The organism is Sphingopyxis sp., assembly GCF_035998905.1.
Classification (GTDB): Bacteria; Pseudomonadota; Alphaproteobacteria; order Sphingomonadales; family Sphingomonadaceae; genus Sphingopyxis.
In genome coordinates this window covers 54,079-107,402 of record NZ_DASYHG010000007.1, presented here as the reverse complement: position 1 = coordinate 107,402, position 53,324 = coordinate 54,079, and the positions used below count along the sequence as shown (strand labels likewise).

Sequence of the window (53,324 nt, the reverse complement as noted above, 5' to 3'; positions counted from 1 at the left end):
GAATAGTCGCACAGATAGAGCGTCTCGTTCTTCACGACGAATCCCGCCGCAGTCGGACCTCCCGTCCGATAGATCATGCCATCGCGGCGGAACGGTTTGATGTGGATATAGGAGGCGCCCCCCGAAAAGCCGAAGCGCATTTCGGTAAAATCATGAGCCGCCGGGCGCGTTTCAACGATATCGTCGAACGCCGCCTCCGGCCCCTGATCGTTCTTGTCGCCATAATAATAGACGCTGCCCCAGCGCTTGCCGTCATAGACGTTCAGATGCGTCGTGCTGTGGCACGGGTCGATCGCCGCGGTCCATAAGCCCTGCGGTATCGGCAGGCTGATTTCCTTTTGCGCCATGGCCGGCGACGCCATCACGCCGATCCCGACAACAAGCAGCAATCCCGGTCCGCGCATCGACACCCTCCCCTTCGAAATCCGGGCGACGGTAGAAAAATCGCAGAGCGCGATCAATCCCTTGGCATCGGATCGGGGACGCGTGCGCCGATCCGCCCAGTCCTATTTGACGACTGCGGGAGCGAAACGTTTCATCGCCGCCTTCATCTTCGGCGACAGCGAAGCGAGGCTGCAACGGACCAGCGTCTCGTCGGTCTCCTGGATTTCGTCGCGGAACGGCGCGCCCAGCCGGTACAGCGCCCGGTCGGTGCCGAGCGACTTGATCCGCAGATAGCCCACGCCGTCATAACCGCCGAACTGCATCTGGGTGAAGCCGCCCGCCACGACCCGCGCCTGCGTGATCGGTTCGAGCTCTGCAGACGGTCCCATCGAACCGCCCGGCCCGTAATAATAGAGCGCGCCCCAACGCTTTCCGTCGAAGACGTAACCGTGATGGACGGTCGCGCATGTCTCCTTGTCGTTCGTCCAGAAGCCCGGCGCGACCGGAAGCGCTACCCCTTGCGCCGCCGCCGGCGCACTGCCCGCGATCACCGCGAGTGCCAAAATCCATCTGCGCATCGATACCCCCACCCTGATCGACCCGGCGGTCATGGTGACGGAGATCGCCGATGCGATCAACCCGCGTCGGCGAACCGGCGCTCCTTGGTCGCGGTAAAGCGGATCGCCGGGTGGCGCTGGGTCACATAACCGACTTCCCACGCGTCCTTCGCCATGAACACCGGCGCGCCGTCGCGATCGGTCGCGCTCGCGCCGCGGTGATCGGCCTGGAACGCCTTCAGCGCCGCCGGATCGTCGCTCGCGATCCAGCGCGCGGTATCCCACGGCGACTGTTCGAGCTTCGCCTCGACCTTATATTCGGCATCGAGCCGGCTGATCAGCACCTCAAGCTGGAGCTGGCCGACGACGCCGACGATCATGTTCGACCCGATTTCGGGATAGAAGACCTGGATAATCCCTTCCTCGGCCATGTCGTCGAGTGCTTTGCGGAGCTGCTTGGTCTTGGTCGGATCGACAAGCGCGACGCGGCGCAGCAGTTCGGGGGCGAAGTTCGGGAGGCCCGTGATCGTGATGTCGGTGCGTTCGGACAGCGTGTCGCCGACGCGCAACGTGCCATGGTTCGGGATGCCGATGATATCGCCGGGCCAGGCCTCCTCGGCCATTTCGCGGTCCTGCGCGAGGAACAGCATCGGGCGGCTGATCGCGATCGCCTTGCCCGTCCCGCCCTGCATCAGGCGCATCCCGCGCTCGAACTTGCCCGAGCAGAGACGCATGAAGGCGATGCGGTCGCGGTGCGCGGGGTTCATATTCGCCTGTACCTTGAACACGAAGCCGGTCACCGCCTCGTCGTCGGGCTGCACCGGCGCGGGCTCCGCCGGCTGCGGCTGCGGGCCGGGGGCGTGGCTGGCGAGCGCCGCGAGCAGATCGATGACGCCGAATTCCTTAAGCGCCGATCCGAAATAGACGGGGGTCAGGTCGCCATTGCGGTATGCCGCAGCGTCAAACGGCGCGTAACAGGCCGACGCGAGTTCGGTCTCTTCCTTGAGGTGCGCGAGCCCGCCGGCGCTGAGTTCGGTGGCGAGCGCCGGATCGCCCAGCCCGCTAACCTTCGCGCGGTGGCCTTCGTACATGCGCGACGCATCGGCACCCGGGCGCATGATCGCCGGATCGACAAGGTCGTAGATTCCCTCGAACTGCCCGCCCATGCCCGCGGGCCAGTTCATCGGGCACACGTCGAGCGCGAGCCGGTCGGCGACCTCGTCGAGCAGTTCGAACGGCGGCAGCCCCTCGCGGTCGACCTTGTTGATGAAGGTGATGATCGGCACCGAACGCAGGCGGCACACCTCAAACAGCTTGAGCGTCTGCGGCTCGATGCCCTTTGCGGCGTCGATCACCATCACCGCGCTGTCGACGGCGGTGAGGGTACGATAGGTATCCTCGCTGAAATCCTCGTGCCCCGGTGTGTCGAGCAGGTTGAAGGTCAGCCCGGCGTGTTCGAACGTCATCACCGACGAGGTGACCGAAATCCCACGCTGCTGCTCGATCTTCATCCAGTCGGAACGCGCGCGCCGCGCGGCACCGCGCGCCTTGACCTCGCCCGCGATATGGATCGCGCCGCCCGCGACGAGCAATTTCTCGGTCAGCGTCGTCTTGCCCGCGTCAGGATGCGAGATGATGGCGAAGGTACGGCGGTCGGGGCGGTTCTGGGACATGGCGCGGGCGGTTAGCAGGTGGCAGGGCAAGTGGAAAGGGCTGGCATCGCGGCGCTGGCGGACGCATGATCGGCGCCATGCGCATCCTGCTCCCCTTCGCTGCCCTGATCGCCATCCCTGCCGCCGCGCAGGACGCACCCTTCGTCGGCGAATATAGCCTCGCCGAAGGCCCCGACGTCGGCGGCGGGTTGCTGATCCGCAATGACGGCCGCTTCCAATATATACTCGCCGCGGGCGCGCTCGACGAGCGCGCCGAGGGCCGCTGGGAAACACGCGGCGACATGGTCTGCCTGACCACCGATCCGAAACCGGTGCCGCCGACGATGGAAAAAGGCCCGCTCGGCGAGATCGACGGATTGGTGCCCACGATCGCGGTCACCTGGCCGAACGGACGCGCGATCGCCGGGGTCGATTTCACCATCTGGTTCGACAGCGGCGACCCTCTCGACGGTTACACGCAGGCCGACGGCTGGACGATGCCCGACGACGACAAGCGGATCCCGCGCCGGATCGAGGTGCGCGAACCCATTTACGACATCACCGCCCCGCCCTTCGAACTGACCGAAGTCGACGGCGGCAAGCTGCACGTGATCATCAAACCCAACGATATCGGCGTCGTCGATTTCGACGGCGCCTGCGCGGAGAAGACCGAGCGCGGACTCACGCTCCACCGCGCCGAGGGCCGGATGCGCTTCGTGCGGCTGGGGAAGGAATAGGACCACCACAGCTTCCGTTTGACGCGTCCGCGGATTCGGTTAACCTCCCGGAATGCTGCCCTTCCTCCTGTGGATGTTCTTCTCGCCGGACGCGGTTCAACTCCATTGTCGCGCAGAGGGCGCGGACCGGCTCCAGACACATGAGTTCACACTCTTCGAGAGTGAACGAAAGGTGCAATATCCGGATGCGTCGGGCATTATTCGGGTCGACGCCACCTTCGGCGCGAGCGAGATCGGATTTCCCGACAGCTGGCCAAAACCCGTCGAAGGCGCCTTCTCGATCGATCGGAAAGCGCTCACCTTCCGGCGCGTGGTGACATACAAGGACTCTGTCGTTCTCGACGAGCGCGGCCGTTGCAGCATTTACATCGCCCCCCCGTCGCCGCCCGATGACGGGAGAGGCGAACGGCCGCCTGCGGGATAGGCCTTTCAAAGAACAGGATCCTCGTGCCGGACGGTCGCCGCACCGCCCTTCCCCCTTGCGCTCGCTCGTCGAATGCGTCACAACTTTACGTGAACGTAAAGGTAAAGACCAACGAGAGCGCAGAGGATTCTTCCCCATGACCGATGTTCCCAGCTTCGACACGATCAAGTTCGAGGTCGCCGACCATGTCGCGACGATCACGCTCAACCGTCCCGACCGGCTCAATTCGATGCCGCCCGCGATGGCCGACGATATCCGCACTGCGCTCGACTATCTGCCGGTGCTGGGTGCGCGCGCGCTGCTGATCACCGGCGAGGGGCGCGGCTTCTGTTCGGGTGCGGACCTTGCGGGCGATCGCAGCGGGTCGGCGGTCGGCGGCGGCGCCAACAGCCGTAAGGCGCTGCGCAACCATTATAACCCGATGCTGCTCGCGCTCGCGAACCTCGACATCCCGGTCGTCACCGCGGTCAACGGCCCCGCGGCGGGCGTCGGGTGCAGCTTCGGCCTGTCGGGCGATTTCACCATCGCGGGCAAGAGCGCCTATTTCCTCCAGGCGTTCGTCAACATCGGCCTCGTCCCCGACGGCGGATCGTCGTGGCTGCTGCCGCGCCTCATTGGCCTGCCACGCGCGACGCAGATGATGATGCTGGGCGAAAAGATCGGCGCCGAACAGGCCGCCGACTGGGGCCTCATCTACAAATGCGTCGAGGATGCCGACCTGATGACCGAGGCGAAGGCGCTCGCGGCGCGCCTCGCGAACGGCCCGACCCTCGCGCTCGGCACGATGCGCAAGGTCCTGCGCGACGGCCTGTCGCAAAGCTATTCGGACACGCTCGACGCCGAGGCGAAGGGCCAGTTCATCGCGGGCAACAGCGCCGACGCAATGGAAGGCATCATGGCGTTCCAGCAGAAGCGCAAGACCGAGTTCAAGGGCAAGTAAGGCCCCGAAATGCGAACCCCGGCGCGAGGCCGGGGTCCTGAACAGCGAATTGGACAGCCCCGGCCTCTCGCCGGGGCTTTTTTCGCCTATTCCGCCGCTTCCTCGACCATCACCTTCTTGTAGATGCTCGTGCGCGGATAGGAGCAGAGGCGCATCACCATCGGCTCGAAAAATTCGAGGGGTTCGCTCTCATAATCGGGGTCGAACGCCGGCGCGTCATATTTCTCGCAGAATTCGGCGCACGCCGCATAGTGCGGGCTATCGCGGAACTGGTCGCGCATGTCGCGGTCGAGCCCCAGATAATGGAAGAAATAATGACCCTGGAAGATGCCGTGATGCTGCACGATCCACAGATTTTCCTCTGACAGGAAGGGTTTCAGGATCGCTGCCGCGACATCGGGATGGTTGAACGCGCCCAATGTGTCGCCGATGTCGTGGAGCAGCGCCATCACGACATATTCCTCGTCGCGCCCGTCGCGGTGCGCGCGCGTCGCCGTCTGCAGGCAATGTTCGAGCCGGTCGACGGGAAAGCCGCCATAATCGCCGCCGAGCAGCTTCAGATGGTCGAGGATGCGCTTGCCATTGTTCGGCGCGAACTCCTTTTGCTCGCGCGCGATAATGTCCCAATCTTCCTGCGTTCCGTCGATCATCGACCGGAACGTCGCATGGTCGTGCGTCATCTCGTTCATGGCAGCCTCTCCTGTATTTTAAGGAGAGCCTATCCTATTCGTTGTTATTTGCAACGTTATAGGTTTTGACCTCGGCCTGCGTCAGGCAGCGCCGCGTCGATTTGTCCTCGGAATTGGCGAGCGCCTTTTGCTGGTACATGACCTCGGTCAAGAGCTTGCGCGACACGCCCATGCGGATCAGGAAATCATTGTCCTCGCTCGCGAGCAGCGCGGCATCCTGTTCGATATCGCCGATCAATTCCTTGGTCGCGTCGGTTCCCATCGCAACGCTCATGTCGATCGCGCTGCGGTCGCCGGTGCGCGTAAACATATGGACGATGAACAGCCCGCCGGGATCGATCACGCGCGGCTGGCCGCCCATGAAGATGAAATTGCACGCGCTGAAGCAGGCCCAGCCCGCGGGGATGCGCGTGACGAGACCAAAGTTCGATCGGATGACCCGCCCCGCCGCATTACCCGCACGCGCGTCGCCACCCGGCGAGCGCAGCCAGATTTCGCTGATGTCGGGGTTGGCGGCGAGCGCGGCTTTCAGCCGGTCGGGCAGCCCCGCATCGATCCGCCCCTCGGCGAGGAGCACCTTGCCGCCCTTCTTGGCGACCGGCGTCAGCTTCATCGTCGGATTGGCCGACCAGTCGGGATTGAGCGGACAGGTCGGGTTCGCGGGGTCGACCGTGGGCTTCGCCGCGCCGGTCAGGCAGGCGATCAGCCCCGCCGCGACGCCGATGCGGACAAGCTTATGCCGCAAGGACATAGCGCGCCTGACCCGGCCCCTTGCACATCCGCTTCGACACGCGCGTTTCCTCGCCCTCGACGATAACGATGTCGGTGACGTTCATGCACTGGGTGCCGTCGGCGAGTTCGTTCTTCGCCGCGACGGTCGACGACCCGCTGACATTCGCGCGTGTTTCGCTTGTCCAGTTCGCGGTCGCGCCGACCTCTTCGCCGCGCGTCACTTCTTCGGTCGCCGCCGCGGCCTGAACCTGTTCGGCGGGATCGAGCCGGCACGCAATCGCGTCGGTCAGCGTCCCGCTGACCTCCGAAATCGGCACATAGCTGTAAACGCCCGCCTTGCTCGCGGCGTCGCCGACCGCGTCGTTGATCACATTGCCGAGGATGTTCCGGCCGATGCTGCTGCCCTTCTTGCCCTTGGGACAGCCGCCATTGCCTTCTTCGCTCGGTTTCGGAGCCGGGGTCGTCACCTTGCGGAGCAGACTTCCGAACTGCGCCTGCGCGGGAGCCACCGCGAGCAGGCAGGCGGCCAGAACGGCCGGGGTCGCCAAAATTTTACGCATCATCATATCCACCCTTGTCGCGCCCGAAACCGGGCTGGCCTGCGACCCATTTTATGCGCGGTTCATGCCACCCGCTGTGATTTTCATCAACCGTGCAACTTATGTCATCCAGACAGGTTGAATTAAGGCTGAATATGTCTCACTAACGCCGCCATGCTATCGCAGAAAACCCGCTATACGATCCGTGCGTTCCAGCATCTTGCCGACCATTGGGGCAAGGGGCAGGTCCAGCTCGCGGATATTGCGGATGCGCAGAATATCCCGCCCAAATTTCTGACCGTGATCCTGTCGGAAATGGCGCGCGAAGGCCTGCTCATCTCGCAGCGCGGGCGCGACGGCGGCTACCAGCTCGCGCTGCCCCCGATCGACATCAGCTATGGCGACCTCGTCCGCCTGACGCGCGGCTCGCTCGCGCTCGTCCCCTGCGCCGCGCGCAACGCACACGAGCATTGCAAGAATTGCCTTCCCGAAGCCGAATGCCGGATGCGCAGCCTGATGCTGAAAGTCCGCGACGATACCGCGGCGATCCTCGATCGCATCACGCTCGCCGACCCGATCGAAATGCAGCCGCTGTTCGAAAAGGACGAGGCGGCCGAATAGCCAACCTCAATGGCAGCAAAGGCTTCGCGCAACAAAAAAGGCCCGCTTTCGCGGGCCTTTTTGTGAAATGGTGGAGCCTAGCGGGATCGAACCGCTGACCTCCTGCATGCCATGCAGGCGCTCTCCCAGCTGAGCTAAGGCCCCGTGCCATTTCGGTGTCGCTCTCGCCAATTGCCTTGGCTGCTGCGACCGGGACGCCGCCTTTAGCAGCGCCACCCAGTGATGCAAGGGGCCAAATCATCTTTCGATGCTTTTTTGGCCCCCCGCAGGAAAATCAGCCCTCGTCGTCCTCGTCGTCGCCGGTCGCGACGCCCAGATCGTCGTCGCCGCCCAGGTCGACATCGTTGTCCGGCGAATCGCTGTCCTCGTCGACATCGACGTCCAGATCCAGATCCTCGTCGGCGACGACCTCTTCCTTGGCGACCTTGCCCGGCTTTTCGGCTTCCTCGAACGGCATCGGCTGCTTCGATTTCAGCACCGATTCCGGGATCCAGTTATAGCCGCAATTGATGCAGCTGATCGGATCGTCCTTGGTCAAATCATAGAATCGGGTTGCGCATTTCGGGCAGCTACGCTTCGTGCCCCATTCAGCCTTGATCATATATGCCTCGTAACCCTTTGGAAACAGGATAAGAATATCGGAAAAGCGACGGGAGCTGAATAGCTATCCGTCAAATCGGCGTGCGCCTTGCCAGATTGCAAGGCCGCTGTCAAAAGCCGCACGCCATGACCGATCAAACCGCCACGCCGCGCAGCTTTTCCGCTTCCGTTCCGCTCAAAGGTGGGATCGCGATCCCCGGAGACAAGAGCATCTCGCACCGTTCGCTGATGCTCTCCGCCCTCGCCGTCGGCGAAAGCCGCGTCACGGGGCTGCTCGAAGGGCACGACGTCCTCGCGACCGCCGCCGTCATGCGCGCGATGGGCGCTACGATCGAGCGCCGGGACGACGGCGAATGGCGCATCCACGGCGTCGGCGTCGGCGGACTGCTCCAGCCGCGCGAAGCGCTCGACATGGGCAACAGCGGCACCTCGACACGCCTCCTCATGGGCCTCGTCGCGAGCCACCCGATCACCGCGACCTTCACCGGCGACGCCAGCCTGTCGGGCCGCCCGATGGGCCGCGTCATCGACCCGCTATCGCAGATGGGCGCCGACATTTCGGCCTCGCCCGGCGGCCGCCTTCCCCTCATGGTCCGCGGCCTCGCCCCCGCCATCCCCCTGTCCTACCGCCTGCCGATGGCGTCGGCGCAGGTGAAGAGCGCGGTGCTGCTCGCCGGGCTCAACACGCCGGGCATCACCGAAGTGATCGAGCCGGTGCCAACGCGCGACCATAGCGAACGGATGCTCCGCGGCTTCGGCGCCGACCTCCGCGTCGAGACCGACAGCGACGGCACGCGCCATATCCGCCTTGCCGGCGAGGCCGAGCTGAAGCCGCAAACAATTGTCGTCCCCGGCGATCCGTCGTCGGCCGCTTTCTTCATCGTCGCGGCGCTGATCGTGCCCGGCTCGGACATCACCATCGCCAATGTCGGACTCAACCCGACACGCGCCGGCCTGGTCGAGGTGCTGCAACAGATGGGCGGCAGCATCGAACTGCTCGATACGCGCGAAGTCGGCGGCGAACCCGTCGCCGACCTTCGCGTCCGCCACAGCGCGCTCAAGGGCATCGACGTCGACCCCGCCGTCGTACCGAGCATGGTCGACGAGTTCCCGATCCTCTTCGTCGCCGCCGCGCTCGCCGAGGGACGCACGACGACGACCGGACTCGACGAACTGCGCGTCAAGGAAAGCGACCGCATCGCGGTGATGGCGACCGGCCTCGAGGCGATCGGCGCGCGCGTCGAAGAAAGCGAAGACGGCCTGGTCATTGACGGCACCGGCGGCGACCCGCTGCCCGGCGGCGCCACCGTCGCCGGCCACCTCGACCACCGCATCTGCATGAGCTTTGCGGTCGCCGGCCTCGTCAGCAAGGCGCCGGTGACGATCGACGACATCGCCCCCGTCGCGACGAGCTTTCCCAATTTCGAAGCGCTTCTGGATGGGCTGACCCGTTGAGCAACATTGAATACTTAGACGAGTTGCAACGCGCGCGCGGACGCTCCGACGTCGACGCACTCCAACGGGTGCTCGCAGAATATTATGAGTGGCATGGCGCTTTCGCTCGAAAGCGGGCGGGCGAAGAGGTCGATGACTCCGACTTGGTCATCGATCCCATCCTCCACGACGCGAGCGATGCGGACCGCAGCCTCGCGCTCGTCGTGCTCGCGATGGCGACATATGACGACCCGCTATTTCTGGGACTGATCGCTGCCGGCCCCCTGGAAGATATTCTCAGTGTGCACGGCGACGATATTCTCGCTAGAATTGTAACCGAAGCGCGCCACACCCCTCGTTTCCGTTGGATGCTGAGCGGCGTTTCGCTTCACTCCATCAAGCCGGAAAATGTCGATGCCGTGGCACAAGCCGTCAGAACTATGACGATAGATGGCGACGCTTTGCCGCCGAGGCCTTCGATATGATCATCGCGGTCGACGGCCCCACCGCGTCGGGCAAGGGCACGATCGCAAAGGCGCTCGCGGCGCATTTCGGCCTGCCCGTGCTCGACACCGGCCTCCTCTATCGCGCGGTCGGCTACCAGACCCAGCTCAACCATGGCGACCCCGACAATGCCGCCGACGCGCTCGCGGCGTGCGATTTCCCCGACAACCTGCTGGGCGATCCGGCACTGCGCTTCGAAAGCACCGGCAGCCTCGCCAGCCGCGCCTCGGTCCATCCCGCGGTGCGCAAGGCGCTGTTCCAGCGGCAGGTCGATTTCGCGAACCAGCCCGGCGGCGCGGTGCTCGACGGGCGCGACATCGGGACGGTCATCGCGCCGCACGCCGACGCCAAGCTGTTCGTGACCGCCAGCCCCGAAGAGCGCGCCCGCCGCCGCCATGCCGAAATGCTCGGCCGCGGCGTCGAAATCAGCTACGACGCCGTGCTCGCCGACGTCCACGCTCGCGATGCGCGCGATACCGGCCGCGCCGATGCGCCGCTGCTCCGTGCACCCGACGCGATGCTGCTCGACAATACGGACATGGACAAGGCCGCCGCGCTCGCCGCCGCGATCGCCTTCGTCGAGGAAAAGGTCAGGCGACCCGGCTGACCGCGGTCAGATCCGCCACCCCTGCCGCCGGCGCGGCGTGATAGACGCAGGTTTCGCCGACGCCCTTCAACATCTCGTCATGCGGCGGCCCGAACGCCGCTCGGTCGGTCGTGCGCAGCCAGGTGCTTTCCGAAATCGCGATGCCGTTGACGGGCGCGGTGCTTTCCAGCCGCGCCGCCATATTCACCGTCTCGCCCCAATAGTCATACGCCATGCGCGTCGCGCCGATCACCCCGCCGACCACCGGCCCGCTGTGGATGCCGACGCGCAGCCCGACATCGGTCCCGGCGATACGCTGCAACTCGCCCACACCGTCGAGCACGGCGCGTGCAAAGGCGATCGCTGCGTCGGCGCTGTTGCCGCTCACGACATTACCGCCCGCGATCGCCAGATAGGCGTCGCCGATCGTCTTGACCTTCTCCACCCCATGTTCGGCGGCGCAGCGGTCGGCGTGGTTGAAGAAATTGTTGAGCAGCTCGACCAGATGCCCCGGCGACACACGCTGTGCCAGCCGGGTAAAGCCGACCATATCGATAAAGATCACGCTTGCGTCGGCATAGCTGTCGGCGACAACGCGCCCATCGCGGATGCGTTCGACCGCGGCATGGGGCAGCATGTTATAGACGAGCGCCTCATTCTTCGCGCGCTCGGCCTCCAACGCTTCGGCCAGCGCAAAAGCGCCGCGGCTCGACCGGTCGATCGCGAAATTGATCGCAATCATGATCATCGCGCCGCTCATATAGCTGAGCAGCGCGTACCAGAGGCCCGCGCCATGACTCTGCACCGCGAGCACGGTCGAGAGAAAAACGACGACGTCGAGCGCAAGCCACAGCAGGAACAACCGCGGACGGCTGGCTAGCGCGACCGCGGCGAAAGCGCTGACCGACAGGCGATTCATCACCCCTACCGCGTGCATTTCCTCCTGCAGATCGATCAGCTCATCGAACAGCACGAGGTTGATGTGGCCGAGCAGGAAGACGATTCCGAGCAACGCAGCAAAATCGACCCCCGGCCGCGACACATAGCCGGGCCAGAAGGTCGCGCCGATATAGGTACCCGCAAGGATAAGCATGCAGCCGAAATAGATCGCCAGCTTCGCCGTATCCTCATGGCTGACGAACATCGGGTTCGCGATCGTATAGGCCAGCGCAACGAGCATGAAGAGCACGCCGTAAACGCGGACGAAGGGCAGCCGCAGCGTGCGCGCCGTTTCCTGGAAACGCGCCTCGACCGCCGGGTCGGCGAACTGGCCGTGCGACATCACTTGCATGGAGCCCCCTCTCGATTGCGTGGGAGAATCTATAAGCAAGGTCTTACCACGCGGTTTACCGCGGTTTCCGGCTTGCTTCGGCCGGGCTTCGCGACTATATGCGCGCCGTCCGACGGGCTTTTTGCCGGTCGAGGCATGGACAAACCGCCGCCCCGAACCGGGCGTCGGGCGTGACGGGACACACCCGCCGCGCCCATTTTGCTTTGCCCATGCCTTGCCCCGTGAAGCGTCCGGAGGATGTCTTGCTCCGCATCCGGCGGGCAGGACGGATCGGCCACAAGACCAGCGGAACCAACCGCTTGGCCGGAACAAATGAAGTAAGGAAACTCTCTATGGCCTCTACGGCTTTTCCGTCGCGCGACGATTTCGCCGCGATGCTCGACGAATCGCTGGGTGGTGCTGATGGCGGCTTTGAAGGCCGCGTCGTCAAGGGCACCGTGACCGCGATCGAAAACGACCTGGCAGTGATCGACATTGGTTTGAAGAGCGAAGGCCGCGTGCCGCTTCGCGAATTCGCCATGCCGGGCCAGAAGGCCGACATCAACGTCGGTGACGAAGTCGAAGTCTATGTCGACCGCGTCGAAAACGCCAATGGCGAAACCATGCTGTCGCGCGACCGTGCTCGCCGCGAAGCCGCGTGGGACCGCCTCGAAGAAGAATTCAACAAGGAAGCCCGCGTCGAAGGCGTCATCTTCGGCCGCGTCAAGGGCGGCTTCACCGTCGACCTCGGCGGCGCCGTGGCGTTCCTTCCCGGTTCGCAGGTCGACATCCGCCCCGTGCGCGACGTCGGTCCGCTCATGGACCTGCCGCAGCCCTTCCAGATCCTCAAGATGGATCGCCGCCGCGGCAACATCGTCGTGTCGCGCCGCGCCATCCTCGAGGAAACGCGCGCCGAACAGCGCTCGGGCCTGATCCAGAACCTGGAAGAAGGTCAGATCATCGAGGGCGCCGTCAAGAACATCACCGATTACGGTGCGTTCGTCGACCTCGGCGGCATCGACGGCCTGCTCCATGTCACCGACATGAGCTACAAGCGCGTCAACCACCCGAGCGAAGTCATCAACATCGGTGACAATGTCCGCGTCCAGATCATCCGCATCAACCGCGACACGCAGCGCATCAGCCTCGGCATGAAGCAGCTCGAAAGCGATCCGTGGGAAGGCGTCGCCGCCAAGTACCCCGTCGGTGCGAAGCTGTCGGGTACCGTCACGAACATCACCGATTACGGTGCGTTCGTCGAACTCGAACCCGGCATCGAAGGCCTGGTCCACGTCAGCGAAATGTCGTGGGTCAAGAAGAACGTCCACCCCGGCAAGATCGTTTCGACGAGCCAGGAAGTCGACGTCATCGTCCTCGAAGTCGACAGCGACAAGCGCCGCATCAGCCTCGGCCTCAAGCAGGCCCAGTCGAACCCCTGGGGCGCGTTCGCCGAAACCCACCCGGTGGGCTCGGTCGTCGAAGGCGAAGTCAAGAACGCGACCGAATTCGGTCTGTTCGTCGGCCTCCCGGGCGACGTCGACGGCATGGTTCACATGTCGGACATCGCATGGGGCATCTCGGGCGAAGAAGCGCTGCACCTCCACCGCAAGGGCGAGGCCGTGCAGGTCGTCGTTCTCGACGTCGACGTCGAGAAGGAACGCATCAGCCTCGGCATCAAGCAGCTTGAAAAGGGTGCTCCGGCCGTTGGCGGCGGCGCCGCTGCTGCGGGTTCGCTGAAGAAGAACGACGTCGTCACCGTCTCGGTCCTCGAAGTCCGCGACAATGGCCTCGAAGTTCAGGCTGGCGACGATGGCGCCACCGGCTTCATCAAGCGCGCCGACCTTGGCCGCGACCGCGACGAACAGCGCGCCGAACGTTACCAGGTCGGCCAGAAGTTCGATGCGATGGTCATCGGCTTCGACCGCTCGAAAAAGCCGAACTTCTCGGTCAAGGCGATGCAGATCGCCGAAGAGAAGCAGGCTGTTGCGCAGTACGGCTCGTCGGACTCGGGCGCCTCGCTCGGCGACATCCTCGGCGAAGCGCTGAAGGCCGGCAAGAAGGACTGATAATTTCATCCTTCCGCCGCAAGGCAAATGAAAAGGCCCGCAGAGTGTCCCTCTGCGGGCCTTTTTCTTGTCGTGATATATTTTGACCGAAAAGTGATTCATGATACCTTCTCCGCGCGTTGGGAGGGGTCTCACGCAAAGGGCCGGCAACGACCGGATGCCCGCTTCGGCGGGAATGGCGTGATTGTACATAATTAGGGGAAGCACATGATCCGGTCAGAACTGGTTCAGAAGATCGCGAGTGAAAACAGCGATTTGCGGCTCGAGGAAGTCGAGCGCATCGTCGACACTTTCTTCAATTCGATTGTCGACCAGCTCGCCTCGGGCGGCCGCGTCGAACTTCGGGGCTTCGGCGCCTTCTCGACCCGGTCGCGCGACTCGCGCACCGGCCGCAACCCGCGGACGGGCGCGGCGGTCGACGTGAAGGCCAAAAATGTCCCCTATTTCAAACCGGGCAAGGAAATGCGCGAGCGTCTGAACGACTGACACCGCGCACCTTGACCGTCACGGCCCGCGATACCGGCCTCAGTTCTTGAGCCGGTATCCGGTCCGGAACATCCAGAAAATCACGCCGAGGCAGAGCGCGAGGAAGAGTGCGACCGCGCCCATGCTGACCTCGATGCCGACATCGCCCTTGCCGAAGAAGGTCCAGCGGAACCCGCTGATCAGATAGACGACGGGGTTGAACAGCGTGACCGTCCGCCACGCGGCGGGCAACATGTCGAGCGAGTAAAAGGCGCCGCCGAGGAAGGTCAGCGGATAGACGACGAGCAGCGGGATCACCTGCAACTGCTCGAAGCTCTGCGCCCAGATGCCGATGATGAAGCCGAACAGGCAGAAGGTCACCGCCATCAGGATCATGAACGCGACCATCAGGAGCGGGTGCGCGACCTGCACGTCGACGAACAGGTGCGCGGTGGCGAAGATGATCGTCCCGATGATCACCGATTTGGTCGCCGCGGCGCCGACATAGGCGATCACCGTTTCGAGCGGCGACAGCGGCGCCGACAGCATCTCGTAAATCGTCCCCGTCCATTTGGGCATATAGATGCCGAACGACGCGTTGCTGATGCTCTCGGTGAACATCGTCAACATCATCAGCCCCGGGACGATAAACGCGCCATAGGGGACGTCGCTCACCTCGCTCATCCGGCTGCCGATCGCCGATCCGAAGACAACGAAATAGAGCGCCGTCGTGATCACGGGCAACATCAGGCTGGTCCAGAAGGTGCGCCCGAAGCGCGCCAGTTCGAAAGCGTAGATTGCGCGCACACCGCGCCAGTTCGCGGTCATGCCGCCTCTTCCTTCTTTTCATGCACCAACCCGACGAAAATATCCTCGAGCGAACTCTGCTTCGTATGCAGGTCCTTGAAGCCGACGCCGATGTCGCTCATCCGCCGCAACAGCGACGGCACCCCGGTCGCCTCGGCCTGACTGTCGAATTCATAGACGAGTTCGTGTCCGTCACCCGCGAGTTCGAGCTTCCAGTCGCCGAGTTCGGCGGGCACCGCCTGCAATGGTTCGGCAAGGTTGAGCGTCAGCGTCTTGCGCCCCAGCTTCTTGATCAGCGCATGTTTCTCTTCGACCAGGATGAGCTGGCCCTTGCTGATCACCCCGACGCGGTCAGCCATTTCCTCGGCCTCCTCGATATAATGGGTCGTGAGGATGATCGTCACCCCGCGCTCGCGAAGCCCATGCACCATCTGCCACATGTCGCGGCGCAGCTCGACGTCGACCCCTGCGGTCGGCTCGTCGAGGAACAGGATTTCGGGCTCGTGGCTCAGCGCCTTGGCGATCATCACGCGGCGCTTCATGCCGCCCGACAATTCCATGATCTTCGATGTGCGCTTGTCCCACAGCGACAGATCGCGCAGCAATCGCTCGATAAAGGCCGGATTGCGCGGCTTGCCGAACAGCCCGCGCGAGAAGCTGACTGTCGCCAGCACCGTCTCGAACGCGTCGGTGTGCAGTTCCTGCGGCACCAGCCCGATCAGCGAGCGCGCCGCGCGATAATCGCGCGCATGGTCGTGCCCGGCGACGGTCACCGTCCCGGCGCTCGCCGTCACGATCCCGCAGACGATGCTGATCATCGTCGTCTTGCCCGCGCCGTTCGGCCCGAGCAGCGCGAAAATTTCGCCCTTGTTGATGGTGAGGTCGACGTCGCTCAACGCCTTGTGACCGCTCTTGTACGTTTTTCCGAGGCCGGAAATCTCGAGGACTGGAGTCATGACGCGGGTCTAGCCGAGGCGCCCGACCGCGTGAAGCGGCAAACATCGCTTGACCTCCATCGGCCCATCGGCTTGACCGACACCGCGCGTGCGGACGTGGCGAAATCGGTAGACGCAGCAGACTTAAAATCTGCCGGCCTAGTGTCATGCGGGTTCAAGTCCCGCCGTCCGCACCAGCAAATGCCTCAACGCCGGATGAGCGCTTTTACCCCCGCCCGCAGGCCCATCCGGTCGAGCGCGCCCTTCCCCCACGCCGCCAGCGCGTCGATTCCGCGCATCACCGCGAGCGCAGCGCGATTGCGCAAGGTCGGGCGCAGCAGCAGGACGTCGACGCAAGCCACCGACGCGCGGCCGAATTGCGCCTTGTGTGCGCCGTCACCCTCGGTGAAATCGAACGCGCGAAAACCGCCTTCTTCATAGAGCGCGCGCATCGCCTCGACGTGCAGGACATTGCCCGGCGACAGATCGGCAAAATCGGGATCATAGCCGAGATGCGCATAGACGAGCATGCCGCGCTCGACCGGCAGGTAGAGATAGGCGATCGCTCGCCCGCCCGCGAGCAGCAGGAACGCACGAACCTTGTCCGCCGCGGCCGCGGCCACGGCCTCCGCCACATCCGCCCCGCCGGTGGGCAGCCCCGCCTGCATCAGCCGCGCCTGGTAGGTGCGCTCGGACAGTGCGCCGGCAATCGCCATGAACTCGGCCACCTCGTCGGCGGTTCGATAGGAGCGCACCGAAAACCCGCCCTCGAACCGGTCGGCCAGCCGCCGCGCCTTGCGCGACAGGGTCGAACGCGTCTTCGACGAAAAGCCCTGCCACCAATCGTCGAACCCCTCGCCCTCCATCGAGATATAGTGGCGCGGATAGGCCTGCCGCACGGTGACCAGCCAGCCCGCCATCGGCGCGGCAACCGCGCCGAGCCGCGCCGCGGGCAGCGAGCGGAGCAGCCACCCGTCCTGCCCCGCGGGCGGCAGGTCGCCGGGCGAACCCGCCAGCACGGCATCGAGACCATGCGGCACGACGCGCAGCCGCCGCCGCACATGCCCGAGCGTCCGCCCTGCCACCTCGACGCGCAGCGCAACGCTTTCGTCCGCCTGCCCTTCCCCCCGATCCCGCATTCGCTCCCCTTTGTTGCGATAGCCCTATTCCGGTTTCGCAGCACATGGTTATGATTGGCTTACGGAATTGGGAGGCAAGACGCGGAATGACGGGACAAGGCAGATACGGACGCACCGCCAAGGTCGTGGCGGCGGCGGCAGGCCTTGCGCTCACCGTGTCGAGCTGCGGCCTGTTCGGCGAGCGCGGGCCGGTGAAAATTGCCGCCATGGGGTCGCTCAACCCCGCCGCGACCCCGCTCGATGGCGAACTCTCCGCCGTCAACGCCGCCCTGCTCGACGCCACGTCGCAAGGGCTCGTCAGCTATGACGGCGAGGGACAGATCGACACCGGCCTTGCCGATCGCTGGACCGTGACCACCGACGGGCGCAGCTATATCTTCCGCCTACGCGAGGCCAAATGGTCGAACGGGCGCAAGGTCGCCGCCGAAGAGGTCGCCGCGATCCTGCGATCCTATCTCGCGCCCGCCAGCCGCCATGTGCTGAAGGACGATTTCCCCGAGGTCGAGACGATCAAGGCGATGACCGACACCGTCATCGAAATCCGCCTCGCGGTGCCGCAACCCGCGCTCCTCGAGCTGCTCGCGCAGCCGTCGATGGCGATCGTCAACAAGGGCATGGGCTGGGGTCCGATGCGCGCGCGCAAAATCGGCCGCGCCGTGCTGCTCTCCCCCGTTCCCGACCCGCTCGCCGAGGATCCCGAAGCCGCGGAGGCGTCCGCGCACGACCCCGCCTCGTCGATCGAGCTCACCGGCACGTCGCCCGCAGGCGCGCTCGCGCGCTTCAAGAACGGCTATGCCGACGGCGTGATCGGCGGCCGCTTTTCGACCCTGCCCTATTTCGTCGCATCGAACATCGGCCGCTCGCGGCTCGTCGTCGACCCGGTCCCCGGGCTGTTCGGTCTGTCCTTCGTCCGCGCCGAGGGTTTTCTGGCCACCGACACCAATCGTGAGGCGCTCGTCCGCGCGATCCGGCGCGAGCGGCTGGTCGACGCCTTCGGACTCGCCGAATGGCAGCCGCAGGTGACGCTCCGCCCCGTGCTCTACGCGCGCGATGGCGGCCCCGCCCCGCTGGTCCCCATATGGGCCGACTATGACGAGGCGTCGCGGGTCGCGCAGGCGAAGCGCGCCGTCGATGCCTGGCGCGGCGCGGGGCGCGCGATCGAGCCGCTGCGTATCGCCGTCCCCGACACGCCGGGCGGCCGCATCCTCTTCGCCTATGTTTCGGCCGATTTCGCGGCAATCGGCGTGCCCAGCCGCCGGGTCGCGATGGCCTCGGCCGCCGACCTTCGCCTGATCGACGAGGTCGCACCCAATGACGACGCCTTATGGGCCCTACGCCGCCTGTCGTGTCGCCGCGATACGCTCTGCAACCGCGACGCGCAGGACCTGATCGACCAGGCGACGCACAACATCGACCCGGGCCAGCGCGCGCAACAAGTCGGCGAGGCCGAAGCCGTGCTCGCCCGCTACGCTCCCTTCATCCCGCTCGCGACGCCGCTGCGCTGGTCGGTCGCGTCGCAGCGGCTGACGGGCCTGCGCGCCAACGGCCGTGCGCAGCACCCATTGAAACATCTCATCGCCTTACCTAACTAATACAGTGGCGCTTCAAGTTCGGGCGCTTTTGAAAGGACCCCGATTGCCCCTTCGACCCCCAATCCCGATGCGATTTTCGATGCGTTGATCCAGAACCGGACCGATCCCGCAGCGCTGCGCAAGCGCGTCGAGACGATGGAAATCCTGCTCGAACGCAGCTTTGTCATCCCCGGCATCAACCGCCCGGTGGGCCTCGACGCGATCGTCGGCCTCGTTCCCGTCGTCGGCGACGTGATCGCCGCGACGATGGGCGCGTACCTGATCTGGGAAGCGCGCAACCTCGGCATGCCGAAATGGAAAATCTGGCGCATGGTCGGCAACCTCGGCGTCGACACCGCGCTCGGCGCGGTCCCGCTCGTCGGCGACGCGTTCGACTTCTTCTTCCGCTCGAACACGCGCAATCTCAAGATCATCAAGAAGCATCTCGACAAGCATCATCCCGGCACGATGATCATCGACCAATAGGCGCTTCGCCTCCTTCCCCTCGGGTGTGCAATGCTGCTAGCACAGCGTCACCACACCCCAGGGGAGACTTTCCGAATGATCCGCGCCAGCCTCGCCGCGCTTGCCCTCAGCTGTTCCTTCGCCGCCGTCGCGGCGGCCGCGCAGGGTGCCAAAGACCCCTGGCTTTGGCTCGAGGATATCGAGGGCGCGAAGGCGCTCGACTGGGTCAAAAAGGAAAATGCGGCCACCGACAAGCTGGTCACCACCCGCCCGGGGTTCGAGGCCGACCGCAAGCGCGCGCGCGAAATTCTCGACGACGACCGCCAGATCGCCGAACCCGGCGAGGTCATGGGCGACACGATCACCAATTTCTGGCGCGACGCGGCCAATCCGCGCGGCCTGTGGCGCCAAAGCCCGCTCGACGCCTGGCTCGCGGGCAAGCCCGTCTGGACGACGCTGATCGACGTCGACGCGCTCGGCAAGGCAGAGAAACAGAGCTGGGTCTGGCACGGCGCCGACTGCCTCGCTCCCGACTATAAACGCTGCCTCGTTTCGCTGAGCCCCGGCGGCACCGACGCCGACGTCGTGCGCGAATGGGACCGCACGACGAAGAGCTTTATCGATGGCGGCTTCGCCCTGCCGCAGGCGAAGAGCAGCGTGACGTGGGAGGACGCCGACACTTTGCTCGTCGCGACCGATTATGGCGCGGGCAGCATGACCGCGTCGGGCTATCCGCGCATCGTCAAGCGCTGGAAGCGCGGCACGCCGCTCGCCGCGGCCGAAACGGTTGCCGAGGGCGAGCAGGACGATGTCGGGATGAACGTCTTCGCCTTCACCGACGGCGATACGCGCTGGCCGATGATCAGCCGCGGCAAGACCTTCTACACCGCCGACGTCAAGCTGCCGAATATCGACCGATCGCGCTATATCTCGTCGATCGTCCCCGACACCGCGAGCGTGCGCGACGTCGTCGACGGACAGTTGGTCATCTTCCTCAATCAGGACTGGGCAAACATCCCCGCCGGCTCGCTCGTCTCGCTCTCGCTTGCCGACATGTCGGCCGACCGGCAGGTGCCGATCGTCACCGCGATGACCCCGACGAAGGCGCAGGCCATCGAAAATGTCTCCGCCACCGATAATGTCCTCTGGGTCAAGGCGCTCGACGATGTCGAAGGCAAGCTGTTCGCGCTGCGCCGCGATCCCGCAACCGGCCGCTGGAGCCAGAAGGAAGTGCCGCTCGCCGACAAGGCGACCGTCACCATCGCGGGGACGATCGGCAAGCGCGATATCGTCCTCGCGACCGCCGAGACAATGCTGATGCCGCCGACGCTCTACGCTGTCACCGAAACCGGCGCGCCGCAAACGGTGCAGAGCCTGCCCGCAACCTTCGACGCGAGCAACATGCTCGTCGAAAAGCGTTTCGCGACGTCGAAGGACGGCACGCGGGTACCCTATTTTCTCGTCCGCAAGAAATCGGACAGCGAAGCGCCCGTCCCCGCTCTGATCCACGCCTATGGCGGCTTCCGCGCCGCGCAGACGCCGGGCTATCTCACCGGCCAGCCGTACCGCGCTGGCCCGCTCGGGCTGTTCTGGGTCGAGGACGGCAATGCCTACGTGCTCGCCAACATCCGCGGCGGCGGCGAATATGGTCCCGCCTGGCATCAGGCGGCGCTGCGCGAGAAGCGCCAGAACAGCTTCGACGATCTTCACGCCGTCGCCGAGGATCTGGTGAAGACGGGGGTCAGCGCGAAAGGCAAGATCGCGATCTCGGGCCGCTCGAACGGCGGCGTGCTCGTCGGCGCCGCGATGACGCAGCGCCCCGACCTCTACGGCGCGGTGATCTCGGGTTCGCCGATCAAGGATATGTGGCGCTACGACAAGATGCTCGCGGGCGCTTCATGGGTCGCCGAATATGGCGATCCCGATATGCCCGCTGACTGGGCGTTCCTGTCGAAATATTCGCCCTATCACAACATCCGCAAGGGCGTGAAATACCCGCCGATCTTCCTCTATCTTTCGACGAAGGACGACCGCGTCCACCCCGGCCATGCGCGCAAATTTGCCGCGCGGCTGATGGAGAACGGCAACCGCGTCTATTATCACGAATATCTGGAGGGCGGCCATTCGGTCGGCGCCGACCATGCCGAGGATGCGGTGCGCGCGGCGATGCTCCACGCCTTCCTGACGCGCGAGCTCGTCGAGAAGAAATAGCGGTATGGCAGACAGGATCGCGCTGATCGAGGCGGGCGGTACCAAGTTCGTCGTCGGCGTTGGCGACGCGACGCGCCAGATCCTCGCGCGGACACGGATCGACACGGCGCGCCCCGCCGAAACGATCGCTGCGGCGATCGGCTGGCTGCGCGCGCAGGGCACCGATTATGTGGCGGTGGGCATCGCCAGCTTCGGCCCGCTCGACCTCGACCCGTCATCGCCGGCATGGGGACATATCCGGCGGACCGCGAAGCCGCACTGGAGCGGCGCGGACATCGCCGGGCCGTTCGGCCGCGCGCTCGCCTGCCCGGTCGCGATCGATACCGACGTCAACGGCGCCGCGCTCGCCGAAGCGATGTGGGGTGCCGGTGCGGGAACGAAGTCGGCGCTTTACCTGACGGTGGGCACCGGGATCGGCGGCGGCGCGGTCGTCGACGGACGGCTGATCCACGGCGTCGGCCACCCCGAGATGGGGCATATCCGTATGCCGCGCCACCCCGACGATCGGGCGTTCGCAGGCAATTGCCCCTTTCACGGCGACTGCCTCGAAGGCCTTGCGGCGGGTCCGTCGATCAAGGCGCGGTGGGGCGCCTCACTATCCGAACTCCCCGCCGGTCATGCCGCGCACCGCATCATCGCCTGGTATCTTGCGCAGGCCGTCGCCACCTTCCAGGCGATCCTCGAGCCCGCGCGCATTATCCTCGGCGGCGGCGTCATGGCCACGCCCGGACTGATCGAACGCGTCCGCGCCGAAGCGATGGCCGCATCGAACGGCTATTTCAGCGGCGATCCCGAAACGCTCATCGTGCGCCCCGGCCTCGGCGATGACGCCGGCCTGCTCGGCGCGCTCGCGCTGACCCGCCTCGACGGCCACCTCCGCCGCGTCGCGGGCGGCTGAGCCAGCGCTCAGCGGATCTGCCGCTTCTCCAGCTTGCGCGCCAGGGTACGGCGATGCATCCCCAGCCGGCGCGCGGTTTCCGATATGTTGAAATCGGTCTCGACCAGGGTCTGGTGGATATGCTCCCACTCGACGGTCTTGATCGACGTCGGTCGCGCATCGAGCGGCGCGTCGGCATTGCCCTCCGACCGCTCGAACGCCGCCTCGATATCGTCGGTGTTCGACGGCTTGGCGAGATAATAGGAGGCGCCGAGCTTGATCGCCTCGACCGCGGTCGCGATGCTTGCAAAGCCCGTCAGAACGACGATCCGCATCGCCGGATCGAGCGCGCGCAACGTCTGGACGCAAGCGAGCCCCGACGCCCCGCCGAGCTTCAGGTCGACGACCGCATAGCCGGGGCGCCAGTCCGCCAGCAGGCCATCGAGCGCCTCGGGGCTGTGCGCAACGCGCACATCATAGCCGCGCCGTTCGAACGAGCGCTTGAGCGTCCGTGCGAAGGCTTCGTCATCCTCGACGATCAGCAATTGCCGCCGCTCGCTCATACCGTTTCTCCGTCGCCGCGCGCGAGCGCCGAGATGGGCAGGAATATCCGCACCAGCGCGCCGCCCGCGTCGCGATTTGACACGCTGGCGCCGCCGCCGAGCTTGCGCAGCACGTTGACGAGCAGGAACAGCCCCAGCCCGCCGCCGGGGCGCCCCTTGGTCGAGCGATAGGGCTGGCCGAAATTCTCCAGCATCTCCGCGCTGAAACCCGGACCGCGATCGGCGATCTCCATCACCAGCATGTCGCCGTCGCGCGATGTCGTGATGCTCGTCCAGTCGGGCGACACCTCGGCCGCATTGTCGAGGATGTTGCCGATCACCTGCCGCAGCGCGGGGTCCGACACGATCGCGACATCGGCGCCGAAGCGGTCATTGAATTCGACCGTGCCGGGGCGGCGCACCGCGCGCGTGTGCGCGACGATCTCGTTGAACGAAGCGCGCATCGTCGTGAGCTGCGGTCCCTCGCCGCGCGCCTCGCCCGCCGACATCAATATGCCGCTGACGATCGCCTTGCAGCGCTGCACCGCCACGTCCATGTCGGCGAGGTCCTCCTGCAACTCGCGGTCGTCCTTCAGCCGCGGCGCCGCTTTCCAGTCGCCGATCAGCACCGACAGCGTCGACAGCGGGGTCCCCAGCTCGTGCGCTGCGCCCGATGCGAGCAGGCCCATGCGCACGATATGATCCTCCTCCGCCGCGCGCTGGCGGCTCGTCGCGAGCGCCGCGTCGCTGTCGCGCAGATTGCGGCTGATCCGCGTGACGAAGGCGACGAGCAGCACCGCGATGAGCAGGAAGCAGACGAAGCTGCCCTGCAGATAGAGCTTCATCGGGTCGGCGGCATAGGGCGGCGGCAGCACGAGCGGCGTCGGATCGACGCGCAGCGCGGCGAGCGCGGCGAGCGCCGCCGCGACGATCGCCCATGACGAGCGCGGGGTGAGCAGGATCGCGCCGATCACGACTTGCAGCAGGAAAAGCGAGGCAAAGGGGTTTTCGAGGCCGCCGCTGTGATGAAGCTGCCAGCCGAGCGCCGCAACGTCGAACAGCAGCACGGCGGTGAGTTCGGCGTTGGTTACCGCGCGGCCGCGGCGCAGCGCCGCGAGGCTGGCGAAGTTGATCGCGATCAGCACGAGGATCGCCGTCAGCAAGGGCGCGCGCGGCAGCGAAATGCCCATCGGGCCGCTGACGATGCCGATCGTCGCCAGCTGTCCGCCGACCGCCAGCCAGCGCAGCTGGATCAGCAGCGTCATGTTGCGGCGGCCCGCGGGAGCGCGGGCGGGCGTCGCCGGCAGGATCGTCGGGTGGGTCATCAATCCCGGATACGCCACAGACGCCAGGCAAAAAAGAGGCTGAGCGCGCATAGCGCAAACCAGGTCAGCGCATAGACGAGATGATTGTCGGGAAAGCGGACGACGGTGAGCCCGCCGACCGGATAGCCGCCGGGGTTCACCCGGGCATCGGCATCGACGAAATAAGGCGCCGTGCGGCCCAGCCCGCGCGCCTTGGCGATCGCCGCGACGTCGCGCGAAAACCAGCGATCGGTCGCCGGATCGTTCGCACGGAGGAAGGCGCCGCCGGGTTCGGTGACGCGGAGGAGGCCGGTGACGGTTACCCTGCCCACTTCATTGCCCCCCGCGCGCGCTTTCGCTTCGCGCCGGTCCTTGGGCACGAAGCCGCGATTGACGAGCAAGGTGAAACCGGGCGTTTCGAACGGTGTGACCACCCAATAGCCCGGCCCGCGATCGGTCACCGCCTGCACCAGCGTCTCGCGGTCGTGGCGGAAGAGGCCGGTCGCGGTTACCCGGCGATAGGCATCGCGCCTTGCGCCGATCCGTTTCCAGCTTTCCGGTCCCGGCGCGGCGACGGGTTCGGCCTCGATCCGCGCCGCGACCGCCGCGACCAGTTCATGCTTCCACACGCGCCGTTCGAGTTGCCAGACGCCGAGCGCCGCGAGCGCCGCGGCCGCAACCAGCGCCGCGGCGGCGAAGGCCGCGCGGCGGGCGCGTGTCACGGAATCTGGCTCGTCGTCTGACTCGTCGGTTCGTGCGGCATCGGCATCATGTTGGTGTTGAGGTGGTGCATCACCCACAGCGACCCCGCGAGCATGATCACCACGACGATCACGGTGAAGATCAGCGAGGTCAGCGACCAGCCGCCCTCGGCCTTTGGCGTCATATGGAGGAAAAAGACCATGTGGACGACGATCTGGACCACGGCGAAACCCATGATGATCGCGCCGGTCGCCCCGGCGCTCAGCGGCATCGTCATCACGAGCCAGAAGGGAATCGCAGTCAGGATCACCGACAGCACGAAGCCGATGACATAATCGCGCATCGACGCGTGCGGCATCTCGATCTCGTGATGGCCGTCGGCGGCGTGGTGGGTATCGTGGCTCACCGCAGCACTCCCATCAGATAGACAAAGGTGAAGACGCCGATCCACACGACGTCGAGGAAGTGCCAGAACATGCTGAGGCACATCACGCGGCGCTTGTTCGCCGCGATCAGCCCATGCTTCGACAGCTGGAACATCAGGGTGACGAGCCAGACGATGCCGAAGGTGACGTGCAGCCCGTGCGTGCCGACGAGGGTGAAGAAGCTCGAAAGGAAGGCGCTGCGCTGCGGCGTCGCGCCGATCTCGATCAGGTGGTGGAATTCGTAAAGTTCGATCCCGAGGAAAGCGAGCCCGAACAGGCCGGTGATCGCGAGCCAGAGCTGCACGCCCTTCACCTTGCCCTGCTGCATCTGGAGCACCGCAAAGCCGTAGGTGATCGACGAGAAGAGCAGCATCGCGGTGTTGAGCGCGATCAGTTTCAGGTCGAACAGATCCTTCGGCGCCGGCCCCGCAGCATAGCTGCCGCCGAGCACGGCATAGCAGGCGAAGAGGATCGCGAAGATGAGGCAGTCGCTCATCAGATAGATCCAGAAGCCCAGCATCGTGCTGTGCCCCTCGGGATGCGCATGCTCGTCGAGGTCGTAGAATTGCACGGGCGTGTCGGCGGCTATTGCTTTTGCGCTCATCGGATCAGGCTCCGGCCGCCAGCTGGCGGGTGCGCGCGTCCTCGACCACGGCGACCGTGGCCGCAGGGATGTCGAAATCGCGCTTGTAGTTGAAGGTGTGGATGATCGCGCCGGCGATCGTCGCGGCGAAGCTCACGGCAACGAGCCACCATATGTGCCAGACGAGCGCGAAGCCCATGACGAGGCAGAAGCCCGACAGGATCATCCCCGCCCCGGTATTGCTGGGCATATGGATGTCGCGATAGCCGTCAACCGGACGCTGGTGCCCGCGCTTTTTCATGTCGTACCAGGCGTCGAGGTCGTGGATCACCGGCGTGAAGGCGAAGTTGTAATCCGGCGGCGGCGAGCTGGTCGCCCATTCGAGCGTGCGGCCGTCCCACGGATCGCCGCCGGTTTCGTCGCGCAGCTCCTTGCGGCGCCAGATGCTCACCGCGAACTGGACCAGCATCGCACCGATGCCCGCCGCCACGATCAGCGCGCCGATGCCCGCGATCACGAACCAGATTTGCAGGCTCGGGTCGTCGAACACGCGCATCCGGCGGGTCACGCCCATCAGGCCGAGGATATAGAGCGGCGTGAACGCGACCCAGAAACCGACAACCCAGCACCAGAAGCTGACCTTGCCCCAGAAGACGTCGAGCTTGTAGCCGAACGCCTTGGGCCACCAGTAATTGATCGCAGCGAACAGGCCGAACAATACGCCGCCGATGATCACATTATGGAAGTGCGCGATCAGGAACAGCGAGTTGTGCAGCACGAAGTCGGCGGGCGGCACCGCGAGCAGCACCCCGGTCATGCCCCCGATGACAAAGGTCAGCATGAAGGCGACCGTCCACATCATCGGCAATTCGAAACGGATGCGGCCGCGGTACATGGTGAACAGCCAGTTGAAGAGCTTCGCCCCTGTCGGGATCGAAATCACCATCGTCGTAATGCCGAAGAAGCTGTTGACGCTCGCCCCCGACCCCATGGTGAAGAAGTGGTGCAGCCAGACGAGATACGACAGGATCGTGATACAGATCGTCGCATAGACCATCGACGTATAGCCGAAGAGCCTTTTGCCCGAGAAGGTCGAGGTGACTTCGGAGAAGACGCCGAACAGCGGCAGCACGAGGATGTAAACCTCGGGATGACCCCAGATCCAGATCAGGTTCACATACATCATCGGCGATCCGCCGAGGTCGTTGGTGAAGAAGTTCGTACCGACATAACGGTCGAGCGTGAGCAGCACGAGCGTTGCGGTCAGGATCGGGAATGACGCGACGATCAGGATGTTCGCGCAAAGGCTCGTCCAGGTGAAGACGGGCATCTTCATCAGGCCCATGCCCGGCGCGCGCAGCTTCAGGATCGTGACGATCAGGTTGATGCCCGACAGCGTCGTTCCGACCCCGGCTATCTGGAGGCCCCAGATATAATAATCGACGCCGACATTGGGGCTGTAGGATATTCCCGACAGCGGCGGATAGGCCAGCCAGCCGGTCTGCGCATATTCGCCGACGAACAGCGAAATCATCGTCAGCACCGCGCCCGCGGTCGTCATCCAGAAACTGAAATTGTTGAGGAAGGGGAAGCTGACGTCGCGCGCGCCGATCTGCAACGGCACGACATAGTTCATCAACCCGGTGATGAACGGCATCGCGACGAAGAAGATCATGATCACGCCGTGCGCGGTGAACACCTGGTCATAATGGTGCGGGGTCAGATAGCCTTCGGACCCGCCGAACGCCATCGCCTGCTGGATGCGCATCATGATCGCGTCGGCAAAGCCGCGCAGGAACATGATCAGGCCGAGGATCATGTACATGATCCCGATGCGCTTGTGGTCGACGGTGGTGAACCATTCCTTCCACAGATAGCCCCAGAGGCGGAATTTGGTGATCAGCCCGAGCACGGCGATGCCGCCGAGGACGACACCGATGAAGGTGACGACGAGGATCGGCTCGTGCAGCGGCAGCGCCTCGAGCGACAGCTTGCCGAGGATCGGACCGGTTTCGGGAGCGGGATGCGGAATGGTCATGGGGATCTCGGCTCGGTTCAGGACATCGGGCGGGTGGCGGCGGGGGCGTTCAGCGCCGTGCGCTCAGGCTTCGCCGGGACCGGCAGCCCCTCGCCCTTCAGCTTTGCGGGGGCGACGGGCTTCGCGTCCGGACGGTCGTTCGACATCACCGGCGAGCTGCAATAAGCCGCGACATAGCGCATGCTCCACCGCGCCGCCTCCGCGGTGCCGCGCGCCGCGAACTTGTCATAGGTGACCTGCCGGACATTCTGGATGCCCGCGATCCCCGCGCCGCCCGCAGCGTCGACCGACATCATGTCGTGCATGCACATCTTGCCGGGCTCGACGCACATGTTGACGACCGCGTCGAACAGCTGCGGATCGCTCGCGGCGAAACGGCGAACGGGTTCCTTGTGCGTTGGCTTTTCCAGCTTCAGATAGGCGGCGCGGCTGAGGTCGCCTTCGGCCGAGGCTTTGGCGGTCGCGACCCATTTGTCGAACTCGCCGGCGGGCAGGCTCTTCACCGCGAAGCGCATATTCGAAAAGCCCCAGCCCGAATAATTGGCCGAAAAGCCTTCAAACTCGCCGGTCTTGTCGAAGACACCGTGCAGCTTGGTTTCCATGCCGGGCATCGCATAAATCTGCCCGGCGAGCGCGGGCACATAGAAGCTGTTCATCACCGACGACGACGAGATACGGAAACGGATTGGACGATCGACCGGCAGCGCCAGCTCGTTCACCGTCGCAACACCCTGTTCGGGATAGATGAACAGCCATTTCCAGTCGAGCGCAACGACCTGCACGTCGAGCGGCTTCACCTCGGCCGCAACGGGCTTGCCCGGCGCGGTGCGCGCGAGCGGGCGATAGGGATCGAGCAGGTGCGTCGCGACCCACGTCACCGCGCCAAGGCAGATGATGATCAACAGCGGCGCCGACCAGATCACGAGCTCAAGCTGCGTCGAATGATCCCAGTCGGGCTTGTACGTCGCCTCCTTGTTCGACGCGCGATATTTCCACGCGAAGAAGATCGTCAGCGCCATCACCGGCACGATGATCAGCAGCATCAGCACGGTCGACAGGACGATCAGGTCGCCCTGCTGGCGCGCAACGTCGCCGGCCGGATCGAGCACAATCAGCCCGCAGCCCGACAACAGAGGCAGCGCGGCGAGCAGCGGCAAGAGCCGCAATCGGGCGGAAAAACGAGGGAGATTGCTTGGCATGATGCGCGCCTAGGCCTCCTTTGTTGCACTGCACATAGGACATTTTGTCCAATCCCGCGACCGTTCATCATCGCGCAGGGGCATTTTCATTCCGGGCAATTTTGCCCTATGACCGACTCGTGCCGCCGCATCTTGTCTTGCGGAGGGCGCCAGCTCAAGGATTGTTGCCATGGCTGCCGATACCGTCCCCACCACCGAGGTCGAACGCGACGCGCGCGCCCTCCACGAAGACGGCGGCCACCGCATCGACCCCGCCGAAATCGCGATCGGCGTCATCATCGGCCGGACATCCGAATTCTTCGACTTCTTCGTCTATGCGATCGCATCGGTGCTCGTGTTCCCGAAGCTCGTTTTCCCGCACCTCGACCCGCTGACGGGCACGCTCTGGTCGTTCGCGATCTTCGCGCTCGCCTTCGTCGCGCGCCCCGTGGGGACGATCATCTTCACCGCGATCGACCGCGCCTATGGCCGCGGCGCCAAGCTCACCATCGCGCTCTTCCTCCTCGGCGGCTCGACCGCGGCGATCGCCTTCCTGCCCGGCTATCAGTCGATCGGCATCGGCGCCGCATTGCTCCTCGCGCTGTTCCGCATGGGACAGGGCGTCGCGCTCGGCGGTTCGTGGGACGGCCTCGCCTCGTTGCTCGCGCTCAACGCGCCCGAAAACAAGCGCGGCTGGTACGCGATGATCCCGCAGCTCGGCGCGCCGCTCGGCCTGATCGTCGCCAGCCTGCTCTTCATGTTCCTGATCTCGGCGCTGCCGGCGGAGGATTTCCTCGCGTGGGGCTGGCGCTATCCCTTCTTCGTCGCCTTCGCGATCAACGTCGTCGCGCTCTTCGCGCGGCTGCGCATCGTCGTCACCCCCGAATATGCCGAACTGTTCGAGAACCGCGCGCTCCAGCCCGCGCCGCTGCTCGAAACGGTGCGGTCGGAATGGAAGACGATCGTCATCGGCACCTTCGCGCCGCTCGCCAGCTTCGCGATGTTCCACATGGTCACCGTCTATCCGCTGTCGTGGGTATTCCTGTTCACCGACGAAACCCCGGTGCGCTTCCTGATGATCGAGGCGATCGCCGCCGTCGTCGGGATCGGGACGATCGTCGCGTCGGGCTATCTCGCCGACCGCATCGGGCGCCGCACCCTGCTCGCCGGCACCGCCGCGGCCATCGCGGTGTTCAGCGGCTTCGCGCCGCAGCTCCTCGACGCGGGCGAGATCGGCGAGGCGGCGTTCATGATTCTCGGCTTCGCATTGCTCGGCCTCTCGTTCGGCCAGTCGTCGGGCGCGCTCTCGTCGAACTTCCATCCGCGCCACCGCTACACGGGCTCGGCCTTCACCTCCGACCTTGCCTGGCTGTTCGGCGCCGGCTTCGCGCCGATGGTCGCGCTCTGGCTGTCGAGCCAGTTCGGGCTGATCGCCGCGGGCGCCTATCTGCTCTCGGGCGCGATCGGCACGCTCGTCGCGCTGTGGCTCAACCGCGAACTCGCCAGCACGATCGGCTGACCCCGCCCCGATGCAATTCAGGGCGAAGATCGAACGGAGGGGGATCAATCCCTTTGTGATGGTCAGCGCTGCGCGGGCACGGCGGATCAAGCCCGACTGGAAAAAGCCCCTGCCCGTGCTGGTGCAGGTGAACGGACAGCCGGAGCCCGCGTGGCGGGTCAACATGATGCCGGCGGGCGACGGACGCTTTTATCTCTATCTCGACGGGGTCGTCCGCAAGGCATCGGGCACCGATGTCGGCGACACCGTCGACGTCTCGGTCCTTTTCGATCCCGACTACCGCAGCGGTCCGCAGGACGACATACCTCCGGAATTCGCGGCACGGCTCGATGAAGACGCCGGGGCCAGGGACCGCTGGGACAGCCTCCAGCCCAGCCTCCGCAAAGAAATCCTGCGCTACCTCGCCAATCTGAAATCGGATGCGGCGAGAGAGCGCAACATCGACCGCGCCATCGCCGTCCTCGGCGGCGCAAAGGCGCGTTTTCTCGCGCGCGACTGGAACTGAGAGCGGACGCCCCTCTCGGTGTAAACGAGATGCTCGGTCATGCGACCGGGCCACCTCAGCGAGCGCCTTCCCCCAGCATATAGTCCGCCACGCTATAGGAGTGGCTGGCCTGATAGGCGTTCCTGCCGCGGTTCATGTGCGTCAGGTTGAATCGCCGGATGATGCGCACAGCAGGATCGGCCGCGAGGAAATCCCCGATGGACGCCATGCCGCGTATCTTGACGATCGAGAGGTCGGGTCCTTCCGGAGAGGACCAGCTCACATCCCCGGGCTCGCGGACGCACTGCTCCAGCAGCGCCGCGTCGACCGCCTCGGGCACGAGCACGCCGCCGGGTGTCAGGTCCGAAAGATGCACGATGAACCGCGCGCGCAGGTCATCGCCGTCGGCGTAAAGGGTGAACAGCTCCATCCAGCTTGCGTTGACGCGAACGAGCGGCTTGTCCGACGTCGATGGCAGGCAGGAAACCGACCAGTAGGCGCGCTCCGTCGCGCGGGGGATGGGAATGCACGACCGGCCATATAGCTCGAGTATCTCGAACAGCCCGGACGCCTGCGGCCGGCGAAGCAGTTTCTGGAAGCGAGGCGCGTATTTCATCCGCTGCTCGATCGAATCGTGCCGCTCCTCGACGTCGGCGGGTTCCGCCCGCCCCTCCAGCCACGCGGCCTGCTGTTCGATATCGAGGAACTGGCGCAGCCCCTTGAGGCTCTGGCTAGATTTGCTCATGCGCCGAGAATGCGGGACGCGCGGCCAATCATCAAGAGCCACGAAAGATTGTAAGCCTGTGCTTTCAGGGGTTTGCAGCGCCCTTGAGGGCGGTGGTGGCAGGGCTTGTATCGAACCAACGCCCTAAATATTGAAATAATTATATTAATTTCCAAATTCTGTTTATCTCCCCCCACACTTCTCCCCACATTTTTGATGATCTAACGGTTGTTCGATTAACCGAGGCCGCCATAAATCGGGTTCAAAATGACGCCTTTTTTCCGCTGGAGGACCGAACTCTCAGACCCGTGCGTGGCAAAAGCGAATTACCGTTTCAGGCGACGGGATATGGCGCCAGGGTACTGCGATTTTGATCGACGGATACAGCCCGACCAATCGGGGGAAAAGCCCGTTGCGAGCAATTCGTCCGCTCGCAGACCTTGCACCCCGCCCCGATCGGAACCGCCGACGAGGGATCGGCAAGATCAAGGCCGCGCGAGAAAATGAGCCGGCTCGCATGGCGAATGTCGCAGCCGAGACCGACCGCGAAGGTCTTCCCGGGTTCGCCATAGCCGGCATTGGCCGTCCCGACCGTGCGCGCAATCCACATATACGTTCGGCCGTCGGGCATCTGCGCAATCTGCGTCAGCACCTTCCCCGGCTGCGCGAACGCCTCATAGACATTCCAGAGCGGGCATGAGCCGCCGACGCGAGAGCGGCATGACCGAATATCCAGCCGAGGTTTTGATCAGGACGATAATCGTCATCATCGTGCGGGCGAGATTCCAGCCGAGCGATTGGGCGGTTGAAAGCGGCATATCGAGGCTCCTGTCGGGGAAGCGGGACCATCCCGCTCGACAGTCGCCCCGCCGGACGGGGGCCGGCCGCAATCACCGCGTGCGAAGCAGCGGCCGCACGCGAAGCGTAGCTGACCCCAAGCGGATTGATTGAAGGAGGCCGGGCCTCGGCCAAGGGACAGCGGCTATCCGAGAGCGGGGGTATCGCTTTCCGCCAGGAGGCGCCACCCGCCTTCACCTAGGGAAGCAGAAATCCCTCCCCCGCGATGCCCCTGTCAGCTCTCGGTCCAGGGGTCGAACAGCTCGATACCGCAATGTTCGAAATCCCGGCTGTTTCGCGTCGCCAGAATAGCTCCCCGCGAACGGGCGATCGCGGCGATCTGGGCGTCAAACTGGCTTATCGGGCGCCCCATGCCACGGCGTGCCGCTGCGATTTCGGCAAATGCCGTCGCTGCGTCGCCGTCGAATGCCAGGAGGCGACCGGAAAAATCCTCGGAGAACATCAAGAGTGCGGCGGCTGCCAGTTCGTCGCGCCGCCGACCTTTGTCAAGAATTGCGATACCGTAGAGAATTTCCGCCTGGGTGACCGTCGTCACGAAGAGCGACGAAGCAGCTTGCCGCCCGATCCAGTCGAGAACCCGCGGCTCAGGCGCGGCCCGCAAGACTTCGGATAATATATTGGTGTCGAGGAGGATCATGAGAGATCGATGGGCTCGCGCGTGTCCTCGCGTGGCGCAATGTCGAGTTCGATGCCGCCGAGCGGCGCGAAGCGCGCGCGAATGGCCGCCGCGAGATTGCCCATCGGCGCATCGTCGGTAGAAAGCGCCGAGCGGAGGATGTCGCGCACCTCTTCTTCCATCGAACGGCCATGCGCTGCCGCCTGCAGCCGCAGCCGGCGCTTCAGCGCGTCGTCGATGCCCCTGATCGTCATGCTGCCCATGTCGCGTCTCCTTGAGCGTAGATATTAGTCATTGACTGCAAAACAATCAATGACTGCAAAGAAAAGTGCGGCCCCGCTCGAAGGCGGAGCCGCAATGCTGTCAGTTGCCGGGGGCGTTCCAGATCAGCACCTTCTTCGAGGGATCGTCGCCCGGCGCGTTCGCGACATTGCAGAAGATCTCGCCGAGTTCGGGGGCCGACAGCGACACCGAGATATATTCGGCGCCGGTCGAGCGCGCGGTTTTCGTCCAGCCGCCGCCGAGTTCGAAGCCGTTCCGGCGGCTGACGACGCCGAAGTCGGGCTCGCTTTCCTTCATCTTGCGGCCGTTCGGAACGATCGCGATCGGCACGGTGACCATCAAGGTCGCGAGCGTGCCCTCGTAGCTTCCGTCGTCCTTGAGGGTCAGATTTCCAATGGTGGTACCCATGTTCAGTCTCCTTTGATGCTCGGGGACCATCCCCGATGGCGCCAGAAGGAGGGGCCGTGAGCCGCCGTCACCGAGCGCATGCGAGGGCGAACCCCCGCAGGGGGTTGACGGCATTAGGCGAGCCGAGCCCCGCAATCAGGCAGCCAATGCGGGAAAGGTCCCATGCAACGGGAGACAATGGGCCTCAGCGGAATCATGACTCCGGACGCGAAAGCCAGGCTCGCGGCCGTCGCGATTGCCCCGCTCCGCGCTCCGTTGCCGCATCCCGGCGCAAGGGCCCGAACCTTCAGTATGCCCCGCCGCCGGCTCGTACCTCCCTCCGGCCGGCGGCGCCCCCGGCACCCTCGCTTTCCGGTCTTTCATCCACAGCGATGACACCGCTTCGCCGCAGCGCGCCTTGACGAACAGCGGGCAATGAGAACAAAGAAGGAACACAAAACCAGCTTACCGAGTTATCCGCACCTATGCGCCAGTCCGTCGTTCTTGAAGATATTCGCGCCAAAATTGCGCAAATCGAAGGCGTTGGCGCGCGTCATGACGTCATCCCGTTCGGGATCGATGATCTCGACTCGCGAATCCCGGCGCGCGGAATCGCGACGGGCGCGCTCCACGAGCTCGCCGGCAGCCCCGAACTGGCCGACGATGCGAGCGCCACGATCTTCCTCGCCGGCATCCTCGCGCGGAGCGACGGCCCGGTTTTCTGGTGCCTGCGCTGGCGCGATCTCTTCGCCCCCGCGCTTCATCTAGCCGGACTGCATCCCGACCGGCTCATTCATGTCGAAGCGGGCAGCGACACCAACGTCCTCCTCGCGATGGAGGAGTGCCTCCGCCATCCGGGGCTCGCCGGGGTCGTCGGCGAGGTCAAGAAGTACAGCACCACCGCGTCGAAGCGGCTGCAGCTCGCCGCCGAAGCCTCGGGCGTCCCCGCCTTCATCTTCCGCCGGGCCTGCAAGGCCGGCGAGCCTGCCGAAGGCAGCGCCGCTTTGACCCGCTGGCGCATCACCGCGAGTCCGACCGAGGATCTCGGCATCCCCGCGATCGGACGCGCGCGCTGGCGCGTCGCGCTCGAGCGCGCGCGCGGGGGCAATCCCTACAACTGGATCGTGGAGGGCTGCGATGCGACGGGTCGTATCGCTCTTCCTGCCGCACTGGTCGACCGACCGGCTGCGCAGGAAGATGCGCAAGCCGCAGCCTGACGGCAGCGCCCCGCCCCGCCCGCTCGTTACCGCGATTCCCGACCATGGCCGGCGTATCGTCGCGGCGACGTGCCGCGAGGCGCAAATGCTTGGCATCCAGACAGGCATGACGATCACGAAAGCGCGGGCTTTCGCGCCCGAGCTGGATGTCGTCGACGCCGAGCCCGAGGCTGATCTCGACGGGTTGCGTCGCCTCGCCCTCTGGGCAGGTGCACGCTATTCGCCGGTTGTCGCGCCTGATCCGCCCGACGGGCTCTGGCTCGACATCACGGGCTGCGCGGCCATCTTCAGCAGCGAGCGAGCCTTGCTCAAGGATCTTCACCGCCGCGTCGCGGCCTTTGGTCTCAGCCTGCAAATTGCGGTCGCGGACACGGCCGGCTGCGCGCATGCGGCCGCCCGCCATGTCCCCGCCGGGCGGCCTGTCACGGTTGAACCCGGAGCGCACCGTAAGGCGATCGCGCTCCTACCCGTCTCAGCGCTCCGCCTGCCGTCCGCCGATGTCGAAGGCCTTCGCAAATTGGGCTTCGAGCGGATCGAGCAGCTGATCGGGAGCCCACGCGGTCCGCTCGCGAAACGGTTCGGGCGCGAACTGCATCGCCGGCTCGACCAGGCACTCGGCACGCTGCCGGAGCCGATCGAACCGCTCTTCCCCGAAGAGCTGCCGCAGGCGAGGCGCGGCTTCATGGAGCCGCTCGCGACGGCGGACGCCTTGGCGCAGGTGATCGGCGACCTTGCGCACGATATCGCGGGCCAGCTCAACCGCGCGGGAACGGTCGCGCGGCGCCTCGACTGCTATTTCCACCGCGTCGACGGGCAGACGCAGGCCATCCGTATCGGAACCGCCTCGCCCTCGCGCGATCCCCGGCATCTTGCGAAGCTGCTCGCCGCGCGGATCGAGAGCATCGATCCCGGTCTCGGGATCGAGGCGATGACCCTCGTCGCCGCGCTCGCCGAGCGGCAGCCAGGGAGCCAGGCCGACGCGCTCGAAAATATCGGACGGCGCGGACCCGATCTTCCCGCGCTGGTCGACACGCTCGCCAATCGCTTCGGGCAGCGCGCGCTCCAGCGCGCGGCGCCGCGACCGAGCGCGATGCCCGAGCGCTCGGTTGCTGCCCTCCCCGCGCTCGCGCCCGAGACAGGCGAGAGCTGGAGCGACTGGCCGCGGCCGTCGCGCATGCTAGCGCGGCCCGAACCAGTCGATGTCGTCGCCTTGCTCCCCGACGATGCGCCGCGCCTCTTCATCTGGCGCCGTAAACGCTACCGGGTCACCCAAGGCGATGGACCCGAGCGGCTCCAAGGCGAATGGTGGCGCGAGGGCGGGATCGAAGGCGAAACCCACCTCACCGTCCGCGACTATTATCAGGTCGAGACCAAGACGGGCGGCCGTTACTGGCTCTTCCGCCTCGGCGACGGGGTCAATCCCGCAACCGGTTCGATGCGCTGGTTTATTCACGGAGCATTCGCTTGAGAATGCGACCGGTATTGAACCGCATTCGCTTGAGAATGCGACCGGTAGCGAACCGCATTCGCTTGAGACTGCCACCGGTGTTTAACTGCATTTGCGTGATGCGGCCATCAAGCAGCGTTGCTTTCGCATGACCGATGACGGGGCGGCCTATATCGAGCTGCAGGTCACGACGCATTTCAGCTTCCTGCGCGGGGCCTCGTCGCCCGAGGAGCTCTTCACCGCCGCTGCCATGCTCGGACTGCCCGCGCTCGGCGTCGCCGACCGGCACAGCGTCGCCGGGATCGTGCGCGCGTGGGACGCCGAGAAGGTTACCGGCGTTCGCGCGTTGACCGGCACGCGCCTCAATCTTGCCGATGGCACGGCACTTCTCGTCTATCCAACCGACAAGATGGCCTATGGGCGGATGTGCCGGCTGCTCAGCGTCGGAAAGACGCGCGCCGGCAAGGGCGCCTGCCATCTCGACTGGCCCGATCTCGAGGACTGGAACGAGGGTCTGCTTGCGATCCTGCTTCCCGACCGCGCCGATGGCGCAGCCGAGGCGGCGATCGCCCGCGCCAGTCGCATCTTCGGCGATCGCCTCTATCTCGCACTCACGATCCGGCGCCGCCCCGGCGACGCGATCAGGCTGCGCGATCTCGCAGCCTTGGCCGCCAAAGCGAAAGTGCCGACGCTCGCAACGGGCGACGTCCTCTATCACATGCCCGACCGGCGCCTGCTGCAGGATGTCGTCACCTGCATCCGGGAGAAATGCACGATCGACGAGCTTGGTGATCGCCGCGAGCGCTTCGCCGACCGCCACATCAAGACGGCGGCCGAGATGGAGCGCCTGTTCCGCCGCTACCTCAAGGACAGCTCGCCGGTCGCCCGCACGGTCGATTTCGCGGCGCGCTGCACCTTCAGTCTCGAAGAACTGCGCTACCAATATCCCGACGAGATCCAGGTTCCTGGACGCACCCCGCAGGAGGAGCTTGAGCGGCTGACATGGGAGAAGGCTCCCGTCCGCTACCCCGAAGGCGTCAGCACCGAGGTCCGCACGCAGCTCGAGCATGAGCTGCGATTGATCGGAGAACTCGATTACGCTCCCTATTTCCTGACGGTTCACTCGATCGTCGCCGAAGCCCGCCGCCGCGAGATCCTCTGCCAGGGCCGCGGCAGCGCGGCGAACAGCGCGGTCTGTTACGTCCTTGGTATCACTTCGATCGATCCGGTGCGGTCCGAACTCCTGTTCGAACGTTTCGTCAGCGCCGAGCGCCGGGAGCCGCCCGATATCGATGTCGACTTCGAGCATGAGCGGCGCGAGGAAATCATCCAGTGGATCTACGAGACCTATGGCCGGACCCGCAGCGCGCTGACCGCAGTCGTCACGCGTTATCGTTCGCGCGGCGCCGTCCGCGAAGTCGGCAAGGCGCTCGGGCTTAGCGAAGACATCACCGCGGGGCTCGCCGGCGCGGTCTGGGGTTACAGCCGCGAGGGCGTCGAGGAAAAGCATGCCGAAGCGCTGAACCTCGACCTCGGGGACAAGCGCCTCGCGCTGACGCTCGAGCTCGCACGCACGCTCATCAACACGCCCCGCCACCTTTCGCAGCACCCCGGCGGCTTCGTGCTGACGCGCGACCGGCTAGACGAACTCGTGCCAATCGAGCCCGCCGCGATGGAAGACCGGCAGGTCATCGAATGGGACAAGGACGACATCGACGCCCTCGGTTTCATGAAGGTCGACATCCTTGCTTTGGGGATGCTGAGCTGCATGCGCCGTGCCTTCGAATTCCTGCAGGATCACAAGGGACTGAAGCACGATCTTTCCACCATTCCCGCGGAAGATCCCGCGACCTATGCGATGATCCGCAAAGCCGACACGCTGGGCGTTTTCCAGATCGAGAGCCGCGCCCAGATGGCGTCGATCCCGCTCATGGCGCCGCGCACCTTCTACGATCTCGTCATTCAGGTCGCGATCGTCCGGCCGGGCCCGATCCAGGGCGACATGGTCCATCCCTATCGCCGCCGCCGAAACGGACAGGAGGAGGTCACGTATCCGACGCCCGAGCTACGGCGCGTGCTCGAGAAGACGCTGGGGGTCCCGCTCTTCCAGGAGCAGGCGATGCGCGTCGCGATCGAATGCGCCGGCTTCACGGCGAGCGAGGCCGATCTCCTCCGCCGCGCGATGGCGACCTTCAAGCTCACCGGCGGGGTCAGCCATTTCCGCGACAAGCTGATCGATGGCATGGTCGGCCGCGGCTACGACCGCGAGTTTGCCGAAAAGACCTTCAAGCAGATCGAGGGTTTCGGCTCCTACGGCTTTCCCGAAAGCCACGCCGCGAGCTTCGCGCTCATCGCCTATGCCTCGTCGTGGATGAAATGCCATCATCCCGACGCATTCTGCGCCGCGCTGCTCAACGCCCAGCCGATGGGTTTTTACGCGCCCGCGCAGATCGTCCGCTATGCCCGCAATCATGGCGTCGAGATCAGGCCCATCGATGTCAATCACAGCCGCTGGGACTGCACGCTCGAAGAGACTGCCGACGGCAAATATCATGCGGTACGCCTGGGTCTGCGCATGGTCCGCGGTCTCGCCAATGAGGATGGCGCCGCGGTCGCCACGGCCCGTGCCGGCGAGCCCTATAGCAGCGCCGAGGAAATCCAGCGCCGCGCCGGGGTCGGGCGCGGCGCGCTCGACCGGATCGGCGACGCGGACGGCTTCGCCTCGCTCGGAAGCTCGCGCCGGGAAGGGCTATGGGAAGTGAAGGGCCTCGGACCTGCCGCCCTTCCCCTCTTTCAGGCTGCCGACGAACGCGCCGGACGTCTCCAGCGCGAAGCGCTGGAACCCGAAACGCTGCTCGCGCCGATGGGCGAAGGCGCCGAGGTCGTCGAGGACTATAGAGCCTCAGGTCTTTCACTGAGGGCCCATCCCCTCGCCTTCCTGCGCGACGAGCTTCGCTCGCGAAAGATCATCACGTGCCGGGAGCTTCACGGCATCAAGGACGGCCGCTGGGTCAACCTCGCCGGGGTCGTTCTCGTCCGCCAGAAGCCGGGCTCGGCAAAGGGCGTCATGTTCATCACCCTCGAAGACGAGACCGAGGTCGCGAACCTCGTCGTGTGGACCAATGTCTTCGAGAAATATCGCCGCGTCGTCCTCGGCGCCGCGATGATGAGTGTGCGCGGTCAGGTTCAGCGCGAGGGCGAGGTCATCCATATCGTCGCGCAAAGGCTCGACGACCTCTCCCCGCTGCTCGCGAGCGTCGGGCAACGCAAGGATATCGCCGATATCTACAGGGTCGGCCGCGCCGACGTCGTCAAGAGTCCCGTTGGCCCCGACCCGCGCGATCCGGAGACGAAGCCGCTCGGCCGCAATCCGCGCGACATCTATATCCCCGACCTCCGCCTCGGGTCCGGTATCATTCCCGGCCAACCCACCGAGGGCATCAAGATCAAGCCACGGGATTTCCGTTAGCTTTCAAACGGCAGGCGGCGGAACTCGACATGGTTTCAGGGGTCTAGATCATGAGGGGCCAGCGCATGCCCCGCCAAGGTCGGCCAGGCACGCAACCAAATGGAGTGATGCCGATGAACCGCCTGATGATCCTTCCCCTCGCAGCCGCAACCGCCATGGTAAGTGCCTGCGCCTCCACGGGCAGCAGCTACGCCTATGACGACGGCGGCTATGGCTATTATGATCGTGCCTATTACGACCAATATGGCCGCTACGACTATGACCGCCCCGATCCGCGCTACAGCGGCTATTATGCGGAGAATTACTATCGCAACGACCGGAGGTATCGCGAACGCCGCCTCAACGACAACGACCGGATCTATCGCGGCCGCGACAATAAATATTACTGCCGCCGTAACGACGGGTCGACCGGACTGATCGTCGGCGGGATCGCCGGCGGCGTACTCGGCAACGTCATCGCCGACGGCAGGTCGGAAACGCTGGGCACCGTGATCGGTGCCATCGGCGGCGCAGCCGTCGGGCGCGAAATCGATCGCAGCAATGTGCGCTGCCGATAGTCGCAAAATAATCGACGGCGGTTGGAACGATCTGGCGGTCAGCGCGTATCTACTTTGCAAGCTCGGGTCTCAGGACCCGACTTCAGGAAAGCCCCGCAGCCTTGTGCAGCGGGGCTTTACCTTTTTGGGCGTCGAATGTGCCCCACTTCCAACTTTGTTAACGCTCGGGGTCTAGGCTGAAGCGTGCGGGATTTCAGGAGGTTCGGCCGTCCGCAGGCGGAACCGGTCCTCCCGGTGGGCGGTAATTCTCGGCAAGGAGCTGAGCGATGTCGACCCCGGTCAAATATTCCCCCGATGCGATCGAGATCGAGCTGATCCGCAGTCTTTACGATGGCCTGCTGCCATCGCTCGTGATGTCGCTCGGATTCTTCCTCTGCGGGGCGCTGATTATCGAGCAATCCGGCGATATGCTGATCGCTGGCCCCTATGCGATCGGCGTCCTTGCCTCGATCGCCCGGCTCCTGATTGCATGGCGCGATGCGCCGAGCGCGGATCGTGCCGGCATCACGCTCGGCGAGGCCCGCCGGCTCGAGCGCCGCTACGCGGCGAGCTACCTCATATTTGCAACCATGCTCGGACTCTTCGCAGCGCGGAGCCTCGCCCTGCCCGATCCAGCCATCGACAAGCTCGCGATCTGTCTCGTGATCGGCTATGCAGCAGGGGTCGCGGCGGGGACGAGCCTCCGCCCACGCATCGCCATCGCCTCGCTCCTTCTCGCTGTCATACCGCCGGTCGTCACGATGCTCGTCGCCGGAAAGCCGCTCCACATCGCGACCGGACTGATGACCGCCGCTTTTCTCGCGGGCGGTATCTTCAGCTTGCGAAAACGGCACGCTCGCGCCCTCGACGACATCGGTCGCCGGCTCACCTTCGCTTCGCTCGCGCGAAGCGACGGGCTCACGGACCTGCCGAACCGGCTGGCGCTTCGCGAGTGGTTCGACCGTAATGTGCGCACCGCAAAGCTCCATCCTATCGCGCTTCATTGTCTCGATCTCAACGGCTTCAAACCGGTGAACGACAGCTTCGGCCATCCTGTCGGCGACGAGTTGCTCACCGCTGTCGCGCGAAGAATTTCGGGAACCTTGCGCGAGGGCGACATTGCCGCGCGTCTCGGCGGCGACGAGTTCGTGATCGTCCAGCTTCAGATCGGCAATCAAGACGAGGCCTATATGCTAGCGGAACGTGTCGCAGCCTCGATCGCGCGACCCTTTGCCATCGGGAGCCACGATATCCGCGTTTCGACCTCGATAGGCTATATCGTCTGCGACGACATATCGCGCGACCTTGAGCAACTGATCAGCCTCGCCGACGAGGCACTCTATACCGCAAAGCGGAGTGGCCGGAGTATCTGCCGATATCAGGATGCTGCCGATGTGCAGGCCGCGGCCTGAAAACCTCGCAGGAGCAGCAACATTCGCTCGCGCCGCGCGTTGGTGGTGCGAGGGGGATCGAGGATGACTGATGCCCCGTATTCTTATGCTGTTGACCTCCGTTTTAGCTATCGGCGCCGCCACCCTCTCGCTCCAGTCCTGCGGCAGCGAACGGGTCGAGGCCGCGCCGCCAGAAGGAGCCACGAGCGCGCTCGTCACGCTGCCCGATGGCTCGACCATGGCGGCGGCGTCAGGATCGCTAACGCGCGAAATGGCGGATTGGCTTGCATCGCGCGATGGCCAAAGCAGGACATTTGACTTTCATGGTTTCGACGAGGACAGAGCGAAATTGACAAGCGTCGGTCTTGGGCGGGCCGCAGACCTCGCCACCGTCCTGCGCGCGGCTCCTGCCACCACGATAGAAATAGCTGGGGACGAAGCTCAGATCCGGCTCCTGACCCATTTGCTCGAGGATCGGGGCATCGCACCCGAGCGAATGAAAATTGTTCCGGCCGCCGGGATCGGAACCGCGATGCTAACCATCCATCGCGGTTCGAGGTCTCCGCTAATGACGGCAAAATCCTGAAACGCTTCCAGGCGAAGCAACGCCGCCTTTAGCGGGCCAAGTCCTCTAACCAGAGGGCATAGGGCGTGTTGACTGCCATGCGCCGATTGAAGTCCGGAGCTCCATCATCCCACCACACCGGTCCGCGCTCGCCAAGCGCGCGCTTGGATCGATCTACCGCCGAGCGAGCCCGTCGCAGAGCCACGCCGTTCCTAGCCGCGAGCGCGGCTTTTACATCCCGTCGGGCAGCCATCAATTCGGAAACCAGCCGCTCGCGCCTGACAGGGTCCAGCGCGGGGTCCGACATGCGCCAAAGGCGGCCGCGAACAACGAAGTAGCGGCCATCGGGCGTTACATCCAGCGTGTCGGACCGCTCGTCAGACATGATCGGTATCGGGTGAGAATTTAGTCGTGTGCCGGCGACCGAGGGGGTCTTGATCGCCGGCACCCGTGAGGATGGCAAAGCGCGAAACTTCAGCCATCCCGGAAACTCAGGGCAATGTGCGGCGTCCGCGCCCGAATACAAAGGCGACGATGAAGAGGACGACGCCGATCACGAGCAAGATCTTGGCGAAGTCGGCCGAAAGACCGGCGATGCCGCCAAAGCCGAGGAGCGCCGCGACGAGCGCGACGACGGCAAAGATGATAGCCCATCTGAACATGATAATTCTCCCGTCTGGACGCAGTCCGCCACTCGCCCGACCGCGCTTGCGGAGGACGGTGAAAGCTGCGCCAATTCATCCGTGGTGGATGAGCGGGTAACGCTGACTCGCCGCGAAAGTTCCGCGGCAGGCGAGCATCCGCGCTCCCAGAATAACCTGTGTTAATCTGAAAATTTTCTCGGGAACGCTTGCCGCCATCGGCGCGTCATTCGGGGTTGAGAGCCACTCCGCTGAACGAGCGAAGACGTATTGAAGGCAAGGTACCGACAGAATCGCGGCACAGACGGGCGCAGATCATCTGCGCCTTCTGGGCCGGGCCGCAGCTCCCGCGCGGCCCGGCTTCGCGAGCCCGACACAGGAGACGATGATGGCGGGCGACAAGAAGCTGACGGGCGCTCCCGACCGCAACCGGATCAGCCTTTCCGAAGACTATGAGATCCGCGATTGGACCGAGAGCCTCGGCGTGGGCGAGGATGAACTTCGCGAGGCCGTCGATGCTGTCGGAAACAGCGCGGACGCCGTGCGCGCCTATCTGAACCACGGCCGATGACCTGGGACGCTGCCGCAACGGCTCCTGTCGAGCGGATAGCCAGGGTCCTTGCCGGACATGAGCTCAGCCGGAACGGCGAAGGCGAACTGCGGTCGGCGGCCGATGCCGTCGACATGCTCTGGCCGGAGTATACCGCCGCGGCGCTCGCTATCCTCAAGACGATGCGGGAGCCGAGCGGACGCATGCTGGCAGTCGGGGATGCCGGGGTGTGGGAAAGAATGATCACCGCGGCGATCGAGGACGAGACGATCTCCGAGAGCTGATCGTTCAGCCACGCGACACGAGGCCGGTGGTAATGCCGCCGATATGCCTCTCACCACCGATCTCCCTTGGGAGCAACTCGCGATCTATGCGGCTGGCGCCGCGCTCGTCTTGATCCTGCTGTTCAAGATCCCCTATGTCGGCCGCGTGCTGCGCGGCCTCTTCTCCTTCGCGCTTCTCGCCTTCGCGATCTTCCTCATTCTTCAGCACGCCCCCTTCGATCCGAACCTCGGCCGCCTCACCGCGGCGATCGGTCTCGATCGACAGCAGGTCATCGGCAGCGAGGTGCGCATTCCCATGGCGCGCGACGGACATTTCTGGGTCGATGCCGAAATCAACGGCGTCAAACGAAAGATGCTCGTCGACAGCGGCGCCACCGTGACGGCGCTATCGCAGGAGACCGCCCGCGCAGCCGGGGTCGAGGCCGATGCAACGCTGCTGCCGCTCCTGATGCAGACCGCGAACGGGACGGTGCGGGCCGAGGCCGGAACGGTCGATGCGCTCGCGGTCGGCGCCATCGAGGCACAGCGGCTGAAGGTCGTGATCTCACCCGCGCTCGGCAATACGGACGTGCTCGGCATGAATTTCCTGTCCCAGCTCGCCGCCTGGCGCGTGGAGGGCCGCACGCTCTTCCTTGTTCCTCAACCCGCCGACGTCGACCCCTGATCGACACGGCACAGATTCGCCTTTGTTCCATTTTTGTTCTATGATCCACGACCGACTCGCAACGAAAGACCGGCCATGGGCGACGTAATCCAGTTCGACAGATCCGAAGGTGACGACCGCATCCGCGGCCATGCTGCCGCCAATGATTTTTTCGCACCCGGCGGTTTTCTCGCGGCGATCAACGCGGTCCATATCACCGGCGCGCATCTCGCGCGCGCGATCGAGACGATCCGGCATCTTGTGGTGAAGAGCCCGAGCGACGTTGCGGAGCATGGCCGTCTGCTTGAGCGTTTCGCGCGCGAGCACGGACTTGGTGATCATGGCGGCGCCGCGCTCCATGCGCGCGCAATCGCCCTCGATCGCTGGGCGCAGGAATTCGACCCGTTCGGCGAAAGCGACATCAGCGGCTTTTATGCCGCCGGCGGCAGCGCCCCGCTCGTCGAAACCGAGATCGGTCTCGGATTCGAGCCGGCGAGCTTTGCGGAACAAGTCCAAAAATGGACGAAGATTTTCGCCTGAAGCCGAGAGATGAGCCGCCTCTACACCCTTGCCGCCACGGCTTCGGACGTCGCCGATTATTTCGGCGCCGGCGGCTTTACCGATATTGCCGTTCCCTCGGAGACGATCGAGGCCCTCCCCGGCCTCGTCGTCCACGAAACGAACGGCCGGCGGCACCTTCGCCAGATGCTCTGGGGCTTCCCGCGCCTCACCCGCGAGATGCGGCTGCGCGGCGATCCGCCGGGCCGCATCGGCCTCGTCGCCGATCTCACCAACCCGATGTGGGAAGGTCTCGTCGTCGAGCCCAGATATCGCTGCCTCATTCCGCTGACGCACTTCGCGAACCCCAACGACTCTCCCGGCGAGAAAACCCGCAGCTGGTTCTCGGCCGAAGGCCAGCCGATCATGGCCTGGGCCGGCTTCGCCAAGAACACCCCCGAAATGGGTCCCGTTTACGCCGGCATGACGATGGACGCGAACGAACTCGTCCATCCCACGAACGACCGCATGCCCGTGCTCCTCATGCCCCATGAATATGAGCGCTGGCTCCACGGCTCGATCAAGGATGTCATCGGCTTCCAGTTTCGCCCACCCCCGCCCGCGGAAAACTTCGTTGTCGAACATACCGACGATCTCTGGCGCAGCGGGAAATTGCCCCCGAGCGCGCGGCCCCAGCAAGCGCTGCTCTAGCAGAGCGCCATTGCCGCCGCGCCCTTCCTTCCCGGCCCGATGCTGATAGACTGACGTCCATGTGCAATCTCTACACCGAGCGCAAAAGCGCGGCCGAGGTTGCGGCGCATTTCGGCGTCGACCTCCCCGTACCGGCGTTCAACAGCGCCGAGGATGTGTATCCCGGCTATTCGGGCATGGTCGTCCGCGAAGAGCAGGGAAAGCGCGTCCTGCGCTCGATGACCTGGGGTTTTCCGCGCCACTCCAAAAGCAAGAAGACAGGTCTGCCCAACAAGCCGATCCCGACGAACAACGCACGCGACGATCAGCTCTTCAATCCTTATGGCATGTGGAGCGAATGGTTCGCCCGGCCGGCGCATCGCTGCCTGATCCCCTTCACCGCCTTTGCCGAGGCCGTCGGTGAAAAAGGCGCAATGTCGAAGACCTGGATCAGCGTCAGCGATCAGCCGCTCGCAGCCTGGGCGGGACTCTGGCGCCCCACCGACGAATGGGGCGACGCCTATACCGGCGTCATGGTGGACGCGACCGAGGAACTGCTCGATATCCACGACCGCATGCCGGTGATCCTCCGTCCCGAGGATCATGAGACCTGGCTGCACGCGCCCGCCGAGAAAGCGTTCGAACTCGTGCGCAAATATCCTGGCGACCGCCTTATCGCCCAGCATAGCCGCGACCCATGGAGCAACCGCAGCAAGACCTTGCCTCAACCGCCCGTGATGCCGACCCTGCTCTGATGTTCACCGAGGAGCGCCATCTCTGGGCCTGCGCGCTCGCGGTCGAGAAGCAGCATGGAGCGGGCGCGCCGCGCTTCGTCGCAGCGCGCATCGGCGCGCTCGCACTCGTGGGCGATAGTGCGGGCGTCGAGCGCTGGAAAGCGATCGCGGCGAAACTCGACGCACTTGCAAGGGCATGAAACACGGCCCTGTCAGCAAAAGTGCCGCGGCGCAGCCCGATCTGTTCGGCCGCGCACTGCTTCCCGATCTCGAAGCGGCCGAAGCCTTCATCACGGAAGCCGAGGAAGCGGCGCTCATAGCTCATATCGCACATGCAGGGCTCGAGGCATTCAAATTCCAGCAATGGGAGGGCAAACGCCTCACCCGCTCGTTCGGATGGAGCTATGATTTTCAAACGGGTGTTTTCGCGCGCGCGGCGCCGATCCCCGACTGGCTCTTGCCCATGGCTGCTCGCGCCGAGCGTTTTGCAGGACTTCCGCCGGCCGCCCTCGCGCAGGCGTTGCTGATTTCATACGGCCCCGGGGCCGGCATCGGCTGGCACAAGGACCGGCCGGTCTTCGAACATGTCGTCGGTATTTCGCTGGGAGCAGAGGCGACGATGCGTTTCCGGCGCCGCAGGCACGACAAGTTTGACCGCTTCTCATTGCCGCTCGCGCCGCGCTCGATCTATCGTCTCGCTGGCGAAGCGCGGCACGATTGGGAGCATAGCATCGCGCCGATCGAGGAGGCGCGCTGGTCGATCACCTTCCGCAGCCTCGCGAGATGATCGCGATAGCGGAGGACGATGTTCGCTCCTATAGAAGCCGCCCGGTCGGCGAGGGGCCGACCGAATAAGGGAGATATTGAATGAACCATGCCGACCTTTCGGACGCAGTTGCGACGATGCTCGGAACCAGCAAGGCCGACGGCAAAAAGGCGGTCGACGCCGTGTTCGCCGCGATCGCCGACGCCGCCGCAAAGGGCGAAGAAGTTTCGGTGAACGGCTTCGGCAAGTTCAAGGTCAAGGAAAGCGCAGCCCGCGAGGGCCGCAACCCTTCAACCGGTGAGACCATCCAGATCGCAGCCTCGAAAAAGCTCGGCTTCGGAGCGGCTAAGGCCGTCAAGGATCGCCTCAACGGCTAAGACCCGACGTCAGGCGCCGAAGGTCACATGGCCTTCGGCGTCGATCGGCCAAGCCGGATTCCACGCGATTTCCCAAGCATGATCGTCGGGATCCGCGACATAGCCCCGATAGCCGCCATGCGGCGGCGCGTCGCCTGGCCGCAGCACCCGGCCGCCTGCAGCTTCCAACGCCGCGATCACCGCATCGACCTCTTCCGCCGTCCCGACATTATGCGCGAGCGCGAAGGCCCCCGGGCCGCCGAACGAGGTCCGCGTCATGTCTTCGGCGAGCTTTGCTTCAAGCCATGTGCCGAGGATGAGGCCATTCATCTGATAGAAGGCGATTTCCTCGTTCGCGAACACCGGCGTCCAGCCGAAGCCTTCGCTATAGAAGCGGCGGGACCGGACGAGATCCGCGATCCCGAGCGTCACGACTGCAATCTGCTGCTGCATGCATCGGTCTCCGATATAGGCTCTTTAACAACGGCAAGGGAGCCAGCCTTGTTCCCGCGATCGCGAAGTCCCTATGAATCGCCGAAGCCAGACATCAGCTCGCGCCGAACAATGGATCGCGAACCAACTTGTTGGAAAGTCGAGGACCCGACAGCAAGTCGGGCAAAGTTGATCGAGATCAATATCATATCACACGTCATTCGGAACAATTCCTTATAGGCGCGCGTTCGTTTACTGCCTCGTCTCTCCCCCTGGGTTCCCGGGAGACGAGGTTCCCTCCCCAGATAATATTGCTGCCAACGAAGAGGTTGAAAGCGCCCCGCGTCGCGGCCAGAAGCGCCCGATGAACCAGCGCCTCCTCTTTATAGCTGCTACTCTCCTTTCGCTCAGCGCTTGCGCGGGGGCCGAGCAAGCTTCTCAGCCCTTGTCGCCCTCTGTCCTGCAAGACCGGCCGCTCACCATTGCGAGCTGGAACCTCGAATTTCTTGCCGAGCGGAACGGCGACGGGTGTCAGCCGCGAACCGACGCCGACTATGCCGCCATGCGACAAATTGCCGACGGCCTCGACGCAGACGTGATCGCGTTTCAGGAAGCGGAGAGTGTTGCGGCGGCAGAGCGTGTGTTTGATCCCGCCCGCTATGCCATCGTCATGGAAGAGCGCGCCGGCGCACCGAGCGGGACCTGCGGCGGCGAGCACAAGTCGCAGCGCGTCATTCGCCAGGCAGTCGGTTTCGCGATCCGCAAGACTATCGCGTTCGACCGCCACGCCGATGTGACCAGCCTGATGCTCGGCAATCCGCAGCTGCGCTCGGGGGTCGACATAACCCTTCGACCGGTGGGCGCGAGACCCCTTCGCCTGCTTTCGATTCACCTCAAGTCGGGCTGCTTTGCCGGAGACACAGCCAAGGCGTGCCCGATCCTCGCAGAGCAGGTTCCCGCGCTCGAGGCGTGGATCGATGCGGCTGCCGAAGCGCCCGTGCGCTTCGCCGTGCTCGGCGACTGGAACCGCAGGCTTGGCCTTGAAGGCGACCGCGTCTGGTCCGAGATCGACGACGGTACACCGGCGAACGCAGACCTCCGGCTCGCCGATGCCGGGACGCGGCCGAAGTGCGATCCGCGCTACGACAGCTTCATCGATCATATCCTGCTCGACCGGCGCGCCGGCGCGGACATGCTAAGCTTTGCCGAGACGCTCTACGGGAAAGACGTTAAACATTATTCCGACCATTGTCCTGTATCGGTGGCGCTGGCGCGATGACGGGAAGAACCACCATGGACGAGGAACTTGTCGAAGCGCTTGAATTTCTGCTCGGCCGCGATGACGACGGAGCCTTGTTCGATCGCGAAGCGCCGGAAGGCGGATATCGCTCGCAAGGTCTCGAAAACGCGCTGAGGACGGTCCGCCGCAAGCTTCGCGCCCGAACGGATTGACCTTGGCCGCAATGCCGCTGGCCCGGAGGGCCGAAAACCGCACTCTTGCCGGAGCCGCAGCCGGGGCGGCGTGCGCGCGGGAGCGGCGGGCCGGACGGGGCGGAGCCGCGGCCGGAGCCGCGCGCAGCGCGGCTTGCCCGCCGTGACAGCGCGCGCCCGCACCGGCAAGAAGCGAGGCAAGTGTGCAGGCGCGGCCGGACATCCGTGCGCCCCCTGGCCGAGCCTGCGAGGCCAGAGCGCGCTCGACAGATGCCGCGCTCAACCTCGGCCGAAGCAATCTCCGATCACAGCTCTGACGATGGACAAGCGGTGCATTGAGCGAGAATGATCTGCCAGCGGTCACCCTGCTGCTTCCAGAGACGAAGATAGGAGAAGGTCCCGAAGAAGGCCGTGCCGCCATAGGTTCCGGCGACATCGGTCGTCACGACGACGCTCGCCAGGTCACCATAGGGCCGAACGAGACGGTCGCCCCGAAAATCGAGTGAACTCAAGTCGAGCAGTCCCGAACGATGCGCCGCGATATCGTCGTCACGCGATCGCCTCACACCCTGTTGGTCGACGAAGATCATATCGTCCGCAAGCAGCTGCTCCAGCGCTTCGGCATCGCCGGCCAGCATCGCCGTACGAAGCGCTTCCTCGCATGCCGCTATCGCTTCGATCACCTGCATCCATTTCGCTCCCTCGGGCCGAACCGCCGTCCTATCGATCGACGAGCAGGACTGGCAAATATTGAAAGACGATTCCGAGCCCGCCGAACGTCAGCGCCAGCATCGCGGCACGCCGCCGCCACCGGGCAAAGGGATCGCCGGGAGCTTCACGCGAAACCGCTATGAACATCCACGCCACAGCGCCGAGAAGGACCAAGGTACAAAGCGATGCCGCGAGGCGCACGCCGGTGCCGCTGCCCCCGAACTCGGCAAGGAGGTAGAGAAGGAAGAAATGCACGGTCCACAGGATGAGACCGCCCATGATGATGAGCCAGCTCTTCATCCGCCAACGCCGACCAGTCGCGAAACGAGAGCACCCGTCGCTCCTTGGGCCGCGGTGTAGACGAGAAAGAGCATAGTGAGGTCGATGCTGTTGTTTCTCGGCTGCGCGACAAGCCCCCGCACACCGCGCGCGGCGCAGTAGAGCGCCATCAGCATTGCGATCGCCGCCGCACAGGCCTGGAGAGCCAGCAGCGCATAGGCGACGGCCCCCTGCCCGCTCGCGGTCGGATCGAGCCCGGTGCCGGACCAGCTTGCGTAATCCAGACCGAGCGCCGCACTTGATGCCGCTGCGGAGAACAGAAGCGCCATCACCGACCAGAATGGCGAGCGTCGAAGGACCGAGCGCGCTGCGAGCGCGAACCCGATCGCTGCAGCGTAGAGCATGAGCATCAATATCGCCCCGCCAAGGGGCGGCGGCGGCCGCCAGAAGCCAGGCTGGTTCGAGGACAGGAAGGCAAGGCTGAACAGCGCCATGAGAAAGATCATGCCCATCACGACCAGCAGGATGATCATGGCCCACCAGCCATGGCTCGAGGGCCCGGTCACATAGGTCGGGACGCGAATGTCGGCGCCAATGTCGACGCCCTCGATTTCGATTGGCCGATCGGTTTCCCAAAGCCATCGCAGCACCGAGATCACCGCCAGCACGCCGCTGACCCATGCAAACAGATAGGCCTGCACCGTCAGCGCGAGAAAAAAGCCCGCGGTAAAGATCGCGGCGGCGAACGGCCATGGCGACGGCCCCGGCATGATTTGAAGATATTGGGGCTCGGCGAGCAGCGGGCTGGTGACGATTGTCTCGCGAAGGCCCGTCGCCGAGCGCGGCAGGAAATAGCGCCCCTTCTCGACCTCGTCGGCGAGCGCCGGATCGTCCCACAAGGGCTCGCGGCTCGTCACGACCGGGATCGTGCGCGTCGAGTATAGCTCGCTTGGGAGCCATTCGAGCGTGCCGCCGCCATAGACATTCCCGGCATTGCCCTCACCCGGCGCGAGCCGGAAATTGCGTGCCAGGTCGACAAGAAACAGGAGCACACCGAGCCCGAGCATGAAGGCGCCGACCGTCGAAATGAGATTGGGAAGTTCGAGACCCTGCCCCGGCAAATAGGTGTAGACGCGCCGCGGCATGCCCTGCAGCCCCGCCAGATGCATCGGCAGGAAGGCGACATTCATGCCGGTGAACATGAGGCCGAACACCCATTTGGCGAGCCGCTCCGACAGCGCGCGCCGGCTCACCATCGGGATCCAGTAATAGAAGGCGGCAAACAGCGGAAAGACCATGCCGCCGATCAGGACATAATGGAGGTGCGCGACGATGAAGTAGCTGTCGTGCGCCTGCCAGTCGAAAGGCACCATTGCCACCATCACCCCGGTCAATCCCCCGGTGACGAAAATGACGATGCTCCCCATCACGAAGAGGCCCGGAGCATTGAACTTCGGCTTCCCGATCGCGAGCGTTGCGATCCACGAAAAGACCTGGATGCCCGCCGGCACGCTGACGGCCATCGAAGCGGCGGAGAAGAAGCCCGTTGTCATCGGCGGCATGCCGGTGGTGAACATATGATGCGCCCATACGCCGAAGCTGATGAAACCCGTCGCGATCATCGCGAGCACGATCAGCCGGTAGCCGACGAGCCTCTCGCCCGCGACGGTCGCGACGATCATGCTCATCATCCCGGCCGCGGGAAGGAAGATGATATAGACTTCCGGGTGTCCGAAGAACCAGAAGAGATGCTGCCAGAGCAGAGGATCTCCGCCGCGCGTCGCGTCAAAAAAAGGCCAGTTGAACGCGCGCTCGATCTCGAGAAGCAGCGTGCCGAGAATGATGCTCGGAAAGGCGATCACGATCATCACTGCGAAGACGAGCATCGCCCAGGCGAAGATCGGCATCTTGTCGAGGCGCATGCCCGGCGCGCGCGTCCGCAGCACGCCGACGATGATCTCGATCGCCCCCGCGATCGCGCTGATCTCGATGAAGCCGATACCGAGCAGCCAGAAATCGGTGTTAATCCCCGGCGAATAGGCTTTGGACGTCAGCGGCGGATACATGAACCAGCCGCCGTCGGGCGCGAGCCCGACGAAGATCGAGGCGAAAAAGCAAAGTCCGCCGACGGCGTAGGCCCAGAAGGCATAGGCGGAAAGCCGCGGGAACGGCAGATCGCGCGCCGCGAGCATCTGCGGGAGCAGCAGCACGCCCGCCGCCTCGACCGCGGGCACCGCGAAGAGGAACATCATCACCGTGCCGTGCATGGTGAAGACCTGATTGTAGGTGCCCTGCGGCAATATTTCGAGCATCGGCGCGGCGAGCTGCGCGCGCATGAGCAGCGCGAGCACCCCCGCCATCAGGAAGAACAGGAAAGCGGTTCCGAGATAATAGATGCCGATATAATTATTGTTGACCGCGAACAGATATTCCCAGCCCTTGGGCTTGCACCAGATCCGGCGGAGTTCTTCCTCCTCTTCCTTCGGCCGCTCGTCCCTGGTCGGAAAGCGCTCATAAAGCGCGGGATCGAAACCCGTTTCCGATCTCATTTGAGCGCGACCAGATAGGCGGTGAGCGCCTGCAGCTCCTCGCCGCTGAACTGGTGATAGGCGGGCATGCGGTTCGCGGGCTTGATCGCCTGGCTGTCGGCGACCCAACCCGCCATCGTCCCCGGATTATTGGGCAATATGCCCGCACCAAGCGTCTTGCGCGAGCCGACATGGGTCAGATCGGGACCGGCTAGTCCGCGCGCCGACGTGCCGCGGATCGTGTGACAGGCGGCGCAGCCGCTCGACAGAAAAAGCGCGAGCCCCTCGTCGCCGGCGCCGCCAGCGGGG

The 53,324-nt window shown here is 65.0% G+C and carries 61 protein-coding genes and 2 tRNA genes (2 of these 63 only partly in view); 32 read left to right on the top strand and 31 right to left on the bottom strand.

What is annotated here, in order from left to right; all coding sequences use genetic code 11:
• From VGN62_RS02110 to VGN62_RS02100, 3 genes are all read right to left on the bottom strand, one after another.
• Window positions 1–404, bottom strand: the 5' portion of a protein-coding gene (locus tag VGN62_RS02110) for a hypothetical protein (protein WP_327450689.1). It extends 70 nt beyond the left edge of the window; 404 of the gene's 474 nt are visible here — the first part of the coding sequence; the start codon lies at window positions 402–404; its stop codon lies off the left edge, out of view.
• Between the two features lie 102 nt (window positions 405–506).
• Window positions 507–962, bottom strand: coding sequence for a hypothetical protein (locus VGN62_RS02105; protein WP_327450687.1), 456 nt, complete (start codon window positions 960–962; stop codon window positions 507–509).
• Window positions 963–1,018: 56 nt separating this feature from the next.
• Window positions 1,019–2,614 (bottom strand): peptide chain release factor 3, encoded by a 1,596-nt coding sequence (locus tag VGN62_RS02100; RefSeq protein ID WP_327450685.1) that lies wholly within the window; start codon window positions 2,612–2,614, stop codon window positions 1,019–1,021.
• 65 nt (window positions 2,615–2,679) lie between these two features.
• Here VGN62_RS02100 and VGN62_RS02095 point away from each other — a divergent pair, with 65 nt between their 5' ends.
• The 3 genes from VGN62_RS02095 to VGN62_RS02085 all read left to right on the top strand — a co-directional run bounded on the left by VGN62_RS02095 (window position 2,680) and on the right by VGN62_RS02085 (window position 4,694).
• Complete coding sequence (locus VGN62_RS02095; protein WP_327450683.1) at window positions 2,680–3,330, top strand: hypothetical protein; 651 nt, start codon at window positions 2,680–2,682, stop codon at window positions 3,328–3,330.
• Window positions 3,331–3,382: 52 nt separating this feature from the next.
• On the top strand, window positions 3,383–3,754 hold the full coding sequence (locus VGN62_RS02090; RefSeq protein WP_327450681.1) for a hypothetical protein: 372 nt from the start codon (window positions 3,383–3,385) through the stop codon (window positions 3,752–3,754).
• A 136-nt stretch (window positions 3,755–3,890) separates the two neighbouring features.
• The gene (locus tag VGN62_RS02085; RefSeq protein ID WP_327450679.1) at window positions 3,891–4,694 is read left to right on the top strand and encodes an enoyl-CoA hydratase-related protein; all 804 of its coding nucleotides are present in this window, start codon (window positions 3,891–3,893) and stop codon (window positions 4,692–4,694) included.
• A gap of 86 nt (window positions 4,695–4,780) precedes the next feature.
• Here VGN62_RS02085 and VGN62_RS02080 read toward each other — a convergent pair whose 3' ends face one another.
• The 3 genes from VGN62_RS02080 to VGN62_RS02070 are packed head-to-tail and all read right to left on the bottom strand — an operon-like array spanning window position 4,781 to window position 6,675.
• A complete protein-coding gene (locus VGN62_RS02080) occupies window positions 4,781–5,383 on the bottom strand; it encodes an HD domain-containing protein (RefSeq protein ID WP_327450677.1) in 603 nt (200 codons plus the stop codon).
• Window positions 5,384–5,417: 34 nt separating this feature from the next.
• Window positions 5,418–6,134, bottom strand: a complete 717-nt coding sequence (locus tag VGN62_RS02075; protein ID WP_327450675.1) for a hypothetical protein — start codon at window positions 6,132–6,134, stop codon at window positions 5,418–5,420.
• Complete coding sequence (locus tag VGN62_RS02070) at window positions 6,118–6,675, bottom strand: hypothetical protein (RefSeq protein WP_327450673.1); 558 nt, start codon at window positions 6,673–6,675, stop codon at window positions 6,118–6,120. The genes VGN62_RS02075 and VGN62_RS02070 overlap by 17 nt, the downstream gene beginning before the upstream one ends.
• A 153-nt stretch (window positions 6,676–6,828) precedes the next feature.
• Here VGN62_RS02070 and VGN62_RS02065 point away from each other — a divergent pair, with 153 nt between their 5' ends.
• Window positions 6,829–7,275 (top strand): Rrf2 family transcriptional regulator, encoded by a 447-nt coding sequence (locus tag VGN62_RS02065; RefSeq protein ID WP_327450671.1) that lies wholly within the window; start codon window positions 6,829–6,831, stop codon window positions 7,273–7,275.
• Window positions 7,276–7,343: 68 nt separating this feature from the next.
• Here VGN62_RS02065 and VGN62_RS02060 read toward each other — a convergent pair.
• Window positions 7,344–7,419 (bottom strand) — tRNA-Ala (locus tag VGN62_RS02060).
• A gap of 130 nt (window positions 7,420–7,549) precedes the next feature.
• Window positions 7,550–7,876: a TIGR02300 family protein gene (locus VGN62_RS02055; RefSeq protein ID WP_327450669.1), complete on the bottom strand. Its 327-nt coding sequence runs from the start codon at window positions 7,874–7,876 to the stop codon at window positions 7,550–7,552.
• Between the two features lie 125 nt (window positions 7,877–8,001).
• Between VGN62_RS02055 and aroA the strand changes: the two genes are divergently transcribed.
• From aroA to VGN62_RS02040, 3 genes are read left to right on the top strand one after another with little or no spacing between them, the layout of a single operon-like run.
• Window positions 8,002–9,330 (top strand): 3-phosphoshikimate 1-carboxyvinyltransferase, encoded by a 1,329-nt coding sequence (aroA, locus tag VGN62_RS02050; RefSeq protein WP_327450667.1) that lies wholly within the window; start codon window positions 8,002–8,004, stop codon window positions 9,328–9,330.
• Window positions 9,327–9,794: a DUF6869 domain-containing protein gene (locus VGN62_RS02045; protein WP_327450665.1), complete on the top strand. Its 468-nt coding sequence runs from the start codon at window positions 9,327–9,329 to the stop codon at window positions 9,792–9,794. Before aroA ends, VGN62_RS02045 begins: the two co-directional genes overlap by 4 nt.
• Window positions 9,791–10,420 (top strand): d(CMP) kinase, encoded by a 630-nt coding sequence (locus VGN62_RS02040; RefSeq protein WP_327450663.1) that lies wholly within the window; start codon window positions 9,791–9,793, stop codon window positions 10,418–10,420. The genes VGN62_RS02045 and VGN62_RS02040 overlap by 4 nt, the downstream gene beginning before the upstream one ends.
• Here VGN62_RS02040 and VGN62_RS02035 read toward each other — a convergent pair.
• Window positions 10,404–11,690, bottom strand: a complete 1,287-nt coding sequence (locus tag VGN62_RS02035) for an adenylate/guanylate cyclase domain-containing protein (RefSeq protein ID WP_327450661.1) — start codon at window positions 11,688–11,690, stop codon at window positions 10,404–10,406. The two genes, VGN62_RS02040 and VGN62_RS02035, sit on opposite strands and share 17 nt — an antisense overlap.
• 332 nt (window positions 11,691–12,022) lie before the next feature.
• Between VGN62_RS02035 and rpsA the strand changes: the two genes are divergently transcribed.
• Together rpsA and VGN62_RS02025 are read left to right on the top strand one after the other, a co-directional pair.
• On the top strand, window positions 12,023–13,735 hold the full coding sequence (rpsA, locus tag VGN62_RS02030; RefSeq protein ID WP_327450659.1) for a 30S ribosomal protein S1: 1,713 nt from the start codon (window positions 12,023–12,025) through the stop codon (window positions 13,733–13,735).
• A 207-nt stretch (window positions 13,736–13,942) separates the two neighbouring features.
• Window positions 13,943–14,221: an integration host factor subunit beta gene (locus tag VGN62_RS02025; protein WP_293645256.1), complete on the top strand. Its 279-nt coding sequence runs from the start codon at window positions 13,943–13,945 to the stop codon at window positions 14,219–14,221.
• Between the two features lie 39 nt (window positions 14,222–14,260).
• Here VGN62_RS02025 and VGN62_RS02020 read toward each other — a convergent pair whose 3' ends face one another.
• Window positions 14,261–15,028: an ABC transporter permease gene (locus tag VGN62_RS02020; protein ID WP_327450654.1), complete on the bottom strand. Its 768-nt coding sequence runs from the start codon at window positions 15,026–15,028 to the stop codon at window positions 14,261–14,263.
• Window positions 15,025–15,963, bottom strand: a complete 939-nt coding sequence (locus VGN62_RS02015) for an ABC transporter ATP-binding protein (protein ID WP_327450652.1) — start codon at window positions 15,961–15,963, stop codon at window positions 15,025–15,027. The genes VGN62_RS02020 and VGN62_RS02015 overlap by 4 nt, the downstream gene beginning before the upstream one ends.
• 90 nt (window positions 15,964–16,053) lie before the next feature.
• Here VGN62_RS02015 and VGN62_RS02010 point away from each other — a divergent pair.
• Window positions 16,054–16,139: transfer RNA gene (locus VGN62_RS02010), tRNA-Leu, on the top strand.
• Window positions 16,140–16,148: 9 nt separating this feature from the next.
• On the opposite strand, the gene VGN62_RS02005 is transcribed toward VGN62_RS02010, so the two are convergent.
• A complete protein-coding gene (locus tag VGN62_RS02005; RefSeq protein WP_327450650.1) occupies window positions 16,149–17,081 on the bottom strand; it encodes a GNAT family N-acetyltransferase in 933 nt (310 codons plus the stop codon).
• 86 nt (window positions 17,082–17,167) lie between these two features.
• Between VGN62_RS02005 and VGN62_RS02000 the strand changes: the two genes are divergently transcribed.
• From VGN62_RS02000 to VGN62_RS01985, 4 genes are all read left to right on the top strand, one after another.
• The gene (locus VGN62_RS02000) at window positions 17,168–18,673 is read left to right on the top strand and encodes an ABC transporter substrate-binding protein (RefSeq protein WP_327450649.1); all 1,506 of its coding nucleotides are present in this window, start codon (window positions 17,168–17,170) and stop codon (window positions 18,671–18,673) included.
• 42 nt (window positions 18,674–18,715) lie between these two features.
• Window positions 18,716–19,138 carry a DUF4112 domain-containing protein gene (locus tag VGN62_RS01995; RefSeq protein ID WP_327450766.1) on the top strand — a complete coding sequence of 141 codons (423 nt, stop codon included), beginning with the start codon at window positions 18,716–18,718 and terminating at the stop codon, window positions 19,136–19,138.
• A gap of 75 nt (window positions 19,139–19,213) precedes the next feature.
• Window positions 19,214–21,328, top strand: a complete 2,115-nt coding sequence (locus VGN62_RS01990; protein ID WP_327450647.1) for a prolyl oligopeptidase family serine peptidase — start codon at window positions 19,214–19,216, stop codon at window positions 21,326–21,328.
• 4 nt (window positions 21,329–21,332) lie between these two features.
• A complete protein-coding gene (locus VGN62_RS01985; RefSeq protein WP_327450645.1) occupies window positions 21,333–22,226 on the top strand; it encodes an ROK family protein in 894 nt (297 codons plus the stop codon).
• A gap of 8 nt (window positions 22,227–22,234) precedes the next feature.
• On the opposite strand, the gene VGN62_RS01980 is transcribed toward VGN62_RS01985, so the two are convergent.
• From VGN62_RS01980 to cyoA, 7 genes are read right to left on the bottom strand one after another with little or no spacing between them, the layout of a single operon-like run.
• Complete coding sequence (locus VGN62_RS01980; protein ID WP_327450644.1) at window positions 22,235–22,768, bottom strand: response regulator transcription factor; 534 nt, start codon at window positions 22,766–22,768, stop codon at window positions 22,235–22,237.
• Window positions 22,765–24,072 carry an ATP-binding protein gene (locus tag VGN62_RS01975; RefSeq protein ID WP_327450643.1) on the bottom strand — a complete coding sequence of 436 codons (1,308 nt, stop codon included), beginning with the start codon at window positions 24,070–24,072 and terminating at the stop codon, window positions 22,765–22,767. Before VGN62_RS01975 ends, VGN62_RS01980 begins: the two co-directional genes overlap by 4 nt.
• Window positions 24,072–24,773, bottom strand: a complete 702-nt coding sequence (locus VGN62_RS01970) for an SURF1 family protein (protein ID WP_327450642.1) — start codon at window positions 24,771–24,773, stop codon at window positions 24,072–24,074. The genes VGN62_RS01975 and VGN62_RS01970 overlap by 1 nt, the downstream gene beginning before the upstream one ends.
• Entirely contained in the window at window positions 24,770–25,111 is a 342-nt protein-coding gene (cyoD, locus tag VGN62_RS01965) for a cytochrome o ubiquinol oxidase subunit IV (protein ID WP_327450764.1), read from the bottom strand. The genes VGN62_RS01970 and cyoD overlap by 4 nt, the downstream gene beginning before the upstream one ends.
• Window positions 25,112–25,155: 44 nt before the next feature.
• Complete coding sequence (cyoC, locus tag VGN62_RS01960) at window positions 25,156–25,782, bottom strand: cytochrome o ubiquinol oxidase subunit III (RefSeq protein ID WP_327450640.1); 627 nt, start codon at window positions 25,780–25,782, stop codon at window positions 25,156–25,158.
• Window positions 25,783–25,786: 4 nt separating this feature from the next.
• The gene (gene cyoB, locus VGN62_RS01955; RefSeq protein ID WP_327450638.1) at window positions 25,787–27,799 is read right to left on the bottom strand and encodes a cytochrome o ubiquinol oxidase subunit I; all 2,013 of its coding nucleotides are present in this window, start codon (window positions 27,797–27,799) and stop codon (window positions 25,787–25,789) included.
• A gap of 17 nt (window positions 27,800–27,816) precedes the next feature.
• Window positions 27,817–28,998 (bottom strand): ubiquinol oxidase subunit II, encoded by a 1,182-nt coding sequence (gene cyoA / locus VGN62_RS01950; protein ID WP_327450636.1) that lies wholly within the window; start codon window positions 28,996–28,998, stop codon window positions 27,817–27,819.
• Between the two features lie 169 nt (window positions 28,999–29,167).
• Here cyoA and VGN62_RS01945 point away from each other — a divergent pair, with 169 nt between their 5' ends.
• Window positions 29,168–30,496: an MFS transporter gene (locus VGN62_RS01945; protein WP_327450635.1), complete on the top strand. Its 1,329-nt coding sequence runs from the start codon at window positions 29,168–29,170 to the stop codon at window positions 30,494–30,496.
• A 10-nt stretch (window positions 30,497–30,506) separates the two neighbouring features.
• Window positions 30,507–31,001, top strand: coding sequence for a YdeI/OmpD-associated family protein (locus VGN62_RS01940; protein ID WP_327450634.1), 495 nt, complete (start codon window positions 30,507–30,509; stop codon window positions 30,999–31,001).
• A 55-nt stretch (window positions 31,002–31,056) separates the two neighbouring features.
• Here the strand turns inward: VGN62_RS01940 and VGN62_RS01935 are convergent, their stop codons facing one another.
• The 6 genes from VGN62_RS01935 to VGN62_RS01910 all read right to left on the bottom strand — a co-directional run bounded on the left by VGN62_RS01935 (window position 31,057) and on the right by VGN62_RS01910 (window position 33,868).
• Window positions 31,057–31,725, bottom strand: a complete 669-nt coding sequence (locus VGN62_RS01935) for a hypothetical protein (protein ID WP_327450632.1) — start codon at window positions 31,723–31,725, stop codon at window positions 31,057–31,059.
• A gap of 313 nt (window positions 31,726–32,038) precedes the next feature.
• Window positions 32,039–32,434 carry a short-chain fatty acyl-CoA regulator family protein gene (locus VGN62_RS01930; RefSeq protein WP_327450762.1) on the bottom strand — a complete coding sequence of 132 codons (396 nt, stop codon included), beginning with the start codon at window positions 32,432–32,434 and terminating at the stop codon, window positions 32,039–32,041.
• Window positions 32,379–32,522 (bottom strand): hypothetical protein, encoded by a 144-nt coding sequence (locus tag VGN62_RS01925; protein ID WP_327450630.1) that lies wholly within the window; start codon window positions 32,520–32,522, stop codon window positions 32,379–32,381. Before VGN62_RS01925 ends, VGN62_RS01930 begins: the two co-directional genes overlap by 56 nt.
• A 254-nt stretch (window positions 32,523–32,776) precedes the next feature.
• On the bottom strand, window positions 32,777–33,199 hold the full coding sequence (locus VGN62_RS01920; protein ID WP_327450628.1) for a type II toxin-antitoxin system VapC family toxin: 423 nt from the start codon (window positions 33,197–33,199) through the stop codon (window positions 32,777–32,779).
• Window positions 33,196–33,441 (bottom strand): FitA-like ribbon-helix-helix domain-containing protein, encoded by a 246-nt coding sequence (locus VGN62_RS01915; RefSeq protein ID WP_054727818.1) that lies wholly within the window; start codon window positions 33,439–33,441, stop codon window positions 33,196–33,198. Before VGN62_RS01915 ends, VGN62_RS01920 begins: the two co-directional genes overlap by 4 nt.
• Before the next feature lie 100 nt (window positions 33,442–33,541).
• Entirely contained in the window at window positions 33,542–33,868 is a 327-nt protein-coding gene (locus VGN62_RS01910; RefSeq protein ID WP_327450625.1) for a DUF736 domain-containing protein, read from the bottom strand.
• 464 nt (window positions 33,869–34,332) lie between these two features.
• Here VGN62_RS01910 and VGN62_RS01905 point away from each other — a divergent pair, with 464 nt between their 5' ends.
• The 6 genes from VGN62_RS01905 to VGN62_RS01880 all read left to right on the top strand — a co-directional run bounded on the left by VGN62_RS01905 (window position 34,333) and on the right by VGN62_RS01880 (window position 42,493).
• Window positions 34,333–35,064: an ImuA family protein gene (locus VGN62_RS01905; RefSeq protein ID WP_054727824.1), complete on the top strand. Its 732-nt coding sequence runs from the start codon at window positions 34,333–34,335 to the stop codon at window positions 35,062–35,064.
• Window positions 34,985–36,532, top strand: a complete 1,548-nt coding sequence (locus VGN62_RS01900) for a DNA polymerase Y family protein (protein WP_327450622.1) — start codon at window positions 34,985–34,987, stop codon at window positions 36,530–36,532. The genes VGN62_RS01905 and VGN62_RS01900 overlap by 80 nt, the downstream gene beginning before the upstream one ends.
• 127 nt (window positions 36,533–36,659) lie before the next feature.
• On the top strand, window positions 36,660–39,980 hold the full coding sequence (locus VGN62_RS01895; RefSeq protein ID WP_327450620.1) for an error-prone DNA polymerase: 3,321 nt from the start codon (window positions 36,660–36,662) through the stop codon (window positions 39,978–39,980).
• 113 nt (window positions 39,981–40,093) lie between these two features.
• On the top strand, window positions 40,094–40,537 hold the full coding sequence (locus tag VGN62_RS01890) for a glycine zipper 2TM domain-containing protein (RefSeq protein ID WP_062183763.1): 444 nt from the start codon (window positions 40,094–40,096) through the stop codon (window positions 40,535–40,537).
• A 266-nt stretch (window positions 40,538–40,803) separates the two neighbouring features.
• A complete protein-coding gene (locus VGN62_RS01885; RefSeq protein ID WP_327450611.1) occupies window positions 40,804–41,928 on the top strand; it encodes a GGDEF domain-containing protein in 1,125 nt (374 codons plus the stop codon).
• 70 nt (window positions 41,929–41,998) lie between these two features.
• Entirely contained in the window at window positions 41,999–42,493 is a 495-nt protein-coding gene (locus VGN62_RS01880; protein ID WP_327450609.1) for a hypothetical protein, read from the top strand.
• Window positions 42,494–42,963: 470 nt separating this feature from the next.
• On the opposite strand, the gene VGN62_RS01875 is transcribed toward VGN62_RS01880, so the two are convergent.
• A complete protein-coding gene (locus tag VGN62_RS01875) occupies window positions 42,964–43,134 on the bottom strand; it encodes a DUF1328 domain-containing protein (RefSeq protein WP_077029184.1) in 171 nt (56 codons plus the stop codon).
• Window positions 43,135–43,501: 367 nt separating this feature from the next.
• Between VGN62_RS01875 and VGN62_RS01870 the strand changes: the two genes are divergently transcribed.
• From VGN62_RS01870 to VGN62_RS01830, 9 genes are all read left to right on the top strand, one after another.
• Entirely contained in the window at window positions 43,502–43,684 is a 183-nt protein-coding gene (locus tag VGN62_RS01870) for a DUF3606 domain-containing protein (protein WP_327450606.1), read from the top strand.
• Window positions 43,681–43,947 carry a hypothetical protein gene (locus tag VGN62_RS01865; RefSeq protein WP_327450604.1) on the top strand — a complete coding sequence of 89 codons (267 nt, stop codon included), beginning with the start codon at window positions 43,681–43,683 and terminating at the stop codon, window positions 43,945–43,947. Before VGN62_RS01870 ends, VGN62_RS01865 begins: the two co-directional genes overlap by 4 nt.
• Window positions 43,948–43,990: 43 nt before the next feature.
• A complete protein-coding gene (locus VGN62_RS01860; RefSeq protein ID WP_327450602.1) occupies window positions 43,991–44,611 on the top strand; it encodes a retropepsin-like aspartic protease family protein in 621 nt (206 codons plus the stop codon).
• Between the two features lie 75 nt (window positions 44,612–44,686).
• Entirely contained in the window at window positions 44,687–45,130 is a 444-nt protein-coding gene (locus tag VGN62_RS01855; protein WP_327450600.1) for a hypothetical protein, read from the top strand.
• A 9-nt stretch (window positions 45,131–45,139) separates the two neighbouring features.
• On the top strand, window positions 45,140–45,799 hold the full coding sequence (locus tag VGN62_RS01850) for an SOS response-associated peptidase family protein (RefSeq protein WP_327450598.1): 660 nt from the start codon (window positions 45,140–45,142) through the stop codon (window positions 45,797–45,799).
• Between the two features lie 59 nt (window positions 45,800–45,858).
• Complete coding sequence (locus VGN62_RS01845) at window positions 45,859–46,533, top strand: SOS response-associated peptidase (RefSeq protein ID WP_327450596.1); 675 nt, start codon at window positions 45,859–45,861, stop codon at window positions 46,531–46,533.
• The gene (locus VGN62_RS01840; protein ID WP_327450594.1) at window positions 46,533–46,712 is read left to right on the top strand and encodes a DUF6961 family protein; all 180 of its coding nucleotides are present in this window, start codon (window positions 46,533–46,535) and stop codon (window positions 46,710–46,712) included. The genes VGN62_RS01845 and VGN62_RS01840 overlap by 1 nt, the downstream gene beginning before the upstream one ends.
• Window positions 46,709–47,299: an alpha-ketoglutarate-dependent dioxygenase AlkB gene (locus VGN62_RS01835; protein ID WP_327450593.1), complete on the top strand. Its 591-nt coding sequence runs from the start codon at window positions 46,709–46,711 to the stop codon at window positions 47,297–47,299. The genes VGN62_RS01840 and VGN62_RS01835 overlap by 4 nt, the downstream gene beginning before the upstream one ends.
• 80 nt (window positions 47,300–47,379) lie before the next feature.
• Window positions 47,380–47,655 carry an HU family DNA-binding protein gene (locus VGN62_RS01830; protein WP_054727852.1) on the top strand — a complete coding sequence of 92 codons (276 nt, stop codon included), beginning with the start codon at window positions 47,380–47,382 and terminating at the stop codon, window positions 47,653–47,655.
• A 9-nt stretch (window positions 47,656–47,664) separates the two neighbouring features.
• Here the strand turns inward: VGN62_RS01830 and VGN62_RS01825 are convergent, their stop codons facing one another.
• The gene (locus VGN62_RS01825) at window positions 47,665–48,087 is read right to left on the bottom strand and encodes a VOC family protein (protein WP_327450591.1); all 423 of its coding nucleotides are present in this window, start codon (window positions 48,085–48,087) and stop codon (window positions 47,665–47,667) included.
• Between the two features lie 424 nt (window positions 48,088–48,511).
• On the opposite strand from VGN62_RS01825, the gene VGN62_RS01820 reads away from it, so the two are divergent.
• Window positions 48,512–49,345, top strand: coding sequence for an endonuclease/exonuclease/phosphatase family protein (locus VGN62_RS01820; RefSeq protein ID WP_327450589.1), 834 nt, complete (start codon window positions 48,512–48,514; stop codon window positions 49,343–49,345).
• Between the two features lie 457 nt (window positions 49,346–49,802).
• On the opposite strand, the gene VGN62_RS01815 is transcribed toward VGN62_RS01820, so the two are convergent.
• The 4 genes in view from VGN62_RS01815 to coxB are tightly spaced (at most 31 nt apart) and all read right to left on the bottom strand, a layout consistent with a single transcriptional unit that may run on beyond the window.
• On the bottom strand, window positions 49,803–50,186 hold the full coding sequence (locus VGN62_RS01815) for a nuclear transport factor 2 family protein (protein ID WP_294048367.1): 384 nt from the start codon (window positions 50,184–50,186) through the stop codon (window positions 49,803–49,805).
• A gap of 31 nt (window positions 50,187–50,217) precedes the next feature.
• Window positions 50,218–50,508 carry a hypothetical protein gene (locus VGN62_RS01810; protein WP_327450584.1) on the bottom strand — a complete coding sequence of 97 codons (291 nt, stop codon included), beginning with the start codon at window positions 50,506–50,508 and terminating at the stop codon, window positions 50,218–50,220.
• Entirely contained in the window at window positions 50,505–53,036 is a 2,532-nt protein-coding gene (locus VGN62_RS01805; protein WP_327450582.1) for a cbb3-type cytochrome c oxidase subunit I, read from the bottom strand. Before VGN62_RS01805 ends, VGN62_RS01810 begins: the two co-directional genes overlap by 4 nt.
• Window positions 53,033–53,324 carry the 3' portion of a cytochrome c oxidase subunit II gene (gene coxB, locus VGN62_RS01800; protein WP_327450580.1) on the bottom strand. It continues 656 nt past the right edge of the window, so 292 of the gene's 948 nt are visible here — the last part of the coding sequence; its start codon lies off the right edge, out of view; it ends in the stop codon at window positions 53,033–53,035. The genes VGN62_RS01805 and coxB overlap by 4 nt, the downstream gene beginning before the upstream one ends.

Excerpts from the sequence above, each read along its gene's own strand:
- VGN62_RS02105 (WP_327450687.1), bottom strand. The coding sequence starts at position 962 with ATGCGCAGATGGATTTTGGCACTCGCGGTGATCGCGGGCAGTGCGCCG.
- VGN62_RS02100 (WP_327450685.1), bottom strand. The coding sequence starts at position 2,614 with ATGTCCCAGAACCGCCCCGACCGCCGTACCTTCGCCATCATCTCGCAT.
- VGN62_RS02095 (WP_327450683.1), top strand. The coding sequence starts at position 2,680 with ATGATCGGCGCCATGCGCATCCTGCTCCCCTTCGCTGCCCTGATCGCC.
- VGN62_RS02090 (WP_327450681.1), top strand. The coding sequence starts at position 3,383 with ATGCTGCCCTTCCTCCTGTGGATGTTCTTCTCGCCGGACGCGGTTCAA.
- VGN62_RS02085 (WP_327450679.1), top strand. The coding sequence starts at position 3,891 with ATGACCGATGTTCCCAGCTTCGACACGATCAAGTTCGAGGTCGCCGAC.
- VGN62_RS02080 (WP_327450677.1), bottom strand. The coding sequence starts at position 5,383 with ATGAACGAGATGACGCACGACCATGCGACGTTCCGGTCGATGATCGAC.
- VGN62_RS02075 (WP_327450675.1), bottom strand. The coding sequence starts at position 6,134 with ATGTCCTTGCGGCATAAGCTTGTCCGCATCGGCGTCGCGGCGGGGCTG.
- VGN62_RS02070 (WP_327450673.1), bottom strand. The coding sequence starts at position 6,675 with ATGCGTAAAATTTTGGCGACCCCGGCCGTTCTGGCCGCCTGCCTGCTC.
- VGN62_RS02065 (WP_327450671.1), top strand. The coding sequence starts at position 6,829 with ATGCTATCGCAGAAAACCCGCTATACGATCCGTGCGTTCCAGCATCTT.
- VGN62_RS02055 (WP_327450669.1), bottom strand. The coding sequence starts at position 7,876 with ATGATCAAGGCTGAATGGGGCACGAAGCGTAGCTGCCCGAAATGCGCA.
- aroA (WP_327450667.1), top strand. The coding sequence starts at position 8,002 with ATGACCGATCAAACCGCCACGCCGCGCAGCTTTTCCGCTTCCGTTCCG.
- VGN62_RS02040 (WP_327450663.1), top strand. The coding sequence starts at position 9,791 with ATGATCATCGCGGTCGACGGCCCCACCGCGTCGGGCAAGGGCACGATC.
- VGN62_RS02035 (WP_327450661.1), bottom strand. The coding sequence starts at position 11,690 with ATGCAAGTGATGTCGCACGGCCAGTTCGCCGACCCGGCGGTCGAGGCG.
- rpsA (WP_327450659.1), top strand. The coding sequence starts at position 12,023 with ATGGCCTCTACGGCTTTTCCGTCGCGCGACGATTTCGCCGCGATGCTC.
- VGN62_RS02025 (WP_293645256.1), top strand. The coding sequence starts at position 13,943 with ATGATCCGGTCAGAACTGGTTCAGAAGATCGCGAGTGAAAACAGCGAT.
- VGN62_RS02020 (WP_327450654.1), bottom strand. The coding sequence starts at position 15,028 with ATGACCGCGAACTGGCGCGGTGTGCGCGCAATCTACGCTTTCGAACTG.
- VGN62_RS02015 (WP_327450652.1), bottom strand. The coding sequence starts at position 15,963 with ATGACTCCAGTCCTCGAGATTTCCGGCCTCGGAAAAACGTACAAGAGC.
- VGN62_RS02005 (WP_327450650.1), bottom strand. The coding sequence starts at position 17,081 with ATGCGGGATCGGGGGGAAGGGCAGGCGGACGAAAGCGTTGCGCTGCGC.
- VGN62_RS02000 (WP_327450649.1), top strand. The coding sequence starts at position 17,168 with ATGACGGGACAAGGCAGATACGGACGCACCGCCAAGGTCGTGGCGGCG.
- VGN62_RS01990 (WP_327450647.1), top strand. The coding sequence starts at position 19,214 with ATGATCCGCGCCAGCCTCGCCGCGCTTGCCCTCAGCTGTTCCTTCGCC.
- VGN62_RS01985 (WP_327450645.1), top strand. The coding sequence starts at position 21,333 with ATGGCAGACAGGATCGCGCTGATCGAGGCGGGCGGTACCAAGTTCGTC.
- VGN62_RS01980 (WP_327450644.1), bottom strand. The coding sequence starts at position 22,768 with ATGAGCGAGCGGCGGCAATTGCTGATCGTCGAGGATGACGAAGCCTTC.
- VGN62_RS01975 (WP_327450643.1), bottom strand. The coding sequence starts at position 24,072 with ATGACCCACCCGACGATCCTGCCGGCGACGCCCGCCCGCGCTCCCGCG.
- cyoD (WP_327450764.1), bottom strand. The coding sequence starts at position 25,111 with ATGCCGCACGCGTCGATGCGCGATTATGTCATCGGCTTCGTGCTGTCG.
- cyoC (WP_327450640.1), bottom strand. The coding sequence starts at position 25,782 with ATGAGCGCAAAAGCAATAGCCGCCGACACGCCCGTGCAATTCTACGAC.
- cyoB (WP_327450638.1), bottom strand. The coding sequence starts at position 27,799 with ATGACCATTCCGCATCCCGCTCCCGAAACCGGTCCGATCCTCGGCAAG.
- cyoA (WP_327450636.1), bottom strand. The coding sequence starts at position 28,998 with ATGCCAAGCAATCTCCCTCGTTTTTCCGCCCGATTGCGGCTCTTGCCG.
- VGN62_RS01945 (WP_327450635.1), top strand. The coding sequence starts at position 29,168 with ATGGCTGCCGATACCGTCCCCACCACCGAGGTCGAACGCGACGCGCGC.
- VGN62_RS01940 (WP_327450634.1), top strand. The coding sequence starts at position 30,507 with ATGCAATTCAGGGCGAAGATCGAACGGAGGGGGATCAATCCCTTTGTG.
- VGN62_RS01935 (WP_327450632.1), bottom strand. The coding sequence starts at position 31,725 with ATGAGCAAATCTAGCCAGAGCCTCAAGGGGCTGCGCCAGTTCCTCGAT.
- VGN62_RS01925 (WP_327450630.1), bottom strand. The coding sequence starts at position 32,522 with ATGCCGCTTTCAACCGCCCAATCGCTCGGCTGGAATCTCGCCCGCACG.
- VGN62_RS01920 (WP_327450628.1), bottom strand. The coding sequence starts at position 33,199 with ATGATCCTCCTCGACACCAATATATTATCCGAAGTCTTGCGGGCCGCG.
- VGN62_RS01915 (WP_054727818.1), bottom strand. The coding sequence starts at position 33,441 with ATGGGCAGCATGACGATCAGGGGCATCGACGACGCGCTGAAGCGCCGG.
- VGN62_RS01910 (WP_327450625.1), bottom strand. The coding sequence starts at position 33,868 with ATGGGTACCACCATTGGAAATCTGACCCTCAAGGACGACGGAAGCTAC.
- VGN62_RS01905 (WP_054727824.1), top strand. The coding sequence starts at position 34,333 with ATGCGCCAGTCCGTCGTTCTTGAAGATATTCGCGCCAAAATTGCGCAA.
- VGN62_RS01900 (WP_327450622.1), top strand. The coding sequence starts at position 34,985 with ATGCGACGGGTCGTATCGCTCTTCCTGCCGCACTGGTCGACCGACCGG.
- VGN62_RS01895 (WP_327450620.1), top strand. The coding sequence starts at position 36,660 with ATGACCGATGACGGGGCGGCCTATATCGAGCTGCAGGTCACGACGCAT.
- VGN62_RS01890 (WP_062183763.1), top strand. The coding sequence starts at position 40,094 with ATGAACCGCCTGATGATCCTTCCCCTCGCAGCCGCAACCGCCATGGTA.
- VGN62_RS01885 (WP_327450611.1), top strand. The coding sequence starts at position 40,804 with ATGTCGACCCCGGTCAAATATTCCCCCGATGCGATCGAGATCGAGCTG.
- VGN62_RS01880 (WP_327450609.1), top strand. The coding sequence starts at position 41,999 with ATGCCCCGTATTCTTATGCTGTTGACCTCCGTTTTAGCTATCGGCGCC.
- VGN62_RS01875 (WP_077029184.1), bottom strand. The coding sequence starts at position 43,134 with ATGTTCAGATGGGCTATCATCTTTGCCGTCGTCGCGCTCGTCGCGGCG.
- VGN62_RS01870 (WP_327450606.1), top strand. The coding sequence starts at position 43,502 with ATGGCGGGCGACAAGAAGCTGACGGGCGCTCCCGACCGCAACCGGATC.
- VGN62_RS01865 (WP_327450604.1), top strand. The coding sequence starts at position 43,681 with ATGACCTGGGACGCTGCCGCAACGGCTCCTGTCGAGCGGATAGCCAGG.
- VGN62_RS01860 (WP_327450602.1), top strand. The coding sequence starts at position 43,991 with ATGCCTCTCACCACCGATCTCCCTTGGGAGCAACTCGCGATCTATGCG.
- VGN62_RS01855 (WP_327450600.1), top strand. The coding sequence starts at position 44,687 with ATGGGCGACGTAATCCAGTTCGACAGATCCGAAGGTGACGACCGCATC.
- VGN62_RS01850 (WP_327450598.1), top strand. The coding sequence starts at position 45,140 with ATGAGCCGCCTCTACACCCTTGCCGCCACGGCTTCGGACGTCGCCGAT.
- VGN62_RS01845 (WP_327450596.1), top strand. The coding sequence starts at position 45,859 with ATGTGCAATCTCTACACCGAGCGCAAAAGCGCGGCCGAGGTTGCGGCG.
- VGN62_RS01840 (WP_327450594.1), top strand. The coding sequence starts at position 46,533 with ATGTTCACCGAGGAGCGCCATCTCTGGGCCTGCGCGCTCGCGGTCGAG.
- VGN62_RS01835 (WP_327450593.1), top strand. The coding sequence starts at position 46,709 with ATGAAACACGGCCCTGTCAGCAAAAGTGCCGCGGCGCAGCCCGATCTG.
- VGN62_RS01830 (WP_054727852.1), top strand. The coding sequence starts at position 47,380 with ATGAACCATGCCGACCTTTCGGACGCAGTTGCGACGATGCTCGGAACC.
- VGN62_RS01825 (WP_327450591.1), bottom strand. The coding sequence starts at position 48,087 with ATGCAGCAGCAGATTGCAGTCGTGACGCTCGGGATCGCGGATCTCGTC.
- VGN62_RS01815 (WP_294048367.1), bottom strand. The coding sequence starts at position 50,186 with ATGCAGGTGATCGAAGCGATAGCGGCATGCGAGGAAGCGCTTCGTACG.
- VGN62_RS01810 (WP_327450584.1), bottom strand. The coding sequence starts at position 50,508 with ATGAAGAGCTGGCTCATCATCATGGGCGGTCTCATCCTGTGGACCGTG.
- VGN62_RS01805 (WP_327450582.1), bottom strand. The coding sequence starts at position 53,036 with ATGAGATCGGAAACGGGTTTCGATCCCGCGCTTTATGAGCGCTTTCCG.